Raw genomic sequence first — 57,671 nt, forward strand, 5'->3', positions numbered from 1 at the left:
GTCACGCGGCCGACCAAGGTCGCTTCCGGGCGGACTTGTATTACCGCCTGAACGTGGCCTCGCTGCGCATCCCGCCGCTGCGCGAACGGGGTGAAGACGCGCTGATGCTGTTCGAGCACTACGCCGATGCCGCGAGCATGCGCCACGGCATCCCCAAACACGAACTCAAGCCCGGCCAGCGCGCGCTGCTGTTGCGGCATAACTGGCCGGGCAACGTCAGGGAACTGCAAAACGCCGCCGAGCGTTTCGCGCTGGGTCTGGAGCTGGAGCTGGAAGGCGCTGATGCAGAACAGGCGCCACCGCCGGGCGGCGGGCTGAGCGATCAGGTGGAAAGCTTCGAGCGCGCGTTGATCGCCGCCGAACTGGCGCGCCCGCACAGTTCGGTGCGCAGCCTGGCGGAAGCGCTGGGTGTGCCACGCAAGACCCTGCACGACAAACTGCGCAAGCACGGCCTGACGTTTGGCGACAGCAGCGGAGCCTCCGATGACACCGATTGAGCCTGGACATGACGCCGCCCACGCGCTGGAGCAGGTGCTGCACCACGACATTCCGCTGACCCGCGAGATGGGCATGCGCGTGATCGACTGGCACGACCAGACACTGCGCCTGCACCTGCCGCTGGCACCCAACGTCAACCACAAGAGCACGCTGTTCGGCGGCAGCCTGTATTGCGGCGCAGTACTAGCGGGCTGGGGCTGGCTGCACCTGCGGCTGCGCGAAGCGGGGATCACCGATGGTCATATCGTGATTCAGGATGGGCAGATCAGTTATCCACTGCCGGTACGCAGCGACGCCATCGCCCGCTGCGAGGCGCCCGAGCTGACGCAGTGGGACAAATTCATCGCCACCTACCAACGCCGAGGCCGCGCCCGCCTGACCCTGCACACCTGCATCAGCGCGCAGGACAGCGAAGAACAGGCCGTGAGGTTTGTCGGGCAGTTTGTGTTGCACCGGTGAGGCTGCCCGCAGTCGATTCACTACGCAATACCCGTGGGAGCGAGCTTGCTCGTATGATCGGCGAAAATCTATCGCCTTAACCATCGCCTTCGCGAGCAAACGAAGCGTCGCCCGGTTCGCTCCCACAAGAATGTCCCAACCCTTGCATCAGCGAAGTTCTCAGCGCTTTTGTAGGAGCGAACTTGTTCGCGAAGGCGTCGTTCCAAGCAATGGATCGGCTGTGGATGCACCGGCCCTTTCGCGAACAAACGAAGCGTCGCCCGGTTCGCCCATACGCCCGCCGGGCAGGAGCCTTGAAGCCGGCCTCAGGACTGCGCCAGCACCAGCAGTTTGTCGCGCCATTCGGCGTTGGCTGGCAGGGCCAGGAAGAACGGGTTGAGCAGCGATTCGCGGGCCGGGTAGCTGAACGGCTGGCCGTCCAGTTGCAACACTTCGCCTCCTGCACCTTCAAGCACGCCCTGCGCCGCAGCGGTGTCCCATTGCGAGGTCGGGGCCAGGCGCGGGTAGCAGTCGGCGGCACCTTCGGCCAGCAGGCAGAATTTCAGTGAGCTGCCGATGTTGGTCAGTTGCAGATGACCCAGCCCGTTCGACAGGCCCGCGAGCAAATGCTCCTGCTCCGGGCTGGAATGGCGGCGGCTGGCAACCACGGTAAAGGTCTGCCCTTCCCCAAGCTGGTTGCGCACTGCAATCGGCTGCATGTGGCCGACACCATCGCTGCGCCAGGCGCCCAGCCCGGCACCGCCGAAGTAACAGCGGTTGTTGGTGGGCATCGAAACCACACCGAATACCACTCGGCCACGCTCGATCAGCGCGACATTGACGGTGAACTCTTCACTGCCGGAGATGAACTCCTTGGTGCCGTCCAGCGGATCGACCAGCCACCAGCGCTCCCAGCCTGCACGCTCGCTGAGGGGGATATCTGCGTCCTCTTCGGAGAGCACGTGAATGTCCGGATCAAGCGCCTGCAGGCCCTCGACCAACACTTGATGAGCGGCCAGATCAGCGGCGGTCACCGGCGAGTCGTCGGTCTTGGTGGTCACAGTGACGTTGGCGCGCCAGAACGGCAGGATCACTTCGCCCGCCAGTCGCGTCAGTTCAATCACCGGCGCGAGCAGCGGATGTGGCAGGTTATGCAACGTATCGGTCATGGCTGGAACAATCCACGTTGGGTCAGCAGGTCACGTGTGAGGTACAGCGCGGCAAGCGCCCGGCCCTCGCTGAACTGCGCATTCTGAGCAAGACTCGACAGCTCGCGCAGGTTGATCCGGTCGACCCGGATCGGCTCGGGCTCGTCGCCTTCCAACCGCTCTTCGTACAGGTCGGTAGCGAGGACCACCTGAATTTTCTGGCTCATGTAGCCGGGGGACAGCGACAGCTCGGTCAACAATTCCAGCTCCCGGGCACCGAAACCGGCCTCTTCCTTGAGTTCACGGTTGGCGGCCGCCAGTACGTCTTCGCCCGGCTCGATCAGACCCTTGGGCAGGGACAGCTCGTAGGCATCGGTGCCGCCGCAATATTCTTCGATCAGCACAGCGTGATCGGCATCGAGCATGGCCACAATCATCACCGCCCCGGGGCCCGTGCCTTTGCTGGCCAGACGCTCGTAGGTCCGCTCGACGCCATTGGCAAAGCGCAATTGCAGCTCTTCAACGCGGAACAGACGACTACTGGCGACGATTGCGCGGGCAAGTACAGTAGGTTTCTGACGCATGACAGGCTCCTTTACATGAACGAGGTACTATACCGAGCTTTTCCCGATCTCTGTGTCGGATATGCTTACCCGCTAACAACCCCCTGACGAGGCCAGAATGCTTTCCATGCCCTGGAGCGAAATCGATACCGTCCTGCTGGATATGGACGGCACGTTGCTCGACCTGCATTACGACGAACACTTCTGGATGCAACACCTGCCGCAGCGCTACGCCGAACTGCACGGCGTCAGTTTCGCCATGGCCTGGCTGGAATTGAAACCGCTGTTCGAAAACAACGCGGGCACGCTCAACTGGTACTGCCTGGATTTCTGGAGCGCCGAGCTTAACCTGTCGGTCCGCGACCTGAAACGCGAAATCGCCCACATGATCGCGTTGCGCCCGGACGCCGAGACCTTTCTCGCGGCCCTGCAAAAAGCCGGCAAGCGGGTGATCATGATCACCAATGCGCACCGTGATTCGTTGTCGCTGAAGATGGAGCGAATCGAGCTGGCGCCTTATTTCGAACGCCTGATCAGCTCTCACGATTACGGCTTTCCCAAGGAAAGCCAGCATTTCTGGGATGCCTTGAAGGCCGAAACAGCGTTCGACCCGGCGCGCAGTCTGTTCATCGACGACACCCTGCCGATCCTGCGCAGCGCTCGACACTTCGGCGTCGCCCATTTGCTGGCGGTCAGCCAGCCCAACAGCCAGAAAGGCCCGAAGGACACCGAAGAGTTCGCCGCCGTGGACGACTATCGGGAACTGAGCAAGGGATTGTAGGCAAAGGCGTGTGCCCGCCCGATAAGGCGCGGGCAGCGTCTTCAGATCACTCTGGAATGCGCAGCTTCTGACCTGGGTAGATCTTGTCCGCGCTCTTGAGCATCGGCTTGTTGGCTTCAAAGATTTTGGTGTACTGATTGGCATCGCCGTACACGCGCTTGGAAATAGCGCTAAGGGTGTCGCCCGACTTCACTTCTACGTATTTGGACTCCGTACCCGCGCCGCCTGCGACGGTCATCTGGTCATCGACTTTTTCCACGCCATGAATATTGCCCAGGGTCAGAACGATCTTTTCCCGCTCTTCCTGGCTGGAGACTTCGCCTTTGACGATGACCGTACTGCCGTTAACCTCGGTCTGCACATTGGGGTTGCCCAGACCGACTTCGGAGATATGCTTTTTCAGCACCTCATCGGCGTTGGCTTTATCTGGCAGAAGTGCATCCAGAATTTTCTCGCCTGCTTCCTTGATGAAACTGATAAGACTCATGTTCAGGTTATCCGTGAGTAGGTTTGAGGAGTCGCGTGATTAGCTTAGCCCTTGTAAATCGAGGGCTGCAGGCTTCCGACCAACGTAGCTCGACCATCGTTCAGCCTGAACGCGTAGAATCGCCTGTCTGGACGGCTCATCGGAGTGAACATGGACATCAAGCAACTTAAATTTCTGATCGCCCTCGACGAGACGAGGCACTTCGGTCAGGCGGCTGCGCGCTGCAACATCACCCAGCCGACGCTGTCGATGCGCCTGCGCAATCTGGAAGAAGAGCTTGGTTTGCCACTGGTCAATCGCGGTCAGCGCTTTGAAGGTTTCACTGCGCCAGGCGAGCGCGTATTGGCCTGGGCACGCACGGTACTGGCTGCCTACGACGGCCTGCAGGCAGAGGCGGCCGCCTGCCGCGGTCATCTGGTCGGGACGTTGCGCCTCGGGGTGGTGCCGCTGTCGAGCTTCGACCCGCTGCCATTGCTGCACCGGCTGCACCAGATGCACCCCAATCTGCGCTTCGAGCTGTCGTCACTCAGCTCCGAGCAAGTGCTGGAACAACTGGCCAGCAATCGTATCGATTTGGGCGTCTCGTACCTGGAACGACTGGACAACGAGCGTTTCGATTCGCTGCCCCTGGACGACACGCGCATGGGCCTGCTGTACGACCGCCGGCACTTTTCGTTTGGTGAAGAACCTCTAAGCTGGGCTGATCTGGTCGAGCTGCCATTGGGCATGCTGACCAGCGGCATGCATTTTCGGCAGTCGATCGATCACAACTTTCACAGTCGCGGCCTGCAACCCAATCCGCTGATACAAACCGATGCCGTTCATCAGTTGCTGCAAGCCGTACATGGCGGTTTTTGCTGCGCGATCATGCCGCTGGATGGCGGCCTGGAAACGCTCACCGAACATTTGCGCCTGCACCCGATTGCCGATTCCCGCACTTTGGCCCGGCTGGGGTTGATCATGCGCCGCAGCGCGCCGCGCTCGGCACTGGCCGAGGCCTGTTTCGCGCTGGTAGCAGAAATACCTCGATAGGGCGTTGATCGACGTCATCTATCGGGGCATCAGCACTAGCGATTAGACGATTTCCAATAACGGGCCTAGTCTTGCAGATGTCATTCTGCCGGTATTTCAGCCCATGCCCGTTACGCGCAAGGTCAGCTCGGCGTCTTTTACTACGCCAGCCCCCGAAGCAAGCCAGTCTTACAGCTACTCGAATCTCGAGGGCACGGCCTCTGCACGCAACGAACTTGCCGAAGAAGTGGCACTGGCGATTGCCTACAACGGCATCAGTCAGGCGGTCATGCTGGTCAGCCCGACCGATCTGGAAGACTTTATCGTCGGTTTCAGCCTGGGCAGCGGCATCATTGCCTCGCACGACGAAATCTACGATTTCAAACTCAGCGGTTGCGGCTCGGCCATGCAGGCCGAGGTCGAAATCGCCAGCCGCGCGTTCTGGGAACTCAAGCAGCAGCGTCGGCAACTGGCTGGCACCAGCGGTTGCGGACTGTGTGGCGTTGAAGCCGTCGAGCAGGCATTGCCTGACCTGAAGGCGCTGCCCGGCGCGCCCCTGCCCCCGATCGAATGGCTGGAGGGCCTGCGTCAGCGTATCGGCGAGTTCCAGCCGCTTGGCCGCCATTGCGGCGCGGTGCATGCGGCGGTCTTCATGGACGGTAACGGCCAGTTGCTGCTGGGCCGTGAAGACATCGGCCGCCACAACGCGCTGGACAAGCTGATCGGCGCGTTGATCCGCCAGGACATCCCCCTGGAAGGCGGCGTGGCCATCGTGACCAGCCGCTGCAGCCTGGAACTGATTCAGAAAGTATTGCGCGCCGGCATCCAGACGCTGGTCAGCCTGTCGTCGCCCACCGGCCTGGCCCTGCAATGGGCCCGCCGTCACAACCTCAATTTAATTCACCTGCCGCAGCACAGTGCGCCGCGGGTCTATAGCCCTGCGATGGAGATTCAAGCGTGAGCACTCATCATCAAGCCGACAAGACACCAACCCCCCGCTACAAGCCGTACAAAGGTGCGGCAGGCGGGTGGGGCGCACTGATCAGCGTGACGCAACACTGGCTGGGCAGTGACAACGCGCTGAAGAACCTGCGCATGATGCTCAAGACCAACCAGAACGGCGGTTTCGACTGCCCGGGCTGCGCGTGGGGCGACTCGCCGGAAAGCGGCATGGTCAAGTTCTGCGAGAACGGCGCCAAGGCGGTGAACTGGGAAGCGACCAAGCGTCGTGTGGACCCGGCCTTCTTTGCCCGCTACAGCGTCAGCTCGTTGATGGAGCAGAGCGATTACTGGCTCGAGTATCAGGGCCGTCTGACCGAGCCGATGAGCTACGACGCGGAAACCGACCGTTACAAGCCGATCAGCTGGGACAACGCGTTTGCGCTGATCGCCAAGCACCTGAAGAACCTGCCCAGCCCGAACATGGCCGAGTTCTACACCTCGGGTCGCGCCAGCAACGAAGCGGCATACCTGTATCAGCTGTTCGTGCGCGCCTACGGCACCAATAACTTCCCGGACTGCTCGAACATGTGCCACGAGGCCAGTGGCGTAGCGCTGTCGCAAAGCGTCGGCGTCGGCAAGGGCACCGTGACCTTCGAGGATTTCGAACACGCCGATGCCATCTTCGTCCTCGGTCAGAACCCCGGCACCAACCACCCGCGCATGCTTGAGCCCTTGCGTGAAGCGGTCCAGCGCGGCGCCCAGGTGGTGTGCGTCAACCCGCTCAAAGAGCGTGGCCTGGAGCGTTTCCAGCACCCGCAACACCCGGTCGAGATGCTCACCAACGGCGACCGCCCGACCAACACCGCCTACTTCCGCCCTGCCCTGGGTGGCGACATGGCGCTGTTGCGCGGCATGGCCAAGTTCCTGCTGCAATGGGAGCGCGAGGCGCAGGCCAACAACGCACCTTCTGTGTTCGATCACGCGTTCCTCAACGAACACACTGAAGGCGTACTCGAATACCTGGCCGCTATCGATGACACGTCCTGGGACGCAATCGTCGAGCAGTCCGGCCTGCCGCTGAGCGACATCGAACAGTCGGCACGCATGTACGCCAAGGGCAAGAACGTGATCATGTGCTGGGCGATGGGTATCACCCAGCACCGCCACTCGGTGCCGACCATCCAGGAAATCGCCAACCTGATGCTGCTGCGCGGCAACATCGGTCGCCCGGGTGCCGGTCTGTGCCCGGTACGCGGTCACAGTAACGTGCAGGGTGACCGCACCATGGGCATCAACGAGCGCCCACCGGTGTTCCTGCTCGATGCTCTGGAAAAACGTTTCCAGTTCAAAGTACCCCGCGACAATGGCCACAACGTCGTCGAAGCCATTCACGCCATGGCCGAAGGTCGCGCCAAGGTGTTCATCGCGCTGGGCGGCAACTTCGCTCAGGCCACCCCGGACAGCCATCGCACTGCCGAAGCCCTCAGCAATTGCGACCTGACCGTACAGATCAGCACCAAGCTGAACCGCAGCCACCTGTTCCACGGCAAGGACGCGTTGATCCTGCCGTGCTTCGGCCGTACCGACATCGACATCCAGGCCAACGGCCCACAAGCTGTCACCGTGGAAGATTCGTTCAGCATGGTTCACGCTTCCAACGGCCAGTTGAAGCCGTCCTCGAAGCAAATGCGTTCCGAGCCTGCGATCATCGCCGGTATCGCCAACGCAACGCTGGGCAAGACGCCTGTGGACTGGTTGTGGCTGGTGGAAGATTACAACCGTATTCGTGACCTGATCGCCGACACCATCCCCGGCTTCAAGGATTTCAACGAGCGCGTCAAGCACCCGGGCGGCTTCTACCTGGGCAACGCTGCTGGCGCACGTCGCTGGAACACGGCGTCGACCCGCGCCAACTTCAAGTCCAACGCGCTGCCGTTGAGCCTGATCCATGAGCACGTGACCTCAACCGGGCAGATCCCGGACCTGATCATGCAGTCGATGCGCTCGCACGATCAGTACAACACCACCATCTATGGCCTGGATGACCGTTATCGCGGCGTCAAGGGTCAGCGTGACGTGCTGTTCGTCAACGAAGCCGACATCATCCGCCTGGGCTTCCAGCCGGGGCAGAAGGCAGACGTGACTTCGATCTGGAGTGATAACCGCGAGCGTCGCGTCAAAGGCTTCACGTTGCTGCCTTTCGATATTCCAGCTGGCCAGGCTGCCGCCTACTACCCAGAGGTCAACCCGCTGGTGCCGCTGGAAAGCGTGGGCGATGGTAGCAGCACACCGACATCGAAGTTCGTCGCGATCCGCCTCGAGCGCTCGGCAGAGTCGGCACGCATCCTCTGACGTCGCTGAAAGACGTCCACAAAAAAGGCCCGTTTCACTGGAAACGGGCCTTTTGCAAGTAACCTCAGACTCTCTTTTCCGACTTAAGTTCCTTAGCCAAAACAAGAACTTAGCAGTTTGCGTGGCAATCGTGTTACTCGTCGGAATTGCATTGCTACATTCTTCACTTGACACCAAGATCGCGCCGTCATCCCTATGAGATTCCATACATGAAGTATTCCTCGATACTGTTGTTGTCTCTTACCCTGCTTAGCGGTGCGGCATCTGCTGGCAACCTTGAGTCAGGCGTAGGCGGAGCATTGGGTGGGGTACTCGGTTCGGTCGTCGGTCAGCAGGTCGGCGGCAGCACTGGTTCAGCAATTGGCGCGGGTGTCGGCGGCGCAGCCGGTGGCGCTGTAGGCGCAGATCGTCGCAACCGCACAGAAGCAGCCATTGGTGGCGGTCTGGGCGCAGCGGGCGGTAATGTGCTGGGTCGCAGCGTCGGCGGCAGCACCGGCAGCCTGGTCGGCTCGGCGGTAGGTGGCGGCGGCGGTGCCGCACTGGGTAACTATATGGGCAACGAAAGCCGCAGCGACGATCGTCGTTATCGTGGTGGCCGTGATCATGGCCACCGCCCTAAGCACCACGGCAATCGCCGTCATCGTGACTGATACCACCGTCAGTCGCTGAAGCATAAAAACCGGCCGCTCTTGAGCGGCCGGTTTTCATTTTGTCTGTCGCAACGCAGGCTCAGGACTGGATGCAGAGCATCGCCCTCTTGGTCAGATCACTTTGTACGCGTAGTCAGTTGCCAGCCATTGCCTGCACCCACGTCCTTACCTGTGCGTACGGGTAATCCTCCAGCACCGCAAACCCGGTGGTGGCGCGGGCTTTGAGCTTGGTGAACAGGGGCACGCTGATACCGCACAGAAAACGCGTCAGGCAGTCGGCGCTGGGTGGTTGGCCAGTGTAGTTCTGGTGCTTGTGGATAAAGTCGCCGCACAGCTGCTGATAGTCACGACCTGCCAGGGGCTCCAGCGCGGGTGGTTCGGGCAAGCGGGCGACTTCGCCAAGGCAGACCGAGCAATGACCGCAGTGCTCAGGCGCCTTGTGATCACCAAAGTACAGCGCCAGCCGATGGGTCAGGCACCGGTCACTGGCGAAGACTTCCAGCATGGTGTGAATACGCGCAACTTCGCTGGCTTCGTGGTGAGCGAAATAATCGTGCAATTCGATGCTCAAGGCCTGTGCATCAAAGTCGCTGCGCAACAGGCTGTAAACCTCGGTCATCTGTTTGCTTTCAAGCTCGATCCAGCCTTTTTCCTGAAAGTAATCCAGCGCCTTGACCACCCGCCCACGCTCGGCGCCGTATCGCTGGTACATCGCCTCGAAATCGACGGTAGCCCAGGTCCGTGCCCGGTTTGAGGTGTCGATCAAGGCCTGGACGAACTCGCGTCGCTCCCCCTCGAAACGCGCCATCAGGTCTTGCGGCTGAAGCAGAAACTTGAAACGGTACTCGGCAAAATACGCGTACCGCGGCGCAATGATCCCGCGCAGCTCCAGTTGCACCAGCAGGGTCTTCAACGGTAATTGACGAATGTTGCTGAGGTCGGCGAGCGGCCCCAACAGAAACTCCCACTGCCCGTCGTGACGCGTCCCGAGCAGGTCCTCCAGCACACGGGCAATCCCCTCGCGCTCAGGCGTGTCGCCATACACGAAGTTCTCCAGCACGTTGAGACTGTCGCGATTGGCCAGCACCAGACAATCCGAAGAAGCACCGTCACGCCCTGCCCGACCGATTTCCTGACTGTAGTTCTCGATGGATTTGGGCAGGTCGAAATGCACCACGTTGCGGATATCGCTTTTGTCGATGCCCATCCCGAACGCGATGGTTGCCACGATGCAGTTCAGACGACCACCCATGAACTGCTTCTGGATCGATTCGCGCTGATCATTGGGCAGCCCGGCATGGTAGGCGCTGGCGGGCAGGCCGTTCTGTTCCAGGTGCGCGGCGATGTGTTCGGCGGTCTTTTGCAGGGTCACGTAAACAATGGTCGGTTGCCCGCGACGCTCGTTGAGCCACTCCACCAGCAGGCGCCGCTTGTCACGTCCACTGACCGGCTTGACCCAGAGGTGCAGGTTGGCGCGGTAGAAACCGGTGGTGATGACATCCTCGGGGGCGATGGCGAATTTGTCCTGCATGTCGATGATGACTTGCGGGGTCGCCGTGGCGGTCAGCAGCAATGTCTGGGGAATGTTGAACTCGCGCTGGTAGTCCGGCAGCTTCAGGTAGTCGGGGCGGAAGTTATGCCCCCACTCCGAGATGCAGTGCGCTTCGTCGACCACCAGCAAGGAAATCGGCACTTGCGCGATGAAATTGCGGAAACGCTCGTTCTTGAGGCGCTCGACCGAGATCATCAGAATCTTCAGCTCGCCGGAGCGTGCGCGCGCCATCACGTCGGCGATCTCGTCGCGGCTCTGCGCCGAATCGATACTCGCCGCCGAAATACCGTGGCGGTGCAGGAAGGCAAGCTGATCCTGAATCAGCGCCAGCAACGGCGACACCACCAGCGTCAAATGCGGCAACATCAGGGCGGGCAATTGGTAGCATAGCGACTTGCCAGAACCGGTCGGAAAGATCGCCGCGGCCGAACGTCCGGCCAGTACTGCACTGATCGCAGCCTCCTGCCCCGGCCGAAACTGTGTGTAGCCGAATACCTGTTCGAGACGCTGGTGCATTCGCGGTCCATCCATCAGTCAAAAAAACGGGCTCAACCTTAACGCGCCAGGCCGGATGCACATAGCAGCAAAGCGTTGCAGAAACTCTACCCCGCGACCGATATCATTGTAATATCACAGCCTAACATCGCTTGCTCAGGAGCAGGAATGGATTCCCTACAGCAACCCGAGGACGACGGGGTCATCCGCATTCAGCGCCTCGTGCCCGGTCAGGTCGATGTGGTGCTGGGCTCGCATCCACGCCGCAAGCGCGTCGATGCGCCTCGCCGCTCACGTCCTTACGGCTTGTGGCTGGCGTGTCTTATTGCTGCAGCCTGCATGGCCGGGCTGGTCGCCTCACATGCGCGAGGTCCCAAAGCGCTGGCAGTAACGCCTGTTGTGCAGTCCATACCTGAAACCGAGGCAGTCGAGGTCGAGGCGCAACCCGTCGTCGCCGCGGATACTGCGCCCGCGCACATTCGAAAAACTGCGGAGCTTGTGCCGATCGCCGCCACTGTAGCGCCACCCGCCCCTGTAAAGCCTCTGGATGACTGCATGAAAAACGGCAACGTCATCGATGAGGCAGTGGCGACCTGCCGATTCGGCCAGACACCTCGCCCCGCTCAGGGTGAACCGGCAAAAGGCATGGTGTCTGCCGACTACATGGCCGATTTCAAGGCCAATGCTTCAAGCACTTCCACGCGCTCGTCCAAGCCGTACAGCGTAGCGACGGCCTCTATCCGCGAAGCGGACGGCAGAAATCGCTACCGCGCACAGTGGCGGGTTTACGGCAACACGATCGACGGAGACAGTGTCTGCGAAAACTTTGCCATTCGCTCATTCGAACGGCGCGAGTGTCGCAAGGCAGCAGAGGTCAATTTCAGAGAGGAGTGCCGCGAGTGGACCAAACGCGCGGCCAGAAACCGCGACGAGGGCAGCAAAAACGCCCAACAGCGTTACTGTGAAGTGTCTTCGAATTTCTCACCCTGAAACAAGCCTGCGCCCTTCTGGCACAGTAGTTTCAACGATGTTCTCTACGCTCCGGGCGCCTGGCCGAGCATCTGGGAATACGCAAAAACGGACACATGGATAGCCAAAGGCTTACACGCAATGAAGCGAATGGCTATTTTGCACCGGCCCTCGGAGCCGTAAGATTGGATCCAACAACTGGCGAACAAGGAGTTCGCCAGGATCAGGGACGATCGACCATCGCCGGGAAGGCAGCCGACAGGGAGTTGGAATGGTCTTGGTACAAACCCGCTTCGGCGGGTTTTTTATTGCCTGCGATTTTTGCCGCCAGCAGTCGTATAGCGTCAGAATTTTTCCTGACGCCAGATTACCCGCTCCTCGCGAGGCCATTCGAGAAGACTGCCGGGAGGTATAGCGAAAGGCTTACACACCGTGGAGGAACTTGGCTATTTGCGGCCCGGCTCGTGCTCCGTAATATTGGATCAATCAAGGGGTGAACAGGAGTTCACCCGGATCAAGGATGATCGACCATCGCCTCGGAGGCGGCCGACAGGAAGTCGGGATGGTCTTGGAAAAACCCGCTTCGGCGGGTTTTTTGTTGTCTGCAGAAAAGTCGCGCGCCGCTCACAGCCAACCGCTTACCGCTTGCCCTGCTCGAAGCGCTGCTGCAGCAAGTTGCGCGCGGTACCCGCGTTGACGTAATCCGCGATCAACTGACCAAGCTCGTCTGGCTTGAGCTTTTTGCCGTCCCGGCAGAACCGGACCAGCGCCAGGAGTACCCGGCGTTTTTTCCTGAACACTTTTGCATTCGGCGCAGAGAACGAACGTGAGGCGCGCTCGGGCAAGGGCGCATCGTCTTGCAGATGCAAGGTCAGAAACGTCCCGTAGGCCACATTCAGCTCAAAATCAGCGATGTGCTGGATCGGGACGGGAGACTTCAGGTTTGCGAACACAAAATGATCAGGAGTGAGCACCAGAGCGGTCTTGTCAGCACGCAGACACATGCGCAGTGTAAAGGGCAGCAGCATCAGCATGAACGCCGTCAGGATGCCGCCCGCAATCAGCATATTGTTGCGCTTTTCGGTAAGCCCCTGAGGCAGTGACAGCGCTTCGGCTATCAGATAAATACCCAGCACCAGCAGAGGGGCGAGGACTATCGTTAGCAACAGCCCCCGCAGGCGAGCGCCCTCATGCAGAACGACATCACCGGTTACCGTGCGCGCGCGGGCACGTAGCTCGGTCACCACCTCAGCATCATTGGCCACATGATGCTTGATGAAATCCTCGGTAAGACGAGTGCGCAGTGCCTGGGGGTTGATGAAGTAATGGTCCATCGCGGCGCGGGCCTGGGCTGCCACGACAGGCCGGGTGCCGCTGCGGACCGCCTCGTCGGCAGAAACCTGCAGCGCGGCAATACGTTCGCCGTTTGAAGGGTGCGTATCCGAGGGATGCGGCAGCTGGACGGCCATTTCTTCGTCAGGCAGAGTGAATGTCTTGCTGGCCAGCTCGTGCAGCACGCTGTTCGGCAGATCCTTGGTGAACACCTCCCCGCGCCTTGGATTGGTGGCCCGGGTGATGTGAGTGTAGATTCGCTCCTGCAAAAGCGGATCAATGGCCGAGATACGCACCAGCGCCGAGGCAGCCGACGTGTTACCCGCCAGACGCGCCCCTGCGGCATCGGCAGCCAGCTCGCGCACGCGACTCCAGTGATTGACCGCGTGATCGAAGCTTTCCATGAAATACACACCCAGCATGAACGCCGGACGCAAAAGGGTGCGCTGCAGCCACCCGCTGACCATCATGTTTTCGGCGATGACACCAAGGCTGCGACCGATGCCATCGTAGATCGGCAGAAAGCGCAGGCTGTACTCGGTGTCCTCGCCGGCAAAATGCGAAAGCTCGTGACCGATGACCGCACTGGTTTCCGCGGCATCGATCAGCCCGAGGTACAGGATAGGCACGTGCAGAGTACGCCCCTGGAGCGCAGCGTCGGACGGCAGAAGGGAGACGTCGCTCGAGGTGACGTAAAAGCCGTCGGTCATGCCCAGCACGATGTGATCAGGGGACAGCGCGCCGAGCCGTTCGGCCAGGTCGCGAACATAGGCCCAGAGCACCGGGGCCTCTTCAGGCGTGACCTGTTGCCCCAGAATCTGCATCGGGGTGGGCTCGAACATATGCAACATGACGCCCAGCTGCTTGCCCATCCGCCAGATCGAATACAGGCATGCAGCCACCAGCATCAACACGACAATGATCAACTTGAGTTCGCCCGCGGACATGCGCCCCACATGCCACAGGCCCAGGGCTTCGAAACAGAGGATTGCAGACACCGCCGCACCCATCGCGACGATGTGCCCCACCAGAACGAAGGGCAGAAGCCGGCTGACCTTGCTGAAGGTGTGCAGCAATCGCTCGCGGGATTGACGTGCGCGCACGCCGGCCCAGTTGAGCCCTGCCAGCCCGATGCCTCCGACCAGAGCAGCCAGCAGGCACAGCGCAATGACGGCGCGTGCCAGCCAAGTGGTGACATGACCCAGCACCACTACGAAGTCGAGGCCCTGCTCTGCCTCATTAAGACGGGACAAAGCCTCCTTGATGGTGATGTTTTCTCCGTCTATATCCATCGTTCGCGTAAGAGCGTCGGGCGACCGGGCGAGCTTTTCGAAATAGGGACGGGCATGCGCAAGGTCGGCCTGGATCTCGGTCAGGCGCTCAGTGTTCTCGACACTGCGCTGCAACTGCCAGACACCGACAAGGTTCAGGCCCAGAGGGAGCAGGATGAGTACAGCAATGAGCTTGTAGATTTTCATGAGGCACGGCTCATAGAGGTGCGCCGCCGCCGGCTGTCCTTAGCGCGCACAAGGTCCGTCAGGCAAAACGCCTCTGGCGTCTGCGTACATGCGCCCTGCCGCTGCTCGAGTACAAGCGCGAGGGCGCTGGCGGCGTTATACCCTGATTTGCAGACTGATGTAACAAGGCTGCCCGTCTGACCTGCGTCGCCCCACCTGAATCCGTCCGCCTGAGTACTTGCAGTGCCATCATTCCCCATGCAGAAAAAACCATTTATAAGGCGAGTCCGAACATTTACCCTCTTCAGAGCTCGGAAAATATGCAAATAAGTTCACCTTTCTAAGCTTAATTTACCCCTATAATCGGATCCAAATACACCCCTAAAGCCCTTTGAAATCAATACTTACAGCTACATTAAGGGTGTAATCCAAAACACTGATGGCTCATAGTCATCATTGCTTACTGTAACGAAACCGAGAAAATATCTACCGTCCGTAGGAACTTTCCTACTAAAAATAGTGCCATAGACCACACTGCTGGCTAGACGACATCTATATGCCAGCACGAAATCCTCCCTCATTATTGTGGCGGTGTGTCTCTCAGTGACACCCATGGCAGGACCACTTCATGAGCAGGTGTGCAGTCGAGAAATTCGCAACTTTTCCCCGTCCCCGGTCTGATCCGGGATACGGTCGTGAAGGGTTCAAGGACGATGTACCGATGACTCAGACGTTCGATATAGAAGCATTGATCAAGCTGCGCAAGCAGACGCGCGCTATCTCCGACGCGCTCAAGGTGCAGGCGTCCGACTATCTGTCGACCCTCGCGCTGCTGATACGCCCGCAGACATTCTTCGGTGAATACCTGCAGGGCGCGCAGCGCAGCAGCGGCCGCGAGACGCAGCACCATTTCAAGGAGCTCAAGGAGCTCTATGACCGCATTGCTTCGGCAGAGCCGTTCAAGCTGGTCAATGAACTGGAAGTGCCGCTGAACCTGATCAGCACCACCCCCGAGCTGTTCCCGCTCGAATACGACATGGTGTTGTCACAAAGCGGGCAGACCATTCGCATCACCAGTCCGGTGCGTTGGGTGGTGGGCTTCAACTCGTTCGATCTGGCGCAGTTTCGCAAGGTCATCAAAGACCCGAATCGCAGCAGCGCCGAGCTGTATCGTTATGTAGTGCATTATCTGGTGCTGTTCTACTGCCTGAGCAAGTCACCGGGCATGAGCCGCCTGTTCGAAGGGCTGCGCTTCCCGGTCAGTTTCGAGCGATTGAAAGACTTTGGCGACCTGCCGTTCTGCGTGATCAGCTCGCCGGTACGCTCCGAACTGCCGGATGAGTCGGTCATTCGCAACAGTACGCAGATCGCGGGCAATACCAGCTTCGAAGAATTGGTCGGACACGAAAACATTCTGGAAATGAACGATGAAATCCGTCAGCGTCTGCTGCTGACGATTGAAGGACTCTAATCGCGCCCGGCCTGCCGCAGGCCCGGTACGCAAACGACTTGCAGCGAGTTGCTCGCACAGGAGATGACGATGGCGAAGAAGGAAAGTACCCAGCACAAACTTGACCGCGTTCGCGCGCCTCGGGTCCATATCACTTACGACGTGGACATCGGCGATGCTCAGGAAAAGAAAGAGCTGCCATTCGTTGTAGGCGTTCTGGGCGATTTCTCCGGCAACCCGCTGGAGCCGCTGCCCAAGCTCAAGGATCGCAAGTTCATCTTCATCGACCGCGACAACTTCAACGGCGTCCTGAAAGGCATCAAGCCGCGCCTGGCGTATCGCGTCGACAACACCCTGGCAAAAGACGGCACCCAACTCGGTGTCGAGCTGAACTTCAATGCGCTGGAAGACTTCGAGCCGCAGAACGTCGTGCGTCAGGTCGAGCCGCTGCGCAAGCTGCTGGAAGTGCGCAACAAGCTGGCTGACCTGCGTAACAAGATGGGTGGCAACGACAAGCTTGAAGAACTGCTGATGGACGTGTTGCAGAACACTGAAAAGCTGAAAACCCTGGGCAAGGAATTCGGCCGTGAAGCCGCCGTTCCCGCCACCGACAGCAAAGAGTAAGGAGGAGCCTGACGATGACCGATAAGCAACCCGTGACTCAGCAGGACAGCACCCTGGTTGAAGTGGAAAACTTCGCCCCGCAATCCTCCCTGCTCGACAGCATCATTTCCGAAAGCCGCGTTGCGCGCTCCGAAACCGAGCGCACCCGTACCCGCGATCTGATCGGCGAACTGGTGGCTCAGGTACTTGAAGGCGAAATGACGCCGAGCAAGGACCTGATTGCCGTGCTCGACGCGCGCATCGCCGAGATCGATTCGATGCTCTCCGAGCAAATGAATGAAATCATGCACGCCCGTGAATTCCAGCAACTGGAAGCGTCCTGGCGCGGCCTGAAATATCAGGTTGACCAGACCGAGACCAGCACCACGCTGAAGATTCACCTGCTCAACGCGTCGAAAAAAGACCTCGTGCGTGACCTCAAGGCGTCGTCCGAATTCGACCAGAGCGCACTGTTCAAGAAGATCTACGAAGAAGAGTACGGCACCTTCGGTGGCGCGCCGTTCGGCATGTTGCTGGGTGACTACGAGTTCAACCGCAGCCCGGAAGACATGTACCTGCTGGAAGAGATCTCCCACGTGGCAGCCGCTGCCCACGCGCCGTTCATCTCGGCAGCCTCGGCCGAGTTGTTCGGCTGGGACTCGTTCACCGACATGGCCGGCCCTCGCGATCTGGCGAAGATCTTCGACACAGTCGAATACGCCAAGTGGAAGTCGTTCCGCGCCTCTGAAGACTCCCGCTACGTCGGCCTGACTCTGCCGCACGTGCTGGGTCGTCTGCCGTATGGCCCGGATACCACGCCTGTCGAAGAATTCAACTTCGTCGAAAGCGTCGATGGCCGTGACCACAACAAATACCTGTGGATGAACGCTGCCTACGCGCTGGGCACCCGCGTGACCGATGCGTTCTCGCGCTATGGCTGGTGCGTGGCGATCCGTGGTGTGGAAGGCGGTGGTCTGGTCGAAGGCCTGCCGACGCACACCTTCAAGACCGATGACGGCGAAATCGCGCTCAAATGCCCGACTGAAATCGCCATCACCGACCGTCGCGAAAAAGAGCTCTCGGACCTCGGCTTCATTCCGCTGGTTCACTGCAAAGGCACCGACTACGCCGCGTTTTTCGGCACCCAGTCGACCCAGAAGCAGAAGCAGTACAACACCGACATTGCCAACGCCAACGCGCGTCTGTCGGCGCAACTGCAATACATCTTCGCGACCTCGCGTATCGCTCACTACATGAAAGCGATCATGCGCGACAAGATCGGCAGTTTTGCATCGCGTAAGGATGTCGAGCTGTTCCTCAACAAGTGGCTGTCCAGCTACGTGTTGCTGGATGACACCGCCAGCCAGGAAGCCAAGGCCAAGTTCCCGCTGCGCGAGGCGCGTGCCGAAGTGTTCGAAGTTCCTGGCAAACCTGGCGTCTACAAGGCCGTGACTTACCTGCGTCCGCATTACCAACTGGATGAACTGACGGCATCGCTGCGTCTGGTCGCCGAATTGCCGCAATCGACACGCGGCTAACGTCAATCACTTAGCCAGGGAGGCAACATGAGTAGTCAACACAAGCTGTTGCCTTCATTGCTGGATCGATTGCTCGACGATCGTCCACATCAGTCCGTGGAATCGTCATCGCAGCGGTTGAGCTCGCTGGCCGATTACAAGGCCAGCATCGTTCGTGACCTGGAGATTCTGGTGAACACTCGCCAGTCTCTGGTCGCTGGCGAGCTGGAAGGTTTCGCCAATCTGAGCGGCACCATCCTCGACTACGGTATGCCCGACTTCACCAGTAGAAGCGTGCTCGACCCACAGGATCGTCTTTTGATCCAGCGCCAGCTGGAAAAGGCCATCTCGGTGGGCGACCGACGCTTTCGCAGCGTGAAAGTCCAGTTGCTTGCACAACAGACCGGCCAACGCATGCTGACTTTTCGTGTGGACGCAGTACTGCGTCTGCAGGACATTTCGCGTCAGGTTTCCTTTGACGCCGTGCTGCAGGTCAACACTCAGGAATACAAAGTGCAGAACCTCAACTGATGCTCGACGATCTGCTGCCCTATTACGAGAAGGAACTCTCGCACCTGCGCTTTCTGGGCCAGGAATTTGCCGCTCAATATCCGAAGATCGCTTCGCGACTGCTGATTGAGGGCGACAACTGCGAGGACCCGCATACGGAGCGCCTGATCGAGGCGTTCTCGTTCCTGTCGGCGCGCGTGCACAAGAAACTCGATGACGAGTTTCCGGAAATCGTCGAGTCGTTCCTCGAGGTGCTATACCCGCATTACCTGCGCCCTACCCCGTCGATGTCCATCGTCGAGTTCAACATGGGCAAGCAGGAAAAGGTCACCGAGTCCTATCGCGTGGCTCGACACACCGAGCTGCACGCCAATCCGGTGGATGGCATCGTGTGCAAGTTCCGGACGTGCTACCCGGTCGAGTTATGGCCGATTGCCGTGCAGAGCGCGTCGTTCATCGAAATGGAGCGTTCGGCGTTCAACGGCCACAGCGCAGACCTGATTGCGCGTCTGCGCATTGGTCTGACGGCCACCTCCGACGTGTTGTTCGGCAAGATGGAAATGGACAGCCTGCGCTTCTTCCTCGATGGCGAAAGCACGCTCATGCATCAGCTGTATGAGCTGCTGTTCAATAACCTGGCCAAGGCCACGCTGTCCTTCGAAGACGAAGGCCGCATTCGCGAAGTGGTGCTGCCAGCCGGTGCCTTGAAGTCTGTCGGTTACGGTCTGGATGAAGGGCTGGTGGATTACTCGGAGCGTTCGTTTCTGGGTTATCGGTTGCTGCACGAGTACTTCACCTTCCCGGACAAGTTCATGTTCTTCGACCTGTCGGGCTTTGCGCGCATTCTGGCGGGTAAAGAGATCGGCAAAGTGGAGATCAATTTCTACTTTTCCGACTACGACCTGACGGATCGTCTGGCACGCCTGACGCAGAACATCAGCCGCAACAATTTCAAGCTCAACTGCACGCCGATCATAAACCTGTTCCGCCAGCAGGCCGAGCCGATCAAGCTGACCCACGTCCAGCATGAATACGCTGTCACGCCGGATGTGCGCCTGCAAAGCTCCGCCGAAGTGGTCTCGATCGATCGCGTGCGCCGGGTGAAGAAGATCAATGGCAATGACCAGGTCGGCACCTGCCATCCGTTCTTCGAACCACGCGGCGATCAAGGCCCGGGGCAGAGTTTCTGGATCGCCCGGCGCCGGCCTACGCAGAGTCGGCAAAGCGATGGCTCGAACATGTTCATCCGGGTCGTGGATCGGGATCTGGAGCTGATCGATTCCAACAACGACACGCTAAGTATCCGTCTGACATGCAGCAATCGCGACCTGCCATTGATGCTGCCTTTCGGCGGCGAGCGCGGCGATTTCAATATTCCTTCGAATTCGGTGATCAAGGACATCCGCTGCCTGCGCAAGCCGACGGCGACGGTGCGTGTGCCGCTGGGCAACGGGGTGATCTGGCGGCTTATTTCGCACCTGTCACTCAACCACATGTCGCTGGTTTCCAAGGGACGCGAGGTGCTGCTGGAACTGCTGTCGCTATACAACTACCGCAACGTGTCGGCGATTCGCAAACAGATCAACGGGATCGTTTCGGTGAGCAGCGAGCCGGTCGTGGCGCGCATCGGCCATCCGCGCCCGAACTTCGTGCGCGGCGTCGGCATTACGCTGAAGTTCGATGAAAGCCAGTACACCGGCAGCGGCGTGTTCCTGTTCGGCATGGTGCTTGACCACTTCTTTGGTCAGTACTGCTCGATGAACAGCTTTACCCAATTAACCCTTCGCACCTTGCAGCGCGAAAAGAGAGTGGTCCAATGGCCCCCGCGAACAGGCGATCAACCCCTGGTCTGATCGACCAGGCAAGGGCTGAGCCGCACCGATTCGAATTTTTCCAGTTGGTGCGTTTGCTTCGCCTGCACTACAGCAGGAACGGGCGTATGGACCTGGAAACCAGGCCGCACGAAGACCCTCTGCGCTTTCGTTCGCAGCTGTCGCTGAACTTCCCGGCCAGTGAAGTCAGCGACCTGCAGTTCGAACGCGAAGGCAAGCTCTCGGCGGCAGGTTTGCCGCTGTCCGAGGTGCAGGTCACGTTCATGGGCCTGGTCGGTCCTTCGGGCGTGCTGCCGCGCCCGTACACCGAGCTGCTGATCGACCGGCATATCCAGTATCGAGACGACGCCGCACATGCGTTTCTGGATATCTTTTCGCATCGCATGACCACGCTGTTTTACGAGGCGTGGCAGAAGTACAAGTTTTACATCGAGTACGAGCGCAACGGCACCTCGAACTTCGACCGTTATTTGCTCAACCTGGTGGGGTTCGGTCCCGAAGGCCTGAAGCAGAAGTTCGATAAGGGCGAGTCTCCCCTGCGTCGCGAACTGTTCAGCTACTTCTCGGGCATGTTCGCCCAGAAGCCGCGCAACGCCCTGAACCTTGAGGTCATGCTGAGTTTTTACTTCTCGCTGCCGTTCAAGATCCAGCAGTTCGCCGGACGCTGGCTGAAGCTCGACAGCAGCCAGTGCACGCAGCTGGGCCGCAAGAATGCAGTGCTGGGGCAAAGCGCCGTGGCCGGCAATCGTGTCTGGGATTACCAGTCGTGTGTGCGTATCGAAATGGGGCCTCTGGATCTGGCCGACTACCAGCGTTTTCAGCCAGGCACAGTGGACTACCGCAAGCTGGTTGAACTGGTGCGTTTTTATGTGGGTGCCGAACTGGACTTCCAGATTGCACCCAGGCTCAAGCGCGAAGCTGTACCCGTGGCCCGTCTGGGCCGCCAAGGCAATGTATCGCTGGGCTGGCTTGGCTGGCTCAAACGCCCCGGTGTCGACGTGGAGCCTTCCCGTTGCGCCGTTTTCCATATTCCTTTTGATGGGGTCTCCCTGTGAACCTGAAGTCCCTGTTCGCCAAGCTGAACGAAACGAGCCGCACTGCCACTGAAAGCGCTGCTGCGCTGTGCCTGTCGGAGAACCATTACGACGTTGAAGTCGAGCACTTGCTGCTGCAATTGCTCGATAACAACGACAACGATCTGCCGGTGATCCTGCGCCACTACGATGTGGTGCCTGATCGCCTGCAGGCACAGTTGGTCACCGCGCTGGGGACGTTCAAGAAAGGCAACACGCGGACGCCTGCGCTCTCGCCGCACATCACCCGCATGATCGAGCAGGCCTGGGTGCTGGCATCGATCGAGTTCGGTCAGTCTCAGATCCGTACCGGCCATCTTGTGCAGGCATTGCTGGATGACGATGCACTGCGTCGCGTGGTCATCGGCTCGGCGCCGGAGCTGGAGAAGATCAACGCTGACGACCTGCGCCTGAACATGAGCGCGCTGGTCGAGGGCAGCCCCGAGACCAGGCTGAGCAAGCCACTGGCCAACGCCGACGCCAGCACGGGCGCCACCACCAAAGGCAACGGCAAGACGCCGGCCCTGGACCAGTACACCGTCAACCTGACCCAGAGCGCTCGCGATGGTCGGATCGACCCGGTGCTGGGACGCGAATTCGAAGTGCGGCAGATGGTCGACATCCTGACCCGCCGCCGCCAGAACAACCCGATCCTGACCGGTGAAGCCGGCGTCGGTAAAACAGCCGTGGTGGAGGGCCTGGCGCTGCGCATCGTGCAGGGCGACGTGCCGTCGGTGCTCAAGGGCGTCGCCATTCACACGCTGGATCTGGGCCTGTTGCAGGCCGGCGCCGGGGTCAAGGGCGAGTTCGAAAACCGCCTCAAGTCGGTCATCGAAGAAACCAAACGCAGCCTGCACCCGATTATTCTGTTTATTGATGAAGCCCACACGCTGATCGGTTCGGGCGGGCAAGCCGGGCAGAACGATGCCGCCAATCTGCTCAAGCCTGCCCTGGCGCGCGGCGAGCTGCGCACCATCGCCGCCACCACCTGGGCCGAGTACAAAAAGTATTTCGAGAAGGATGCCGCGCTGGCTCGACGCTTCCAGGTCGTGAAAGTCGAAGAGCCTGACGAAGACAAGGCCATCCACATGCTTCGCGGGTTGCTGGCGAAGATGCAGGAACACCACAAGGTCGCTGTGATGGACGAAGCGCTGGTGCAGGCCGTGCGCCTGTCCAATCGTTACATCACTGGCCGCCAGCTGCCCGACAAGGCAGTCAGCGTGCTCGACACCGCTTGCGCACGCGTTGCTCTGGGCCAATCAGCACAGCCGGGAGCGCTGGAAGACTGCAAGCGTCACATCGACAACCTGAACGCAGAAATCACCGTACTGGAGCAGGAAACCGCCAAGGGCAGCGATCACGCACGCCGCCTGACAGCCCTGCATGAAGAGCTGAAAGCCGAACAGGAGACCCGCGAGTCGCTGGAACAGCAGTGGAAACGCGAGCTGGAGCTGGTCGAGAAGCTAGGAGCACTCAGCGTTCCGGAAAGCGGCGAGCCTGATGCCGGGCAGATTGCTGCGGTACGCGCAGAACTGGCCAGCGTGCAGGGCGAACAACCGCTGGTCCACGCACTGGTCGATGGCGGCACGATTGGCGAGGTGATTTCCGGCTGGACCGGCATTCCGCTGGGCAAGATGCTGCGCGACGAAATCGACACCGTGCAAAGCCTGCCCGCGCTGCTGGGCGAACGCGTGCTGGGTCAGGACCACGCACTCGAAGAGATCGGCAAGCGCATCAAGATTTCCCGTGCCCGCATGGAAGACCCGAACAAGCCGATCGGTGTGTTCCTGCTGTTGGGCCCGAGCGGTGTCGGCAAGACCGAAACGGCACTGGCCCTGGCTGACACGCTGTATGGCGGCGAACGTAACGTCATCACCATCAACATGTCCGAATATCAGGAAGCCCACACCGTCTCCAGCCTGAAAGGCTCACCGCCTGGCTATGTCGGTTATGGCGAAGGTGGCGTGCTCACCGAAGCCGTGCGCCGCAAGCCTTACAGCGTGGTGCTGCTCGACGAGGTGGAGAAAGCCCACCCGGATGTGCTCGAGCTGTTTTTCCAGGTCTTCGACAAAGGCGTGCTGGACGATGGCGAAGGTCGCGAGATCAACTTCCGCAATACCGTGATCATCCTCACCTCCAACACCGGCACTGATCGCATCATGCAGTGGTGCCTGAACACCGAGCAGAAGCCGACTCCCGACGACATCGTGGAAGGCCTGCGCGACGAGCTGAATCAGGTGTTCAAACCGGCCTTCCTGGGTCGCCTGACCATCGTGCCGTATTACCCGGTGCAGGACGCGATTCTGGAACGCATCGTCGGCCTGAAACTGGAGCGCATCCGCAAGCGTTTCGAGCGCAATCATCAGGCGGTGCTGCGTTACGACGAAGCGCTGATCAAGGCTATCGCGTCGCGCTGCACGGAAGTCGACAGCGGCGCACGCAATATCGACAACATCCTGTCCAAGACCCTCATGCCGGAGCTCGCTCAGCGGGTGCTGGAGCGGATGGCGCAGGACAAGCCGATTCAGAGCCTGGCCATCGACCTGGGCAGCGATGGCGACTTCGCTTACACCCTGAGCTGATCGATCACCCCATAGGTAAGACGTGATGAATAAAAGACTTCAAGGCAATTGTTCCTCGAAGCCAGCCTTGGCAAGGTGCCTGGCTGTTCTGGCAATGATGATGGCTCTGTCCGCCTGCGGCGTGACAGACCGTGTCGCCAAGCGCATGGATGACACCTGGGCTGGCGACATGATGTTCGGTGACAACGAAAAGGTCATCCTGACGACTGACGGCGGCAACCAGCTCAACCCCGACGAGTACGGCAAACCGCTCTCGGTGGTGGTGCGCGTTTATCAACTGTCCTCTCTGGAGCGCTTCGAGTCGATCAACGCCGACACCCTCTGGGATGATCCGCAAAAGGCTCTGGGCAACACGCTGGTCGAAAGCCGGGAGCTGATTCTGTTGCCAGGCATGGGCCAGACCGATCAATGGCCGCTGAACCCGAATGCCTCGTACGTGGGCATCGCGGCGTTCTTCCGCACCGACGTCGACAGCCGCTGGAAGGTCGCGTTCGACGCCAATACGCTGCGCAAGGATGGCATCTGGTTCTCGTCCGACGGCGTGCGTGTGCTGGTGGACAACAACTACATCCTCGCGGTGCGTGGTGTGGACGTGCTGAACAAACTCAAGACTGAAGAGCAGTTCAACAAATCCAATTCGATTCCCGAACAACCCGCCGGCAAAAGCATGACCGAGCGCGCGCAGGACGCAGCTGTCCAGCAGGTTCAGGACTCGGCCGGCAGTGCTGCCAAAAAGGCAGCTGACTCACAATTCAATTCTCTGTTGGAAGGCGCCAAATGAGTAAACAAAGCCGCGTGATGTGGTCGGAAGGCATGTTCCTTTTGCCGCAACATTTCCAATATCAGGATGAGTTTCATCAACATCAGCTTGCTGAGTCGACGCTGCGCTCCACGCCCTTTCACTGGGGTGTGCAAACGCTGGAAGTCGACGTCGAGGCGCTGGCGACAGGCTCCCTGCAACTGAAGCGTCTGAAGCTGGTGTTCCCGGACGGCAGCCTTTACGACGCGCCGCAGCACGACCCGCTGCCCGCCGCCCGTGACCTGAAAAACCTGACCAAAGGCGGAGAAATCAAGGTCTACGCAGCGCTCAAATTGCCTGAGCCCTTTGGCCTGAACTACGTTGAGGACGGCCAGGAACAGAAGAGCGCGCGACGCTTTCGCAAACAGTTCGACACCCTGCCGGACCTCAACGAAGGCGATCTGGAAAACGAAATCACCAGCCTGCGTCTGAACGTGGTGATGCTGGTCGATGGCGACAGTCTGGATGGCTACAGCTACTGCCCGATTGCCCGACTGGCACGCAATAGCATCGGCGGCTTTAACCTGGATGCGCATTTTGTGCACCCGACGCTGCACGTGGGCACCCACGAGACGCTGGTCGGTCTCGGCAGACGTTTGATCAGCGTACTGCAAGCCAAGAGCAAGGCGCTTTCAGGCCGCCGCCGCGAGCGTGCTGACCAGATCGCCGAGTTCGGCTCCAGCGACGTCACCTTGTTCTGGCTGCTGAATACCGTCAACCGCGCCTACCCGCAACTGGCTCACCTGCTGACGCATCCACGCCTGCACCCGGAGCGTCTGTATCTGTTTCTGGCGGAACTGGCGGGTGGTTTGCTGACCTTCTCGCTGGACACTCAGCTCACCGACATTCCCGACTACGATCATCAGGACCCGGCGGCCTCGCTGGTCAAGCTCGACGAACTGGTTCGTCTGCTGCTTGAAAACGTGATTCCGAACCAGTGCATCGTCATCAACCTGAGTCAGGTCCGGCCTTCCTACTGGCAGGGCCAGTTGCTGGACCCGCGCCTTACCGAAGCCGACTTTTACATCTCGGTGCATGCCGACATGCCCGGCTCCAGCCTGCTGGAACTGGTACCGCGTGCGTTCAAGGTCGGTTCGCCGGAAGACATCGAAGTGGTCGTCAACAGCGCCATGCCGGGCGTCACGCTGAACCACTCGACGCGCCTGCCAAACGCCATTCCGGTGCGCCTGGACAACCACTACTTCTCCATCGAGCCGCATGGCCGGGTGTATGAACGCATGATGGAAGCCCAGGCCATTTCCTTCTACGCGCCCAGCGCGTTTACCAATCTCAAGCTCGAACTGTTGGCGGTGCTTAAATGACTGAAGCCGTGATGCAAGGTGCCGCTACGGCCGCAACCGAAAAACCTACGCTCAAAGACCTGGTACGTGACTTCATCACCATGGCGCTGATTGTCCGTCGCGGCCGCCAAGCGATCTCGGTCACTGCCTTCGAATCCAGCGTCGATACCTTTTTCGCCAACTTGGAGCGTCAGGCGCGCAGCGCCAACTACAGCGTTGAACAGGTCAAGGACGCCCAGTACGCACTGTGCGCATTCCTTGATGAGAGCGTGCTGCGTTCGGGCGACAACGACATGCGTCGCCACTTCGAAATGGAGCCGTTGCAGTTCCGTTATTTCGGGGTTCACCTGGCGGGCGAAGGCTTCTTCGAGAAAATCGAACTGCTGCGCGCCGACGTGAAAAAGAACCTGGATGTGCTTGAGGTGTATCACCTGTGCCTGGCCCTGGGTTTCGAAGGCAAATTCGGGCTGGGTCAGAAGGACCAGTTGCGCTACCTGGCCAACACGCTGGGCCAGGACATCGCACGCTACCGCAAGACGCCCAAGGCGCTGTCGCCTGACTGGGCATTGCCTGACCAGGTGTCGCAAATGCTTCGCCATGAAGTTCCGGTATGGCTTTACCTGGTGCTCATCGCCCTCGTATGCCTGGGTGTCTATCTGACGCTTGACTGGTTGCTGGGCAAAGACGTGGCCGCGTTGGCCGAACAAATCAGCCAACTGTTCAATGCTTGAGTCCCGATCAGGTAACCGAGTCAGGAAGACATGAAGACATTACTGCGCCTGTTAAAAAGTTTCTGGTTCCTGGTCCCGATACTGTGGCTGATCAGCCTGGCTGTCTGCTGGTTTTTCGCTCCAAGGATCAGCTGGCTGCAAGGCTACACGCTCGAAGCGATGGCAATCATCAGCGCCTTCTACCTGCTGCTGATCGTACTGCGCCAATACCGCCGGATTCGCACCGAACACAACCTCGAGAACCTGGTTCAGATCGAAGTTGACCGCTCGCTGAAATCCACCGGTGAGTTCCGTGATCAGCAAGTGCTGCGCGACCGCCTCAAGCACGCCATCGCCATGCTGCGCACCGATCGCTCGGCAGGCGGTGGCGGCTCCTCGGCGCTCTACGACCTGCCCTGGTATCTGGTCATTGGCATGTCCGCAGCGGGCAAGACCTCGTTGCTGACCCGCTCCGGCCTGTCCGCCAGCATTGCCAGCAGCGCCAATGACACGGAAAGCGGCACCCAGCACTGCGACTGGTACTTCAGCCCTGAAGCCGTGATGATCGACACCGCTGGCCGCTACCTTCGCGATGATCAGTCCGCCAGCGAATTTGCGGCGTTCCTGCGCATGCTCAAAAAGCAGCGCAGCAAGGCCGCCGTCAATGGTCTGGTGCTGGTGGTCAGCCTGCCGGAGCTGTTGGCCGCCTCTTCCGCCGAACGCAACGAAATGGGCGCACGCCTGGTCACGCGCATCGAGGAATACACCGATTGCCTGGACGCCAATCCACCGATCTACCTGATGCTGACCAAGACCGACCAACTGCCCGGCTTCAACCAGGCCTTCGACGGCATGGACCTGAACGAGCGCCAGCAGCCGCTGGGCATGACGTTCGGTCTGAACGAGATCAACACCGAAAGCCTGCGCACGGTGCTCGATAGCAAGCTGGCGAACCTGCAGGCGCACGTCAGTCGCCATGTCGATGCACAGATCATCGCGCTGGGTGCCGATGCCAACAGCGCCCTGCTGAACTTCCCCAACTACTTTGCCGAGCTGTCGACGATACTCGAGCAGTTCCTGCAGCATTTCGCGCGCAGTAACGTCAACGGTACGCAGTTGTTGCTGCGCGGCCTGTACTTCACCAGTGCCCTGCAAACCGACAAGCAACTGACACCGGTGTATGAAGACGAGCTGTCAGAGTCGTTCGTGTTGCGGCCGGCGAAACCATACGGTGCAGTAGAGGAAGAGGAAGAAGAACACCGGAAAATCAGTGATCGCAGTTACTTCATCACCGATACCTTCCGCCGCGTCATTTTCCCTGATCGTGACCTGACCCTGTACCAGTCACGGCATGGCCGCGACCGCTCGATTGGCCCGATCGTCATCGCTGCGGCGCTGTTCGCCGGGCTGGCCTTCATCGGCTGGCAGGCCCTGTCGTTCCAGAAAAACCGCGAGTGGCTGGCCAACATCAGCCAGCAGTTGCGCGAACTGGAGCAATCCCCGGACCGGGCACAACGCCTCGCCTCGGGCCAGGGCCTGGAGCTGCTGCGCAATCAGTTGGCAACCATCGAGAAATACCGCACCAAGGGCGTACCGCTGCAACTCAGTGGCGGCCTGTACCGTGGCGACGATATCTACTTCGCCACCCAGACCGCCTACTTGCAGCAGCTGCGTACCCAGGCGCTGGAGCCGATCACGCTGAAACTGCAATTGCAGATGCGTGAATTCAACGAGTTCGCCAAAACCATGGACCCGCAGTATGGCTTCGGGGCCGCCGCTGCCGGTTCGGACAGCAAGACCGGCAAGGCGCGTGCGCAAGGCCGGAAACTGCTGGACCGTGGCGCTCGCAACGTCGCTGCAGGCCGTCCGACCAGCCTGAGCAGCATTCCGCGCAGCACCGGCGACGTTACCAATCGCCTGACCGGCGCCGCGAGAAACACGGCCAGCCAGACACGCAGCGAGGCCATCGCCGCGCTGCGTAACCCGGCCACCGCAAATGATGCGGCCGAGTTGTCGGCCACCACGGGCGGTTTGTCGCTGTCGGAGGAGATGCTCGGACGACTCGATGAACGGCAGGTGGCATCCATCATCGAGTCGTACAACGCTCTCAAGCTTTATCTGATTCTGACTCAGCCGACCACGCACCCGGAAACCGAGTTCGTCAACGCGGCGTTGCCGGTGGCCTGGGCGGATATTTCCAGCGAGACCAATCCGATCAGCGACGACGTTATCGAGGACAACTCGCCGGTCTACGTACAGTTGCTCAAGAACGGCGACGCGCCGGCCATGCCGCGCAATGAGCAGTTGATCGACGAGACCCGCAAGAGCCTGAAGTTTTTCATGATCTCCAGCTCGCTGGTGGACCGTGAATACCTGCGCCTGCAACTGGAATCCAGCCGTCAGTTCCCGGCTATCGGGCTGAATGATCTGGTGCCGATGCCGGGTCGTCAGCTGCTGTACGGTTCGGAAGCCGTGCCTGCGATTTTCACCCGTCAGGGCTGGGAAGAGTTCGTGAAGCCCGAGCTGATCAAGCTGGTGTCCGGCAACCTGCGTAACGAATCGGACTGGGTGCTCGATGGTGAAGGCGGCGACAGCGTGGTGCAGAAGGCCAACTTCGTCCGTGAGTTTATGTCCCGCTACAAGCGTGACTACACGAAAGTCTGGTACACCATGATCGACAGCGTGGGCGTACGTCGCTTCAGCGACATGGCCAACGCCACGCAGCAGTTGTCATTGCTCAGTGATGTGCGCAATTCGCCGGTCAAGCTGCTGCTTGCCACCGTCAACGACAACACGCAATGGGACGTCCCTGCTGTTCGCGAGGCGCAACAGACCGGGGTCAAGCGCGACGATGGCTTCTGGGGCAAGGTCACCGGCATCTTCGACAACAAGGAAGCGGCCGCCAGCGTACTGGTCTCGCCACTGCCTGCGGTGGATGACGGCAGTCTGGCCAAGCGTTTCGAGCCTGTATCGCGGGTTTTCGCCACACAGAACGCCGAAGGCGCCGACAGCACCATCATGGATCGCTACCTGGCAGCGCTGCGCAAGCTCAAAGTGCGGATGAACAACATCCAGCGCTCGCAGGATGTCGGCAAGAGCAGCAAGCAGTTGATCAGCGAAACTCTCGAAGGGCAGCCGAGCGAAGTCACCAACGTGCGTAACTACGTTGAAACCACGGTCGATACCAGCCAGGGCGGGCTTTCCACTTCGCTGCAAAGCCTGTTCAGCCTGCCGATTCAGTTCGCCTGGGAAACACTGCGTGATCCGGCTGGCGAACAGATCGCCAAAGCCTGGGCCAAACAGGTCGCCAAGCCCTGGGAGCAGGTCATGGCTCACCGGTACCCGATTGCTGCAGACAGCCGCAACGAGGCCTCGGTGAAAGACCTGCAGCGCTTCGTCGACCCGGAGTCGGGCCTGCTGCCCAACTTCAAACGCAATGAAATCGGCAATCTGTCCGATGGCGAAGGGCTCGGCATGGGCAGCGGGGCCAAGGCGGCACCGCTGGTCAACCCGAAAATGGTCAGCAACATCGACAAGGCCAGTTCGCTGGGCGAAGTCATCGCCAGCCTCTCGGACCGCGACAACGGCTTCGAGATCATGCTTGAGCCGTCGGCCTACTTCACCGATATCATCTTCACGCTGGATGGCCAGGAGCAGCACTACCGCAACGGCAAGACCAGCTGGAGCCGCTTCTCGTGGCCTGGCACTACCACAGCGCCAGGCGCACGCCTGGATGTGGTCACCCTGTCCGGCGAACGCATTACCGTGTTCGACTACACCGGCCGCTGGGGCCTGCTGCGCATGAACGACAGCGCACGCGTGGCTGACCTCGACGGCATCCAGCAGCGATTCAGCTGGAACACGGCCAAAGGGCCGGTCAGTCTGGTGGTACGCAACTATGGCGGCGTGAAGCTGACCGACCTGGCCAACGTCAAGGCGCTGAGCGCGCTTAACGCAACCGATGGGCGGAGCAAGTGAGGATGCACATGCTGGATCTGGAGGGCGGTCGATGATTGGCTGCTTCGGAAAAGTGCCCGCGAGCGCAGATTTCGTCAGCCTGCATGGTGCCAGCGACGATGTCTGCGAGTTCGATGCATGGCTGCAGGGCGCACTCGCCGACATGCAGCACCGCGAAGACTGGCGCACGCTATTCGACCGATTGCCCGTGTGCTTTTTCAGCTACCGGGCACGCAGCGGCAACTGGCTGGTGGGCGGTTTGATCAGCTCCCGGGACTCAAGCGCTCGGCGTTATCCGTTCTTCATCTTTCAAACGGTGAAGTCCAGTGACGCCGGGCTGTTTGTGAACCCGTTCACCCTGAGCGAACTGTTCGCCGGGCAGATCAAACCGCTGCTGCACATGGCCGCGCAAGGCGAAAGTACGGCGGTGCTGTTCGAACGCATCAGGGCCTTGCGACCGCTGCAAGGGCAGGACTTCGAGCTGTTCAGGCGTGTGCATGAGAAGTTTCTGGTGAACTTCACCCTGCGTGACATCGCGACCTCGCTGGAAAGCTCCTACCCGGAGTTCATCAGCAACGCCGTGCTCACCAGGCTGCAGGCGCTGAGCCGCCCGTCGTCCAAGGCACCCGTTGGTATTTCGCTGCCACTGCCGGCAGAACGAGGCTTGAAGAACCCGACAGCCGATCTGTGGGTCAACTGGCTGACACGCATCGAGCCTAACCGGGCGGTGCCGCAGATCAGCATTCTGGCGGATGATTTCATGCGCCCCCGGCTGTTCTGCTTCGCATCCCGCAACACCTCCGGCGTATATCGGGTGGTGACGGGCGTGAGTGAGCATTCGGAGAGTTATGACGTACTGGCACCCTTCGACGCGTTCGACGAACACCACCGAGGCCATGTGTTTCCAGACATTGACCGCCCTCTTTATGACGTTATCGACCGCTTTGTCGATGTGCTGGATTTGAAGCCCGTATGAACAAGATCAAATACTACTTTTTGCGCTACCAGCCCTACGTTTTAGGGGTCTGCTTTTTCCTGGCGATCTTTATCGTCTGGAGCATCGGCCGTGCCCTGGGCTTCAGCTCGATGAACAGCCTGCTGACGGGGATCGGCCTGTTTCTGCTGTTGTCGGCAGCCTATGTGCTGTTGCTGTACCGAGGCGTATCACAGCACCAGAACCTGGAAGGCCTGCTGCGTGACGACGCCGATCAGGCGGTGCTCAACGCCAGCCCGGCAGACCGTGAAGAAGTCAGCCTGCTGCGCGAGCGCCTGCTGCAAAGCCTTGAGCGCCTGCAGAGCAACAAGCCGAACGGCAGCAACTCCAAGGACGCGCTCTATGCCCTGCCCTGGTACCTGGTGGTCGGTCAGCCCGCAGCGGGCAAAAGCACCATGCTCTATCAGTCGGGCCTCAACTTCCCCTACGCAGAGCGCGAAGGCGCACGCGTGGCCGGGTTGGGTGGCACGCGCAATTGTGACTGGTTCTTCAGTTCGGAAGCCGTGCTGCTGGACACGGCCGGTCGCTACATGAACGATCAGGAAGAAGCCGGCAAATGGCGCGCCTTTCTGCAATTGCTGCGTCAGCATCGCCAGCGCAGACCGCTCAACGGCCTGATTGTCACCGTCAGCATTCATGACATCCTGCAATCCTCGGTGGAGGATCAGGAGCGCATCGCCAAGCGCCTGCGCGAACGCATCCAGGAAACCCACGCGCTGCTGGAAGTGCGTCTGCCGGTGTATCTGGTGTTCACCAAGTGCGACCTGGTCCCGGGCTTCGTGCCGTTCTATCGCCAGCTCGACGATGTGGCGCGTGGCGAAGTGATGGGCAAGACCTTCCCGCACAAGGGCTTCGAGCAAGCCGACTGGGGCCAGCGCTTCGGTGTGGCGATGGAAGAACTGATCAATTACTGGAAACAGATCGCCAACCAGCAACTGGTGCTTCAGGACATCCAGGTCACTCGTCAGGACACTGCGGTGTATCGCTTCCCGCTGGAGCTGGAAGCCCTGAAACCGCGCCTGCTCCTGTTTGTCGATGCTCTGCTGCGCGCCAACCCGTATCAAAGCGCCGAGATGCTGCGCGGTTTCTACTTCACCAGCGCACTGGACGCCGATCAGCCCGAGATGGGCGGCCATACCCGCCAGGTCACCGAACGATTCCAGCTGGAAAGCGAGCAGGAAGCTGTCGACGGCAATGTCCAGCCGCACCCGCTGTTCATCAACAGCCTGTTCCGCAAGGTGATCATCCCCGATCAGCATCTGGTGGCGCTGTACACCACCAACCACCGCGAGCGTCGCCGCAAGGCCGCCTGGATCGGTGGCGCAAGCCTTGTGGCGTTGCTGCTGTGCAGTCTGTGGGGCTGGTCGTACTGGAACAACAAGGACAACATCCAGTCCATCTCCAGCGAACTCGCTCAGGCCGCAGCCGAGGACAGCAAGGCCAGCGGGCAGTACACCGAATGGCAAACGCTGGATCGCATGCGCTTCTGGACCTCGCTTTACTACGATCGTCATCACGACGAGGGCGTACCACTGCGCTTGCGTCTGGGGCTTTACCGGGGCTATGACGTCGAGCCGCTGCTGCGCACGCGTTATTTCAATCGTCTGGAAACGGTGATGCTCAAACCGACCGCAGACAACCTGACGCGCTCGCTTTACCTGCTGACCACCATCAAGGTCTACCAGCGTAATGCCAAGGACCTGATGCCGGTCACGGGTGTAGACAGTGTCGAGCCCAAGGCGCTGCCGCCAGATAACCGCGCACAATCCATCGCTGCCTTCGGCAAGGCCACGCTGGACACTTACGTGATGTTGTCGCGCGCCCAGCGTGAAAAGGCTGACCCGGCGTTCCTGAAAGCGAAGATGCCTGATTACTGGTATCCGGCCATTGCGCGTCAGACCGGCAAGACCATCACCGCGAATGCCGAGGCAGGCTCCAATCAGGATTACGAGTACGCCAGCCGACAGATCAACTTCTATAGCGATCAGATTCACGAGCTGGACGTGCCGCGTATTCTCGACAACGCATTTCTGACATCCAGTTCGCGTAATTACATCAACAGCCTGTTGACGCAGTCGTTGAAGGCTATCGAAACGATCACGCTGGAATCGGACACGCTGTTTGCCTTTGGTCGTGCCGATTTCCAGAGCCTTAAAACCGAAGGTCAAAATCAGTTGAGCGCGATCGCCGGCAAGCTGTTGAATACACCGAACATCGGCAAGATCGTGATTGCAGGTCACGCCGATCAGTTGGGCGACCCGCAAAGCAACATGCAGGTGTCCAAACAGCGTGCGCAGACCATCAAGACCTACCTGGTCGGCAAGGGCGTGCCCGCCGAGCTGGTGGACGCGGTCGGTGAAGGCAGCGAGAAGCCTCTGGTCAAATGCGACATGCAGCAACCCAGAGCGCAGTTGATTCAGTGCCTTGAGCCGAATCGACGCGTGGAGATCGAAGTACGCGCGCTCAATTGATCGCGCGTTGGCAAGCAAACCGAAGCCCGGGTTGTCCCTATGAAACCTTGGCCGTGGCAAGAGAACCTTTCTTGATCGTTTCAGGAAGGTTAATCAAAAGGGCCGTGTTCTGTCCGCAGACGCCACGGCTTTAAATGAAGAAGGAGAAGCAGAAAATGGCATTTGACGCATACATCCAAATCGATGGCATCCCAGGCGAAGTTCTGGACGACAAGCACAAGGACTGGATCGAAGTGTTGGGCTACGAGTTCGGCGCTACCCAGGCCACCTCGGCGACCGCAAGTTCTTCGGGCGGTGCTTCGTCCGAGCGCGTTGCACTGAGCGACTTCAGCATCCGCAAGTCTGTGGACAAGGCTTCCGCCAAGCTGTTCGAAGCGTGCTGCAAGGGCACTCACATCGCCAAGATCCAGCTGAACGTCAACCGTGCAGGCGGCGACAAGCTGACCTACCTGACCATCAACCTGGAAGAAGTGGTTGTGTCTTCCGTGAAGGCGGTTGCTGGCGGTAGCCAGAAAGGCGAAGACAACGCAGTCAGCGATCTGCCGATTGAAGAAATCAGCTTCAACTTCGCTCGCATCAAGACCACCTACACCCAGCAGAGCCGTTCCGATGGCCAGGGTGGCGGTAACGTCACTGGCGGCTGGGACCGCACTGCGAACAAAGTATTCGCATAAGTCCGTGACACATCGGGTCGCGCAAGCGGCCCGTCTTCAACACCGTGTCTGCCCGGGCACGGTGTTCTTTTATCCTCTGATCAGAGTTGACTATGTCTGAATTTCTCAACGACCTTTCGCTTGCCGATCTGACGGCACCCATCAACGGGGGAAGTGGCGAGGACCTGAGCTTTTCCACCCTGTTCGATCAGGTCAAGGAAGCTCGTCGAGCAGACCCCGACTACCTCACCCAAGGTGACTGGCAAACCGATCTCAAGTCCTCGGACTGGGAACAGACCATCACGTTGGCCGCACAGGGCCTTGCCGAACAAAGCAAGGACCTGATGCTCGTCGCCTGGCTCAGCGAAGCCCTGGCGCACAAATACCACTTTGTCGGCATCACCTTCGGCCTGACCGTGGCCGAACGGATCCTGCAAAACTTCTGGGACGATCTGTACCCGTCTCTGGAAGACGGCGTAGAAGAACGTGCCGCCCGCCTGGCCTGGCTGAAAACCACACTGACCGAAGTCGTCGGCGGGCTGCCGATCACGCAGGGGCAGAACTTCGGCCTGTTGCGCTACGACGAGTCGCGCCACGTTGAAAACCTCGCGCTGCAAAACCCCAAGGCCATGCAGTCCGCTGTTGAAGAAGGCAAGATCAACGCCGAAATCTTCCAGCGCTCGGTGGTCCTGACAGACTCGGACCACTTGCGCCTCAAGGCCAGCGAAATCGCCGCCAGCCTGTACGCTTGCCAGCAGCTCCAGGCCACTGCCGACACCCTGTTCGGCCGCGACGCGCCGAGCCTTGTCACCCTCAGCGACATCCTGCAACGCGCCGGGCAACTGACCGAAAAGCTGCTCAAGGACCGAGGTATAGAACTGAGCCCCGCCCCCGCCGCCGCTCAGGCCGCACCCGAAACCGTCGTCGACCAACCCGCAGGTGCCGTAATGACCCAGGCCAGCCAGGACAGCACGTCCGCACCACTGCGAACCACCCCGACCACCCGCGACGAAGCCTTCACCATGCTCGCCGGCATCGCGCAGTTCTTCAAAAACACCGAACCGCAAAGCCCCGTCCCGTACCTCATCGAGCGCGCCATCAAGTGGGGCAACATGCCGCTGGAAGGCTGGCTGAACGACGTTATCAAGGACAGCAACGTCGTGGACAGCATTCGCGATGTGCTGGGTACGAAAGAGCCTAAGCAGTAAGGGCAGTTCGTAGGATCGGTCTGTATGAACATGCGTACAGACCGTCGGGAAATGCACCACGGGGCGAGTCTGTCTGTACGACTGACGTGCCCATGATTTACCCGTATTTTGTGTCGTACCCAGCGCTGCAACAGGGAACGACCATTCACGTGATTCACACACATCAGGGATTAGAGAATGAACACGTCAGACCCGGTAAACGCATCAGGCCATTACAGCGACAAATGGAAAGAACGCTTCGCCTTTTTTGAAGCGCACGGCGGCCCAAGCGCACCGGAGTTCAGACCTGCGCTCAAGCAACTGCCCTTTCTGAAAAAAGTGAAAATCAACTTCAATTTTTTCGCGTTCTTTTTTGGGCCGGTTTACCTGTTCATTCTGGGGCTATGGAAGAAGAACATGTGCATTATCACGATCATGATAGTGGTTTCTGTCGCGCTGAACATAGTGATGGACATGTTTGAGTTCCGCTACGCCAAGGAGGCGAGTTCTGCGCTGGGGTTTGCGTTTAATGCGCTGTATGGCCAGTTGACCAATTACGCGTATTACCTGAAGGAAGTGAAAGGCGAGCAGGGCTGGAATCCGTTTGAGGGGTTGCGTTGGTAACGCGAACACATTGGGATCTATTTTCAGGGAGGCATGAATGTTTGATTATGTAGTCAATGCGATATCGCTGCTGTGTTTTTCAACGCTGGCATTCTTTATTTTTTACGCGCCGCTTAGAACCGTAGTATCGTTGATTAGGCGTAAAAACCCTCTTGATCGAGTATCTCGACTTTCCTACGGGATATCCATGTGCCTGTCTTTTCCTGCTGCAGGCTTTGCTCTTATCGTCAATGTTGTCCCGAACTCCAGGTATACCGACTACACGAATCTATTCCTATCAATATCAGCCTATCTCATTGTTCAGGCAGTGACGATGGCGGTGCTGATGGGTAAGACCAGAGCCCATTGAAGGTCAATGAATAGCCTGTAGCGGCTGGTATTTTCCAAAAGTTTTAACTTTACCGTTAGCAATATTTTCTCATTGCCCGGTTAAGCAGACAGGGAGTCATCACTTACAGGGAAGACAGTATGCGACCAATCATCGTTATCAACGATCCCACCTCTCCGTTTACAATCAGCCGACCAGCATTGCCTCAGCTGCGGCGGGCATGGCCGGAGGTGCTTTTGTTGGCGTTGTGTTCATCGCTGCTTCCCAGGGGGCAGCGCCGTTGACTTTAGTAATACTCGTTGAATGGAGGGCAGGTCTAGGCGTTCAGGCACTCGTCGTTAATAAAGGATGGGAGAAAGATCTCGGGAACATGTTAAAGCTATGAGAAGACATAATGATTAATTCAGATAGTCTTAGAAAAAGCAGCTGGCTAGCATTCTTCACGACTGGTTTTTTTACAGCCTTTGGCCCATCTAAATTAACGTGTTTTTGGTACGTATATTTTTTGGCCGTAACCTTGATGCTTGCCTGGACAATATACCTAGTCTACCTGTGCGAAAAGTACACAACCTATATGACTTCGCTTATCAGCGCACTGATTGGTTCTTTTACACTACTCGCTTGTAGCGTAGCTTATGTCTCCACTTCTAATTTTTTTGGAGAGAACAGTTTAAATGCTTTCATTACAAGTCTAGCCCCTGCCATCATTATATTGCTGGCTTATTATGTGATTGCTAGCAAAAAGCCTTCTTTTCAACCATTCGAATATGACGGACAGAAAATCCAGACGCGTTTTGCTAGCACTTCACAACCATCAACAAGTTATAAAACTGGCTTGATTGCGGGAGCAACCACGTTGGCGGCCGGTATTTTCCTGCAGGCGTTCGGCGTGCTAACTGGCAGTGTAGTTGCGGCCCTTGTTCTTACTGGATGCTGTGTGACCATACTGTTCTACATGCGGCATGTCATCAGGGGGCTTCGCACACTCCGAGCCAAGGAGCGCAATATGCCTGCTGCCTACACGTTCATGCAAATCGATGAAATTCGCGAAGCCCGCAGTCGTTGGTGGCTGAGCAGGTTTTTCAAATGGTTCTCGTCTCGGCACAAATCGTAGGGTACGTGTCTCTCGATGATTGCTACATAGCCCTATTTATCAAAATGGAAAGCCCGCTCATTACTCAGCCTTCAAAGCCATCAACATAAAGCGCCTGATAACGCGCCATCGTATCGATGAGCCGCTGCCGCAGATACCCATTCGCATGCCCCAAGGCAGCCAGGATCTGCGCCGACTCCACCAGATAAGACGCTCGCTTTGCCTTCTTCCAGGTGGCCGGCGCTGACTGGAGATTGGTGATGCGATCACACAACTTGACCGACGCAGCTTCTTTGGAATGACTGGCGATCCCGGCGAAATAAAGCGCTTCGGAAAAAGGCACAATCAGGTTCTTGCTCAGGCACGCCACGGCTGAAGCGACCTCCACACCGAACGCTTCAGCCAACTCATCCTGAGTCACCGGCGTATCCTCCAGCACGTCGTGCAGCAACGCTGTGGGCAAGGCGACTTCAAGCACGCCCACGGATTCTTCGCGATGGGCAAAGATCAACTCGTTGGCGACCATCGCCACGTGGGTGGCGTAAGGAAGGTCCGAGCCTGTCATTTTTTGGCCTACGTGGGCATGGGATGCGAATAGCCAAGCTTTGTTGTAGAGCTGTTGCGAGCACGGTTTGGGCATGTGGGTCGGATTCCTTGAGACGCGATAAAAATCAGGGATCGCGGGCTGACCCTCAGAGAGAGTACGCGCGCTTCCCTATCAATCGCCGATAGACTCGTCCAAAGGGTCGTGCAGCGGCGCACGCTCGAACAACTGTTGGGCCAGCCCCTGAATATGCTCGGACCATGCGACGTTCTTGACCCATTCCTCCGGCATGCCTGACACCCCATAAAGCGCGCCTGCGATTTGTCCGGCGGTAGCGGCTACGCTGTCGGCATCATCCGCCAGGTTGGCGGCCAGCAAAATAGCATCTTTGAAGTTGTCGGTATTCCATACGGCCCACAGGGCTGCTTCGAGTGTGTCGATGACATAGCCTGAAGAGCGGATCTGGTCGCGGGTTTTTTCTTTGTATTCGCCTGCGTTGATGATCAAAGCTCGCGGTCGTAATGGCCGAATCATCGGAGAAAGGGTTTCTTCTTTGTCTGCGCCGTTAAGGGCGAGATGCAGCTGTGCGCCAAGCAGCTCGCAGCAACTTATAGCCTCCATTGCTCTATGTGTGCATCTGCTTTGTGCGGCGCTTTGCCGCCACGTAGCGAATAGCGAGTGCCTGCGAAATATCGCAGTGGGTGCCAATCTTATTATCGACCCATTACCGGCAGTAGATGGATCGTCGTTGCCATACCAGCCATCTTTGCTTGCCAAGTGTCCTTCCAGAGCAGCACGAGTAGCGTTTCCGATATCGAAGCACTTGCCGTTATGACTGTTCTCGCCCTGCTTATACCAACGACATAGCCTATCGGCGTAATCAGAAAAATCGAAATCACCTTTAGCAAGGTAGGTGTCCGCAAGGCAGAGAGCCATGCTGGTGTCATCGGTCCACTCACCGGGATTGAGCTTGAAAGGACCGCCACCCACCATGTCATGGACGTGACTGCGATCACGAGGCAAACTCCAGTGTTGTGCCCACTGCGTCGCCAATGGCCAAACCGAGCAAACACCCTTCGCACGGTCCAGCGCCTGTTCTTCGCTGAGGGTACACGTCCGTGATGCTATCCAATCGGGCTTGCCCCTCGGCAGCCTGGGTGCATCAGGCTTCAGCATGTAATCCATGCGTTGAATTAGCTGCGCGGAAGGTGCGGGCAGCAGGTGATCGTAGCGCTCAACATAGTGGTCGAGAATGTCGTTGGGGCTTCTCAAGTCGATCATGGGTCCTTCCAGGATAATCTTTCAAGGTGCAGAGCAGTATGGAAGCTGCTACCTGATGCCCGAGTCTATACCGCTTGTTAACGGCCAAATAGCTGCTCCCCGCTTTGCGCCTGGCTTCTGGCTTCTGGCTTCTGGCTTCTGGATCAAAAGATCATCCCGCTCTCTCCTGCGGCATGTCGTGGCGAAAGCATCTGCAGCAATGAGATCTGTGTGGAAAAGATCAAAGCTGGCTTTGTCGATCTTGTAATACTCCTCGTAATCGATCAAGCCATTGCTCACCGGGAACGATAAATAAAAACGGCCGGAGGCTTCCTCGGTACCCAAGGAGAGCATGAGGTCGCGATTGAAAAAAGTGTCGTTAAATTTCATATGACTGCTTTAGAGCCTTAATCATTCAACCTCATAGATAAAGCCTATCAATTTGTGCAAAAAGCGCCTACAACAAGCTTCATTTTCTGCCATTCTTACGAATAATTAACTATAAAGATAAAATCATTATGGACGTCACCACTTAATAGACTATGCCCAAAAATCAAAGCATTAGCTGTCAAAGAAAAATAAATGTAAGGCCGCTGCAATTTAAAGTTCACTTCCCGTCTACCTGCATACAATATTCTTGGTCGCCCACCATCTTGCAGGGCCAGCCATCGTTAATGTAACGCGTCGGCTTAAAACAAACTCGCTCATCGTTCACCCAAAATAATTGCCATGCCGAACCAGAAATAAGCAATTTTGGACACGGCGTATAGTCTCTAGCAAGCAACACAATAGTAGTCAATACAGCTATGGAGGGCACAACATAGATTATTGTCTTGACAGAAATCTTGAGCATCAAACTTTGGAAAGCCGCCAAAAAAGAATTATTTGGAGGATCAAATTTCTTCCCTGTCCATACGGCTATAGAGCCTCCAATTATAATTAGCAGCACGGCGGGCGGAACCATGAGTAGGCAGAACGCAAGGTAAGGAGTTTCTACGACAGGTGCATTTCTATATATACGCCCATACAAAGGAAGTACATGTTCCCAAATCCAGTAAACTGAAAAAACACCGACCAATGTCATGAAGAAAACGAATACCGCCGCTCCAAATCTGAACAGTGCAGGTGACATAGAACTCACCCCATTACCTGAGTCATCATTCATAAAAAACCTAAAACTTTGGAAATTTGAAATTTGAAAAGTTAGGCAACTCAGGAGCATTGGGCCAATTGGGAAGCGGTAATTCGCTAGGCTGGATCTTTTTTAGAATCCAAGACTTGGTCTCATCGACTGCCGCATCCATTATTTTTTGTACAATACCGGTCGCTAATTCTTCTGTATACGCCTGCAAATCTTTCGCGCTTATCCTTGTGAATTTTTCATGTAACTTAGCTACGTTATCTACTGCATAACGCATCCCAGACTTAACGCTATTTTTTATATTATATCGATTGTCCAGCTCATTTAGACCGACCCCAACAACTAATACGACTATGGCTATCGCTACCGCTGGTAGTGCAGCCGCTGCGAAGAAGGCTCCGGCCGCCATTCCAGCGGCATATCCGATTGCGGTAGCTATACCCGCTTTTATGAGCTCGACACCGATGCCAGCAAACAAATCAGATAGTACAGCCTCATCGTTAAAAAACCATTCTACTACTTCAATACCGACAGCTGCATAACAGGATATTCTAAAGCCCTTGAGTGCATCTTTTTGTAAGGCATACCGGCCTACGCCGAACTCGATGAGCTGAGCGCTGCGTATCCCATAGCGAGTTCCCTTGAGCTCCCTTCTAAGGCCTGGATAACCAGTAATTATGACGTATTGTTTTCCATTTTTGACCGAGATTCGCACCTTGGTCCCAAACCCACCGATATTACGAAGTAAACGGGTTATGTTATAAGCGTCGTATGCACCCAAAGCAGAAGGTACTACCCAAGTCGTATTGACCCAGGAATGAAAGGTTGCATTGTATATAGACTGAGCTCCTCCTTTTAGACCGTCAAACATACTTGGCTGAGTTCGAGGGCAAATCTGCGGCTGCTGTGTGCCGAGGCCATAGGACGGATTACGCTCCATCACCAGCATGTTAGCGTGCTCCATGCTTAGCACGACCATCTCACGCTGATTTTGATCTACGTCGTGACCTAGCTGATCGAGCTGGGTGTCACTCAAGCTCATGGCGTACTCCCTGTCTCTATGGCTTTTCGCGTCCGCGCGGCGCGCTGGCAGCATCTTACGCTGAGGGTGCACCTTAAGAAAAATAAAATCAAATGAGCATAAAGCCATCAACGACGAACCGGAGCAGCTTGACAAATGGCCTTCGAGCAGGTTCCATCCCTAATTTCGTGAAGATTTGCAGGAGGCAGCTAGTGATTTCGGATCTGATTGGGCAGTTTACAGCTCAGAACAATAGACTCATCACATTCGACTCCCCTCTGCCTCCAGAGCAGGAGCTTGTTCTAGAAAGCTTCAGCGGTGAAGAAGGGCTGTCCGTCCTGTTCGAATACGAACTCCAATTGCTATCCAGCGATGCAAAGATCGAGCTCAAAAAGTTAATTGGCAAGAAAGTCTCAATAGAAATCACTTTGGCTGATGGTAGCAAAAGGGTAATAAGTGGACATTGCTCAAGTTTCAACCATATAGGAGCTAATGGTGGAATCGCTAATTACGCAGCCACCGTCGTACCTTGGTTGTGGATACTTAGTCGCCGAAGAGACTCGCGTATTTTTCAAGATAAAACCGTTGAAGATATAATCAGAGAAGTGTTTGCCTACTATCTCTCTCTGGCTGATTATGAATTTCGACTAAACAGAACATTGAAGCCAATTAGCTATTGCACACAGTACCAAGAGTCGGATCTTAATTTTGTACTGCGGCTCCTTCAACAAGAAGGGCTATTCTTCAATTTTGAGCATCGTCAAGATGGACACACGTTGGTCATTTTCGACGATAGCCTCAATCTGCCGACGTTACCTAGCCAACCTTCGATTCGTTTTCATACCGCGTCTGTAACTGAGGAGTCCGATTCCGTTACCGAATGGTCTTCTCAAAGAGCCCTTCACTCCACGCGCCTATCATTAAAGTCTTTTGACTACAAGCAGCCGCGCTTTTCCAATCAAATACAGCTTGAAACTTTAGCCAAACAAGGAGACATTGGTCAATACGAAGTGTTTGAATACGAGGGTCTATATGGTTATTCCGACCCGCAACACGGTCAACAAATCGCTCGCAATCGACTTGAGGCGATGGAGGTTTTAGGCAAGACATTTCAGGGTAGGAGTAACTGCCGTGCGATGCAGCCAGGCTATTACTTTGAGCTTACTCAGCACTATGATCATGACAACGGGTCTACTGAGGACCGGCAATTTCTGTTATTGAGCGTAAAACATTCGGGCCGCAATAATTACTCCGAATCGGGAGAAGCCTTTTATCAAAACCAGTTTATTTGTATTCGGCGCAAAATACCCTTCAAGCCTCCGCTAAGTTCGCCTCGCGCGTTGATAAGTGGCCCCCAAACCGCCATCGTTGTCGGCCCGCCCGGCGAAGAAATTTACACCGACGAAATGGGCCGGGTAAAAGTGCAGTTCCACTGGGACCGCTACGGCAAGTTTGACGACAAAAGCTCCTGCTGGGTCCGCGTCGCTCAATCCGGCGCAAGTGGCGGTTTTGGTAGCATCCAGATCCCGCGCGTCGGTGACGAGGTGGTGGTCGTTTTCCTTGATGGCAACCCTGACCGTCCGCTCGTCATGGGCAGTCTGTACAACAGCCAGAACACCCCGCCGTGGTCGCTGCCTGCCAACAAGACCCAGAGCGGTTTCCTGACGCGTTCGGCCAAGGGGGATGGCGGTACAGCCAACTTCTTCCGCTTTGAAGACAAGGCCGGTGCCGAACAGGTGATCATGCATGCCGAGCGCAACATGGACACCGAGATCGAGCTGGATGAAACTCATCAGGTCGGGAATAACCGCAAGGTAGAGGTTGGCGGTACCAACACGGAAATTATCCAGAACGATACATTAATTAAAGTTGAAAAGGGCTCGTTGACGATTACTGTTGACAAGCAATCAATCGACATCTCAGCCATGACAGAAATCACACTCACGGTAGGCTCAAGTAGCATTACTCTTAAGCCTAAAAGCATTGAGATCAGTGGCGAAGAGATAAAGGTTCTTGGTAATAAAACCTTTATTGAAGGCGACCGTGTCGATATCAATATCGAGAAATCCTGAGATGGTCAGAACCAGCCTTTATGACCGTATTTCGGAAAAGCGTCTAGCCGATGAGGCTTTGGCGCGTGAAAAAGAATTACACGCAGCAAGTGCTCCGCCGATCGTTCCCGAGCCTGAGCCAGTGCCGGTTTTACCGCTCGAATTGACACGCAACGAGATTACGGTTGCCGGTCTGAAACTGGTCATGCCGCAGCAGGTTAACTTTCAGGAAATCAGCATCACCCTTGAAAAGGATGGTCACCCCATCACGCTCACCATCACGCGTCGACCAGTGCGGGATGATCTTACGCTGAACCGCTATACGAGCCTCTATTTGGCAAACCTGCGTGAGAGACACCCTGATATAGATACTGTTCGGCAGCGAGATTGCTTGCTGGCGGGCAATGCGGCTGTGGCTCTCGACTACGTACTCACCTCCAGGCAAGGGCTTACTCACGGCAGAGCTATCAACGCGATCACCACTGCCGAAAATGGAGATAAGCAATGGCTTTGCATCTCCACGATGATTGATCCTGACACCGCTGCGCTGGCAGACTGGCTGATCGATTTCGACGCAGTGCTCGAAGCAATTGTCGCTCACTGATTTTTTATTTTCGCGCTCAGGACATTCACAATGGACTATCAGCTTCACGAAGGATCAATCGCATTGCCAGATGGGTTCAAGGACCGGACGGTAAACATGTTCACCCTCGGCGATAGCATTCCAGCCCCCCTCAATATCACGATTTCACGTGATGACATGCTGCCCGCAGAAGACATGAGCACCTACATAAGCCGGCAGATAAAACTCATCGCCAATAAGCTTCGGGGCTATACCCTGCTCGGTAAGAAGTCTGCCCTGTTGTCTACTGGGCACACCCTTCCCGGCATGCAAGTAGATGCCTACTACATGCATGAGGGCAGACCGATTTACCAGCGCCAAGCGGCCTTTGAAGTCGTACCGGGGCGTATTCTGGTATTTTCGGCAACCAGTCAGACTGACTTTAGCTCAACGCAGGACGAGGAGTGGTTGCAATTACTGGCCAGTTTTCAGCCACACCCGGATAACGCTGAGCCCATGAACACCGAACAGGAATAAAACCATGTTCGAAGCAGCGCGTTTGCACGATGGAATTGAGCACAATAGCGCACTAGTCGGGCTTCTGGCGGGAGCTGTCATCGGCATCGCGATGGCCGTTGCTGGCGCGGCTCTGATTGTCTGCACCGCCGGGCTGGGGGCTGTTCTTCTGGGTGTTGTCTTGTCAGTCGGCGCAGGTGCAGCCCCTGCAGTGGGTGAAAGCTGGGGAGCAGCACGAAGTTCTCCTGCAGGAGACATTACGCAAACAGGGTGTTCGCCCAACGTTTTTATCAATGGCCGCAATGCTGCTCTTACTACACAAAGTATCGCCAAGTGCGAAAATCACCCCGCACCGGTGCAGATTGCAGATGGCTCTGCAAGCGTTTTCATCAATGGCTACCCGGCCGCCCGCAAGGGCGACAAGCTGACCTGTGACTCAAAAATTGCTACAGGCTCCAATAACGTCTTTATTGGCGGCGGGACAAAGCGCTATCTGAAAGTAAACGAAGAGATATCTGAATCGCTTCGTGTCGGTATTGATATCGCGATCATCATTGCCTCGATGGGGCGCGGTGGACTGCCCATGTTAGCCAAGGGACTCAGTGGCGGCCTGAAAGCTGTCGCACCTTGCGCCCTGAAATTCGCGGCCACGGTGGGTGCGTCCTATTTATTTGGACGTTTTGTTGCGGGGCCTGCAATAAGCGGGGTAATAGGCGGCTTAAGCGGCAACCCCGTTGACCTCACCAGCGGACGCAAATTACTGCTTGAAGAGGGCGAAACAGACTTTGCGCTGCCAGGACTGATGCCTATCGAGTGGTCGCGCTTTTACGCCAGCGACCTCAACGTCGACAGCGTTCTGGGCAAGGGCTGGGTTCTGCCGTGGGAGCAGAATCTGCGCCGAAATGGCAGCTTCGTTTACCTCATCGACAATCAGGGGCGCAGCGTACCCTTCGTCAACGTCGAGCCCGGCGAAAGCATTTACAACCCTTACGAGCAGATGCATCTGGTCCGCACGCAAGGCGGCCATTACATGCTGCAGACCCAAGACAACATATTCTTCTACTTCGGCGAAGTACCGAATAACAACAAACCCGTTCCACTGCAGCGTATTGAAAACGCGCTCGGCCATTACCTGCATTTCAGCCGTACCGATGAAGGCACTCTCACCGACATCAGCGCACCCGGCAACGTACATGTGCATTTGCAGTACGAGCACCCGCTGGGACGGCTGACGTCGGTGAAGCGGATCGTCAATAAGGAAGCTGTTGAAACCCTAGTTCGTTACCACTACGACGACAACGGCCAGCTCTGTGACGTCTACAACCGTAATGGTGATTCCACTCGCAGCTTTTCCTATACCGACGGCGTGATGACCCGCCACAGCAACGCCTTGGGCCTGAACTGTTACTACCGCTGGGAAACCATTGATGACCAGCCTCGTGTGGTCGAGCACTGGACCAGCGATGGTGAACATTTCGATTACCGTTATGACTTTAAACAGCGTACGTCGTGGGCCGTCGATGTGCTCGGGCGTGAACTGGAAATTCATTACAACGAAGACCGGCGCGTCACCTCCGGCCGTGATTACGGCGGAGAACGCTACACCATCGAGATAGACGAAAGCGGCAATATGACGGGGCTGGTATTGCCCGATGACAACACGTTGGCCTTCAAGTACGACCACCTCTCGCGACTGATCGAAGAAACCGACCCGCTAGGGCGCAAGATCACCTACAAGCATCATCTGGCGACCACGCTGGTGACCCAGACGACTTTCCCTGATGGCAGCACGTGGAAGGCCCGTTACGATTCCAGAGGCAATCTTCTGGTCGAAACCGACGCACTGGGGAACAAGACCGAATACCTCAACAGTGAAGATGGCCTGCCACACACCATCATTGATGCGACCTACAAATCCAAATACTTGTGGTGGAACAGCCTCGCTCAGGTTGAGCACTTTCAGGACTGTTCAGGCAAAGACACTTATTACCGCTATGACGATCGCGGTCATCTGATCGCCGTCACCGATGCCCTGAACAACACCACCACGCTGGAACGCAAACCCGACGGCGAAGTGCTGCGCATCAACCATCCCGATGGCAGCGTTGAGTCCTTCACCTATAACGCGCTCGGCCAGGTGCTTTCGCACACCGACGGCAAAGGCCAGATAACGCGGTTGTCCCGCAACGCCCGCGGCCTGCCAACCCGACGCGAGGACGCCAAGGGCAAAGCCGTTGCCTACCAGTACGACAAGGCCATTCGCCTAACGGCACTGGTCAACGAAAACAACGCCACTTACAACTTCGTGTACGACAATGCAGACCGTCTGATCGAAGAAAAGCGCATCGACAACCTGACCCGCCGTTTCAGCTACAACCTCGGCGGGCACCTGACACAGGTCGAGGAAATCGGCTACGGCGAGAAAGGCGAACAGCCACGGCGCAGCACTCATCTGGAGCGCGACCCGATTGGTCGGCTGCTGGCCAAACTCAACGACGATGCGCGTCAGGACTACGCCTACGACGACGGCGACCGACTGCTGTCAATCGAGCGCAAGCCGACGGACACCGGCAGAAAACTGGGCATCACCGCTGAAAAGATCGACTTCGCCTACGACCTGCTCGGCCGCCTCGTCAAAGAAACCACGCCTCAGGGCGCGCTGGCCTACGAGTACGATCCGCTCAGCAACCTGACCACCCTGACCCTGCCTACCGGTCAGCATCTGAACCACCTGTATTACGGCAGCGGTCACCTGCATCAGCTCAACCTCGACGGCCAACTGATCAGCGACATGGAACGCGACGACCTGCATCGCGAGATCTACCGCACCCAAGGCAAGCTGACCAGTTGCTTCGGCTATGACAGCATGGGTCGCAAGGCCTGGCAGTATGCAACCACCCTGCCCGCGGAAAAGCTCTCGCAGATCCAGAACCCGCTCATAAAGCCGGAGCGTTACGTCGAACACGCCTACAACCCGATTCACCGCCGCTACGAATACGACCCGGCTGGCGAGTTGAGCCGCACCCTCGACAAGCTGCGCGGCGAAACCCAGTACGAATACGAAGCCAACGGCCAGTTGCTGGCGCGCAACACCGGTCGAGTGGTCGACGGCGAAGAATTCCGCTACGACGCCGCCGCCAACCGCCTCAACTTCAACACCAGCCGCTTCGATCACGTCAAAGACAACCGCCTCAAACAGTGGGCGAACCACGAATACAAATACGACGCCTGGGGCAACCTGATAGAGAAAACGGTCGGCATCGTACGCTGGCAGACCTTCACCTACGACTGCGAAAACCGTCTGGTCAAAACCGAGACCATGGCCGACACGCAGGTTGAAAGTACCAGCAGCTATCAGTACGACAGTCTGGGCCGAAGAGTCGCCAAACAGTCCGAGATCAAAGGCCACACCTACCACAAACGCTTCCTCTGGCAAGGCCTGCGCATGCTGCGTGAGGAAAGTCCGGGACAGAGCAGCCTGTACCTCTACGAGCCCGGCAGCTATGCGCCGCTGGCCCGTGTGGATGAGAAAGAGGGCGAGGTAGAGAACAAGGTCTACTACTTCCACACCGACCAGATCGGCACACCGCTGGAAATGACGGACGCCGAGGGGCAGATCGTCTGGCAGGCCAAGTACCGGGCGTGGGGTGCGGTTGAAAAGCTGGTGGTGAACGAGGTTGAACAGAACCTGCGGTTTCAGGGGCAGTATTTTGATGTAGAGACGGGGCTGCATTACAACACGTTTAGGTATTATGACCCGGAGATTGGGCGGTTTATTACGCAGGATCCGATTGGGTTGTTGGGTGGGGAGAATCTTTACCAATATGCTCCAAACACGCAATCTTGGATTGATGCTCTAGGGCTAGCGTGTGATAAATGGACAGTCAGTTCACATAAAGCAAATAAAAGGGCTGTGAAAAACAAAAAACTCGGCTTGGATTCTCATCATGTGGGTCAGAGAGACTTGATGAAGGATTTGGTCGAAGGTTATGATCCTGCAACTGGGCCAGCAATGCTGGTGCCGAAAGTCGGACACACTAGTTTAAAAGGTAAACTTGGAGTAGTCTCTCGCAGCAAAATAAACCCTACAACAAGGCTACCATTCACGAGCGCAAGAGATGTTTTGGCGCGTGACATTAAAGAACTCAGACGAGTTTACCCAGAAGTGCCTAATACAAAGCTACAAGAACTTATTCAACTCAATAAATCTATGTATCCAGAAATGCGTTAGCCGGAGTCCTTATGTCTTTAGATGAAAATTTTGTGCGTGCTATATATGATGAGCTGTTCGAGGAGAATTTCAACCGTTATAAGGAGATTTTAAACCAGCCTATCGATGATGGCAAAGACTCCTTTGCTAGAGCTAGAAACGCTCTAGCATTGCTGGATGAAACTGAAAAATCTCATGTAATAAATTTTTTTAAAGTGGTGATGTTTGATAGTGCATCTGTGATTTTAGGAACTTTGGATGGCGTACATTTTCCCGATGATTTAGATGGAGACTTTTTGCTTCTTTGCGACGGCAAAGAGATTCAGGGTAGTCTTGCTGATATTTTCATTGGAAAAGCACAAGATGCCGGGGTTTACGAATAGTTCGCGAGCTATAAACTGAAAAATACTAAAAGATCCAACTGATTTTTATTTTGAAGAAATCAAAGTAGAGCTTTTAGTTAGTAGATTAACTTCTTAAAGTGCAGTTTTTAGATATAAATTAAAGCTCTTTAAAAATCAAGTCGAAAGAGAGGCTGCTGATATTACTTCAGCCTCCTTCCCACCCTATTGCATCACCGAAATCATTATTCTATTCGCAGCTTTTCCTATACCGACGGCGTGATGACCCGCCACAGCAACGCCTTGGGCCTGAACTGTTACTACCGCTGGGAAACCATTGATGACCAGCCTCGCGTGGTCGAGCACTGGACCAGCGACGGCGAGCACTTTTTCTTCCGCTACGACCGCGAGGCCCGCACCACCTGGGTTACCGACGTACTGGGCCGTGAGCTTGAAATTCATTACAACAAGGACCATCGCGTCACCTCGAGCCGCGACTACAGTGGCGATCACTACGTCATCGAGATCGACGACACCGGCAACATGACCGGGCTGACCCTGCCCGATGGCAACCAGTTGGCGTTCGAATACGACGAGTTCGCCCGGTTGCTCAAGGAGACCGATCCGCTGGGCCGCAGCATTCGCTACCAGTACCACCACCTGACGACGCTGATCACTCAGGTCGATTACCCGGATGGCAGCACCTGGAAGGCCAACTACGATGCTAAAGGCAACCTCGTGGCCGAGATCGATGCGCTGGGCCACAAGACCGAATACCTCAACGGTGAGGACGGCCTGCCGCACACCATCGTCGACCCGACGCTCAAATCCAAGTACCTGTGGTGGAACAACCTGGCGCAAGTGCAGCGCTTTCAGGACTGTTCGGGCAAAAGCACTTATTACCGCTATGACGAGCGCCACCACCTGGTGGCCGTCACCGATGCCCTGAACAACACCACCACGCTGGAACGCAAGCCCGACGGCGAAGTGCTGCGCATCAACCACCCGGATGGCACCAGCGAGACCTTTACCTACAACGAACTGGGCCAGGTCCTGACCCACACCGATGGCAAAGGCCAGACCACCCAGCTGTTGCGCAACGGCCGTGGCCTGCCCAAATGGCGACAGGATGCCAAAGGCCAGACCATCACTTACGAATACGACAAGTCCATTCGCCTCGTCGCCCTGACCAACGAAAACGATGCGACCTACCGCTTTGCCTACGACGACGCAGACCGCCTGATCGAAGAAAAACGCATCGACAACCTGACCCGCCGTTTCAGCTACAACCTTGGCGGACATCTGACACAGGTCGAGAAAATCGGCTACGGCGAGAAAGGCGAACAGCCACGGCGCAGCACCCATCTGGAGCGCGACCCGATTGGTCGTTTGCTGGCCAAACTCAACGACGACGCGCGTCAGGACTACGCCTACGACGACGGCGACCGACTGCTGTCAATCGAGCGCAAGCCGACGGACACCGGCAGAAAACTCGGCGTCACCGCTGAGAAGACAGACTTCGCCTAAGACCTGTGGGCGATTATGTGAAAGACCGTGACTCATGGAGCGCAGGCTGCGAGGACGATTAACTCAGCAATTTGACCTCACTGCCTCTTCGCATAGACCAGCACCTAACCATCCGTATTAAAACATCGGCAACCGTCTGAACCTCAGCACCGGCCGCTTTGACTAGGGCACAGATCATAGGTAACCATCTAAAATAGTGGGACGACTAGTCATATACTTAAATATTAAAATATGGTCTTTCAGACCAAACCATAAAATTTGCTATATTATCGCTTTGAAAACTTGAGTTAACAACATGATCGAACCACAACCCAACGCAATAAAAAAGGGACTTTACGGGTCTTTCTTACTGATCGCCTTATTCAGCATAATGTCGACGTTTAAATCTGATTTTTTCTGGCTGGTATGCTTCGGCCTCTTTACCCTACTCATGCGGGCAATATATTTGATTTACCTGAGCGAAAGCTTCACTGCAATCGCAGCTCATTCTTTCGCAGGCCTTTTCTCTTCATTTCTACTCATGAATACAAGCGTTATTTATCTTATAGCCAAATCTGAATACGGCGCTTCAACGACAGATGCTTTATCGTGGGCGATGATTCCGGCCTTACTGATGTTCGTTTCATTTTTATTTATTTACTTCACAAAATCAAGATCAAGTCAGCTGTCTTTTGGGACCAGGGATAACAAGGTATATATGGTGCACGGTTATGTCAGCACGAGAAACGGAAACTTACTGAGCGGAGGCGTCATTGTGGCCGGAATCGCTGCAATGATCGTGTGGCATATAGAACTGATCATTATGGTCAGTATCTGGATAGCACTGAGCAATCTTTACCTTCTTTACTGGAACAGGGACGCCATCCGAATACTGAAAAAAATCCTGGCGCTGGAAAAAAAGCACAATCGGTCTTACACGTTCGAGTACATCGAACAGCTTCGTGAAGCACGCAGTCGCTGGTGGCTGGGTAGGTTTTTGAAATGGGTAATATCATTCAGCAAATGAAGTCAGGTAGCAGACCATCAGCGAAGAAGACAACTAACCGCCACACCCAACCAAGGAAGAAAAATGGGTAAACAATCTCGCAGCAAGCGCGCCTCACCGGAGCCCATGGTGATTTACCGGAGTCACATTGCCGCTTTCCGCTCGCGTTATCTGCTGTCCTTTCTGACTCCGATCTTCATGGGCATATTTTCTCTCGCCATTACCGCAGGCACGATGGTCGATGCGTACTTTCCAAATGAGCCGGAGAGAACGGGCCAGTCAATGATGCTCATGATGGGCGTATCACTGGTCTTGAGTTTCGGCGGCATCATGATGAGTCGTGGGCATGCCTGCGGAATGTGGATATTGGCGGCCATTCTGGTGAGCTGCTTTTTTGCCGTGTTGCCCACTGCCCCTGCGCACTGGCGGCGTTTTGAATTGATGCTTTACGTGCTGGGGCTGCTTTTCCCGTTGCTGGGCCTTTTATCGCTCAACAGCGAGCGCGGCCGGGAGTTGCGCATGCAATGGAGGATTATTCGATCCGAACGCAAGGAGATCCGTCAGGAGATGCGGCGGCGCAAGGATCTCGAGGTGCATCGTGAAAGCCTGCGCAAGAGAAAGGCGCTACGCAAATAGCCCGGACTCAACGAGGACTTTATCGCGCCCAACAAAAAACCCGCCGAAGCGGGTTTTCCCAAGACCATCCCGACTCCCTGTCGGCTGCCTCCTAGGCGATGGTCGATCATCCTTGATCCTGGTGAACTCCTGTTCACCACTTGATGGATCCAATACTACGGAGTAAGGGCCAGGTCGGAAATGGCCAAATCCCTCCACCGCGTGTAAGCGTTTGGCTATACCTTGTCGAGGCGGCATGAAGAGCTCGGGGCGCAATTGCGTAGTACGCCACCTCGAAACTTCATACAATCGCTCGCTGATTACAAAAGCAGCAACATCAGAGACACAGGATTTCCCGGAAGAAAACGTCACCCCACGGAACACAAGGAGTAGAACCATGAGCACGACAGATCAGACTAAAATCACTGGCCAATACAGTGCCAAGTGGCAGGAACGCTTCGATTTTTTCGAGACATATGGTGCGCCGAACGATCCACGCTTCAAGCCGGCAGTGAACGCGCTGCCTGACTTCAAGAAGAAGTTGCTTGTCTGCACCAACATCATCGCGTTTTTCTTCGGTCCGATTTACTTCTTCGTGCTGGGTCTGTGGAAGAAAAATCTGGCGCTGATCGGCGTCATTATCGCGGTCAACATCGTTATAGCTCTGCTTTTCGGGATCCTTGGAATGGAGGTTCCGGCAGCATTGGGCACCGGCTTGAACGTCGTGTTTTCTCTGATGTACGCCCTGACGGCCAACTACTCCTACTACCTCAAGGAAGTAAAAGGCGAGCAAGGCTGGAACCCGTTCAAAGGCATGCGTCTCTGACCTGCAGATGTAGCCAGCTGAGCACCCGCACCGCTCAATGAGCGTGCGGGTTGGCTGTGGATAAACGCCCCTCGGGCTTTATGCCTGCGCTTCAACCAGCCTCAACTCCCCGTCCACATACAGCACTTCGCGCCCCACCCACGCCAGATCAACATGCGGCAGCACGGCCGAGGGTTTGCGCAGTTCACGCAGCAACGTCGAGCCGTGTGAGAGACGTCCGCCCATGCGCGCAATCACCGCGCGGGCGTTCTGGTAGTGCGCGTGGCGTCCGGGGTCGAGGGTGTCTTCCAGCAGGATGTCGTCACCCAGAACGCCCTGGACCTGGCCCGGATAGATCATGAAACCGGTGGCCTGCTCGGTGCCTTCGCGGCCGTCCTGCCAGAAGCTGCCTGCACGGCTGCGAATGTCCGGATGGGGCGTAAACCAGTGTTCCCGGTCGGCGCTGGGCATGGCGTGATGCAGGCGGAAGAACAGGCGCATCAGGTTGTCGCGATACCACTCGCGCACTTGCAGGTAGTAGCCGCGCATGCCCGGCAGGCCTGCGTGGTGGGCTATACGAATGAACCCCGGCCAGGTCGGGAAGGCCTGTAAAGGCAAGTCGATGGCTGCCGGGCGCGGCGTCGCAGGGTCGGTTTCCCAGGGCAGCCGGTGCGGGCAGTGCTCCAGGTCATCGTAGGCGGTAGGCGGACGTCCCAACAGGTCTCCGCCGCTGCTGGCCAGCGAGGTGGCAATGCACAGGTTGCCCTGCACGACGAACACGTAGAAACGGGTGAACCAGTCAGCCAATTGCTGGCCGTCAGCACCTTGGGCCGTCAGGGCATGCAGCTCTCGGTCGAAGCGGTGCAGTTGCTTTTCCAGGGTCAACAAGTGGCCACGCGCGACACGCTGCATTCGCAGAAACACCGGTAACGAGCGCAATAGACGCAGCGGTCGCCAAGGCAGGTGCGGGGTCGCGCCGCCAACCTCATCGGCGTAGCTGCTGGAGGCGATGCCCCAGTCAGCCAGACGTGCCAGAAACAGGTCGTTGTTGATGTAGGAGGCTGCGCCAAACAGTGCGGTAAATGGCTCGTTGTCCTGCAATATGCGCGAGTCCCAACGCGCCATGATCGCCGGGATGCTGCCTGCGGCACGCCGCTGTGCGTACTCGACCAGCCTGCTGGGCTGTGGCGGCAGGATCTCCGCAATATTGGCGGCGGTCAGGTGGCGGCGCCAGCCGTAGTCACTGATCGGGCGGTACTGCAACAGCCAAAGCTGGCGGCCATCCCAGGCCCACTCGACGTCGCCCGGCACGTAGTGAAATACGCGCAGAACGCCCTGCAGGAAGTCCCAGAGCACCTCCTCAGTCAAACCGTGGGATGGCTTGAAGCCGCCGCTGCTCCAGGCCGCGCCGAGGCGGGAAATGATCGCTCGCTCAGGGCTTGCCTGACCGTCGGCCAGCGACTCCAGATGCCCTTCCACCCACTCCAGCTCGACCGACAGGTGACGCACGAAGGCGATCCCGGAAAGCACCGGCGTGATGAAGCGCTGCACCACAACCTCTTCGACGCCAGCGTTGTGCAGCTCTGCGACGCGCGCGGGTACGTTGTGGCTGGGCTCACGAAGAAAAGTGCTGCTCAGACCGGCATTGGCCGCATCGGCCTGATCCTCGCCGAAGCTGGACGAGCGCACGGCCCAGATAGCGTCAGGCTGACTGGCCAGAAACGCCGGCAAGGCCGAGTCGGCGCCCTGCACCAGAGACAGTGCATCGGGCACCGGCTGCCCGGCGATGGCCGCCAGACGCAGACGGCCACCTTTGGTGTGCGCAACAAAACCGCGCTCGCCCGACTCCAGCCACTGCGCAAACTCGGCAGGCGCATCAATCCACGGGTAGTGACCCCATCCCGGTTTCAGGCTGATGGTCAGGTCGGCACGCGCCAGAATGGCAGACCACGCTGCCGCCTGCTCGATGCCCAAGACCTCGTCCTGATCGCCCCAGACCAGCTCGATCGGATCCTGCACCCACTCCAGCAGCGGCAGCGCAGTGTCGGCACGCAACAGGTCCCAATACGGCACGAAAGCACGGCAGCGGGCGTAACCGCAGCCCATGCGCTGGTAGTGCGCGGCAGGCCAGGTCTGTCTGGAAAACTTGTGCGCAAACAGCGTGGGCTTGTTGGCCAGCAGCCAGTGAATGGTCTTGCGAATGGGCAGCGGCGACATCAGCGCAGGCAAGCGCCGCTGCCACAGAAAAGCCCCCACCGGCGCCAGCAGCACGCTTCTGCAGAAGTGCCCCGGCTGGCGTTGCAAGGCATGCATGACCAGCAACGCGTTGACGCCCACAGCGACGATGGCGCTGCCCTTCACCGTCGCCGCCAACAGCGCATCGGCGTAGGCGCCGAGGTCTTCGCAGGGTGGCTGAGGATTATTGCCGAAGCCTGGCAGCTCCAGCGGCACGACCTGATGCTGCTTAAAATGCGGCAGCGCGTCGTCCCACCATTCGGCACTGCTGCCGTTACCCGCCAGCAGATACAGCCGCGGCAAGTCAGACATGGCGAGGCTCCTTCGACCCGTGGCCAGCCGAAGTACGGCGATCATGGCGATATAGCCAGATCAGCGGCGGCAACAACGCAAACAGTGCTGCCAGATCGAGCCACACATGCGACCAGACGCCTCCACGCACAGAAATAAGGATGTCCTGAGGCGCCCAAAGCAGCAGGCCGGCAATCAGCCAACCCCAGGGCATGGCGCTTTTCAGACGATTGCCCAAATGCACCAGCGCCAGCATGTACACGGAATACGTTTGCAAGGTTGCGCCGAACAGCGCCATCCACCAGACCTGCTGCGCGCGCGCAGCGGCGGGAACCGCCTCGGTCCAGAACGCCTGCTCGAGGCTGGTCAGGTAGCCATCGAGCAAGCCGGAAAAACCTGCCCAGGTGAACACCAGACTGCCCAGCACATGCGCAATTGCGACGGCATACAGCCAGATCACCAGCGTGCGGCGCAGGGTGTCAGAAGAGAGCGGCATACCAGGTCCTTGAGTCGTCCTCGTGAGATGGCGAGTTTAGCGATAACTCATCAGGCTTAATACGGCCGTCCTTGCCTGCCGCTCAATTCACTCTGGATGCTTGGCGCTGTTCAGGGTGAGTCCGGAAAGTGCCGGGAAGGCCCCTATTGCCACAACGATCACAATGATTCGGTGCATCACCAGACGCTTGCCCTCATCAGAGCGTTGATGCTGCACCTGTCCTGAGCGGCACGCATAGGCAAAATTCATCGCCCTTCAAGCTCACCCGAACCTGTTGGCAGCCGATCAATAAGGATCGGTCCATATTCCGCGTGGCCTCTGCTTTTTTATCTTTACGGGTTTAACCATGAGCCTTTTATCTCGTTTTCGGGCCGGCACTTCGCGGACCGAGGGCGTCATCAGTGTCATTACGTCCGCCCGCGAATTGAACGCCAAGCTATCTGCGTTGAGCTTCGATCCGGTCTATCTGACTGGTTTCGTTTCGCCGCACGTCGACTTCGATCAGGTGGCCAAGTCTGTCGCTGCGCGCTTTCCCAACGCGAAGATCAGCCTGTGCACTACGTCAGGCGAACTGTGCTCGGGCAATGATTCGCTGTACTGCGCGGCGGATAACCAGTGGGACCGGATCGTCCTCGCGCTGTTCGACTCAAGCGTCATCAAGAGTGCGGAGGTGGTGCACATTCCGCTGCACAGCGAAGACATTCGCGGCGCG

General features: G+C 57.6%; 47 protein-coding genes and 2 pseudogenes (2 of these 49 cut by a window edge). 36 read left to right on the forward strand and 13 right to left on the reverse strand.

Features of this window, described 5'->3' with window-relative positions:
• Both BLR20_RS24095 and BLR20_RS24100 read left to right on the forward strand, forming a co-directional pair.
• Positions 1–497, forward strand: the final stretch of a protein-coding gene (locus tag BLR20_RS24095) for a sigma-54-dependent transcriptional regulator (protein ID WP_054993179.1). 889 nt of this gene lie to the left of the window's left edge; only the last 497 of its 1,386 coding nucleotides appear in the window; its start codon lies off the left edge, out of view; its stop codon occupies positions 495–497.
• Complete coding sequence (locus BLR20_RS24100; RefSeq protein WP_054993180.1) at positions 484–957, forward strand: YiiD C-terminal domain-containing protein; 474 nt, start codon at positions 484–486, stop codon at positions 955–957. The genes BLR20_RS24095 and BLR20_RS24100 overlap by 14 nt, the downstream gene beginning before the upstream one ends.
• 305 nt (positions 958–1,262) lie before the next feature.
• Here the strand turns inward: BLR20_RS24100 and cysQ are convergent, their stop codons facing one another.
• Together cysQ and nudE are read right to left on the reverse strand one after the other, a co-directional pair.
• On the reverse strand, positions 1,263–2,105 hold the full coding sequence (gene cysQ / locus BLR20_RS24105; protein ID WP_010431749.1) for a 3'(2'),5'-bisphosphate nucleotidase CysQ: 843 nt from the start codon (positions 2,103–2,105) through the stop codon (positions 1,263–1,265).
• The gene (gene nudE / locus BLR20_RS24110; protein ID WP_003372295.1) at positions 2,102–2,668 is read right to left on the reverse strand and encodes an ADP compounds hydrolase NudE; all 567 of its coding nucleotides are present in this window, start codon (positions 2,666–2,668) and stop codon (positions 2,102–2,104) included. The genes cysQ and nudE overlap by 4 nt, the downstream gene beginning before the upstream one ends.
• A gap of 97 nt (positions 2,669–2,765) precedes the next feature.
• On the opposite strand from nudE, the gene yrfG reads away from it, so the two are divergent.
• Positions 2,766–3,428, forward strand: a complete 663-nt coding sequence (gene yrfG / locus BLR20_RS24115) for a GMP/IMP nucleotidase (protein ID WP_003343604.1) — start codon at positions 2,766–2,768, stop codon at positions 3,426–3,428.
• Between the two features lie 46 nt (positions 3,429–3,474).
• Here yrfG and lysM read toward each other — a convergent pair whose 3' ends face one another.
• A complete protein-coding gene (gene lysM, locus BLR20_RS24120; protein WP_010431751.1) occupies positions 3,475–3,915 on the reverse strand; it encodes a peptidoglycan-binding protein LysM in 441 nt (146 codons plus the stop codon).
• A gap of 150 nt (positions 3,916–4,065) precedes the next feature.
• Here lysM and BLR20_RS24125 point away from each other — a divergent pair, with 150 nt between their 5' ends.
• The 4 genes from BLR20_RS24125 (at position 4,066) to BLR20_RS24140 (ending at position 8,870) form a co-directional block, all read left to right on the forward strand.
• Positions 4,066–4,947, forward strand: coding sequence for a LysR family transcriptional regulator (locus BLR20_RS24125; protein ID WP_032613139.1), 882 nt, complete (start codon positions 4,066–4,068; stop codon positions 4,945–4,947).
• 103 nt (positions 4,948–5,050) lie between these two features.
• Complete coding sequence (gene fdhD, locus BLR20_RS24130) at positions 5,051–5,887, forward strand: formate dehydrogenase accessory sulfurtransferase FdhD (RefSeq protein ID WP_054993181.1); 837 nt, start codon at positions 5,051–5,053, stop codon at positions 5,885–5,887.
• Positions 5,884–8,220 carry an FdhF/YdeP family oxidoreductase gene (locus BLR20_RS24135; protein ID WP_054993182.1) on the forward strand — a complete coding sequence of 779 codons (2,337 nt, stop codon included), beginning with the start codon at positions 5,884–5,886 and terminating at the stop codon, positions 8,218–8,220. Before fdhD ends, BLR20_RS24135 begins: the two co-directional genes overlap by 4 nt.
• A gap of 209 nt (positions 8,221–8,429) precedes the next feature.
• Positions 8,430–8,870, forward strand: a complete 441-nt coding sequence (locus BLR20_RS24140) for a glycine zipper domain-containing protein (RefSeq protein ID WP_054993183.1) — start codon at positions 8,430–8,432, stop codon at positions 8,868–8,870.
• Between the two features lie 133 nt (positions 8,871–9,003).
• Here BLR20_RS24140 and BLR20_RS24145 read toward each other — a convergent pair whose 3' ends face one another.
• Entirely contained in the window at positions 9,004–10,938 is a 1,935-nt protein-coding gene (locus BLR20_RS24145) for a RecQ family ATP-dependent DNA helicase (RefSeq protein WP_054993184.1), read from the reverse strand.
• 147 nt (positions 10,939–11,085) lie between these two features.
• Here BLR20_RS24145 and BLR20_RS24150 point away from each other — a divergent pair, with 147 nt between their 5' ends.
• Positions 11,086–11,907: a hypothetical protein gene (locus BLR20_RS24150; protein ID WP_054993185.1), complete on the forward strand. Its 822-nt coding sequence runs from the start codon at positions 11,086–11,088 to the stop codon at positions 11,905–11,907.
• A gap of 617 nt (positions 11,908–12,524) precedes the next feature.
• Here BLR20_RS24150 and BLR20_RS24155 read toward each other — a convergent pair.
• Positions 12,525–14,696 (reverse strand): M48 family metallopeptidase, encoded by a 2,172-nt coding sequence (locus tag BLR20_RS24155; protein WP_054993186.1) that lies wholly within the window; start codon positions 14,694–14,696, stop codon positions 12,525–12,527.
• Between the two features lie 700 nt (positions 14,697–15,396).
• Here BLR20_RS24155 and BLR20_RS24165 point away from each other — a divergent pair.
• The 18 genes from BLR20_RS24165 to BLR20_RS24255 all read left to right on the forward strand — a co-directional run bounded on the left by BLR20_RS24165 (position 15,397) and on the right by BLR20_RS24255 (position 38,380).
• Complete coding sequence (locus tag BLR20_RS24165; RefSeq protein WP_002551426.1) at positions 15,397–16,146, forward strand: hypothetical protein; 750 nt, start codon at positions 15,397–15,399, stop codon at positions 16,144–16,146.
• A gap of 69 nt (positions 16,147–16,215) precedes the next feature.
• Positions 16,216–16,749, forward strand: a complete 534-nt coding sequence (gene tssB / locus BLR20_RS24170) for a type VI secretion system contractile sheath small subunit (protein ID WP_003318241.1) — start codon at positions 16,216–16,218, stop codon at positions 16,747–16,749.
• A 14-nt stretch (positions 16,750–16,763) separates the two neighbouring features.
• Positions 16,764–18,266: a type VI secretion system contractile sheath large subunit gene (gene tssC, locus BLR20_RS24175; protein ID WP_054993187.1), complete on the forward strand. Its 1,503-nt coding sequence runs from the start codon at positions 16,764–16,766 to the stop codon at positions 18,264–18,266.
• Positions 18,267–18,293: 27 nt separating this feature from the next.
• The gene (gene tssE, locus BLR20_RS24180; RefSeq protein WP_003318239.1) at positions 18,294–18,776 is read left to right on the forward strand and encodes a type VI secretion system baseplate subunit TssE; all 483 of its coding nucleotides are present in this window, start codon (positions 18,294–18,296) and stop codon (positions 18,774–18,776) included.
• The gene (tssF, locus tag BLR20_RS24185; RefSeq protein WP_054993188.1) at positions 18,776–20,608 is read left to right on the forward strand and encodes a type VI secretion system baseplate subunit TssF; all 1,833 of its coding nucleotides are present in this window, start codon (positions 18,776–18,778) and stop codon (positions 20,606–20,608) included. Before tssE ends, tssF begins: the two co-directional genes overlap by 1 nt.
• Entirely contained in the window at positions 20,572–21,642 is a 1,071-nt protein-coding gene (gene tssG, locus BLR20_RS24190; RefSeq protein ID WP_054993189.1) for a type VI secretion system baseplate subunit TssG, read from the forward strand. Before tssF ends, tssG begins: the two co-directional genes overlap by 37 nt.
• Positions 21,639–24,242, forward strand: coding sequence for a type VI secretion system ATPase TssH (tssH, locus tag BLR20_RS24195; protein WP_054993190.1), 2,604 nt, complete (start codon positions 21,639–21,641; stop codon positions 24,240–24,242). Before tssG ends, tssH begins: the two co-directional genes overlap by 4 nt.
• A 25-nt stretch (positions 24,243–24,267) precedes the next feature.
• Positions 24,268–25,023 (forward strand): type VI secretion system lipoprotein TssJ, encoded by a 756-nt coding sequence (gene tssJ, locus BLR20_RS24200; RefSeq protein WP_003420341.1) that lies wholly within the window; start codon positions 24,268–24,270, stop codon positions 25,021–25,023.
• Positions 25,020–26,363 carry a type VI secretion system baseplate subunit TssK gene (tssK, locus tag BLR20_RS24205; RefSeq protein WP_054993191.1) on the forward strand — a complete coding sequence of 448 codons (1,344 nt, stop codon included), beginning with the start codon at positions 25,020–25,022 and terminating at the stop codon, positions 26,361–26,363. The genes tssJ and tssK overlap by 4 nt, the downstream gene beginning before the upstream one ends.
• Positions 26,360–27,073, forward strand: coding sequence for a type IVB secretion system protein IcmH/DotU (gene icmH, locus BLR20_RS24210; RefSeq protein ID WP_003318805.1), 714 nt, complete (start codon positions 26,360–26,362; stop codon positions 27,071–27,073). Before tssK ends, icmH begins: the two co-directional genes overlap by 4 nt.
• Positions 27,074–27,103: 30 nt before the next feature.
• On the forward strand, positions 27,104–31,030 hold the full coding sequence (locus BLR20_RS24215) for a type VI secretion protein IcmF/TssM N-terminal domain-containing protein (protein ID WP_054993192.1): 3,927 nt from the start codon (positions 27,104–27,106) through the stop codon (positions 31,028–31,030).
• A 31-nt stretch (positions 31,031–31,061) separates the two neighbouring features.
• A complete protein-coding gene (gene tagF / locus BLR20_RS24220) occupies positions 31,062–31,985 on the forward strand; it encodes a type VI secretion system-associated protein TagF (RefSeq protein WP_003318808.1) in 924 nt (307 codons plus the stop codon).
• The gene (tssM, locus tag BLR20_RS24225; RefSeq protein WP_054993193.1) at positions 31,982–34,474 is read left to right on the forward strand and encodes a type VI secretion system membrane subunit TssM; all 2,493 of its coding nucleotides are present in this window, start codon (positions 31,982–31,984) and stop codon (positions 34,472–34,474) included. Before tagF ends, tssM begins: the two co-directional genes overlap by 4 nt.
• A gap of 155 nt (positions 34,475–34,629) precedes the next feature.
• Positions 34,630–35,148, forward strand: a complete 519-nt coding sequence (locus BLR20_RS24230; protein ID WP_003318810.1) for an Hcp family type VI secretion system effector — start codon at positions 34,630–34,632, stop codon at positions 35,146–35,148.
• A gap of 92 nt (positions 35,149–35,240) precedes the next feature.
• Positions 35,241–36,335, forward strand: a complete 1,095-nt coding sequence (gene tssA / locus BLR20_RS24235; protein ID WP_017279086.1) for a type VI secretion system protein TssA — start codon at positions 35,241–35,243, stop codon at positions 36,333–36,335.
• 177 nt (positions 36,336–36,512) lie between these two features.
• Positions 36,513–36,938, forward strand: a complete 426-nt coding sequence (locus BLR20_RS24240) for a DUF2628 domain-containing protein (protein ID WP_054993194.1) — start codon at positions 36,513–36,515, stop codon at positions 36,936–36,938.
• 37 nt (positions 36,939–36,975) lie between these two features.
• A complete protein-coding gene (locus tag BLR20_RS24245; protein ID WP_074595068.1) occupies positions 36,976–37,287 on the forward strand; it encodes a hypothetical protein in 312 nt (103 codons plus the stop codon).
• A gap of 373 nt (positions 37,288–37,660) precedes the next feature.
• Positions 37,661–38,380 (forward strand): hypothetical protein, encoded by a 720-nt coding sequence (locus BLR20_RS24255; protein ID WP_054993195.1) that lies wholly within the window; start codon positions 37,661–37,663, stop codon positions 38,378–38,380.
• Between the two features lie 64 nt (positions 38,381–38,444).
• Here BLR20_RS24255 and BLR20_RS24260 read toward each other — a convergent pair whose 3' ends face one another.
• The 5 genes from BLR20_RS24260 to BLR20_RS24280 form a co-directional block, all read right to left on the reverse strand.
• On the reverse strand, positions 38,445–38,999 hold the full coding sequence (locus tag BLR20_RS24260; RefSeq protein WP_054993196.1) for an HD domain-containing protein: 555 nt from the start codon (positions 38,997–38,999) through the stop codon (positions 38,445–38,447).
• Positions 39,000–39,077: 78 nt separating this feature from the next.
• Entirely contained in the window at positions 39,078–40,184 is a 1,107-nt protein-coding gene (tri1, locus tag BLR20_RS24265; protein ID WP_328586077.1) for an ADP-ribosylarginine hydrolase Tri1, read from the reverse strand.
• A 48-nt stretch (positions 40,185–40,232) separates the two neighbouring features.
• Complete coding sequence (locus BLR20_RS24270; RefSeq protein WP_054993197.1) at positions 40,233–40,553, reverse strand: hypothetical protein; 321 nt, start codon at positions 40,551–40,553, stop codon at positions 40,233–40,235.
• 217 nt (positions 40,554–40,770) lie between these two features.
• On the reverse strand, positions 40,771–41,295 hold the full coding sequence (locus BLR20_RS24275; protein WP_054993198.1) for a hypothetical protein: 525 nt from the start codon (positions 41,293–41,295) through the stop codon (positions 40,771–40,773).
• Positions 41,296–41,335: 40 nt separating this feature from the next.
• Positions 41,336–42,346, reverse strand: coding sequence for a hypothetical protein (locus BLR20_RS24280; RefSeq protein WP_054993215.1), 1,011 nt, complete (start codon positions 42,344–42,346; stop codon positions 41,336–41,338).
• Between the two features lie 191 nt (positions 42,347–42,537).
• On the opposite strand from BLR20_RS24280, the gene BLR20_RS24285 reads away from it, so the two are divergent.
• The 9 genes and pseudogenes from BLR20_RS24285 (at position 42,538) to BLR20_RS24325 (ending at position 53,958) form a co-directional block, all read left to right on the forward strand.
• Positions 42,538–44,397 carry a type VI secretion system Vgr family protein gene (locus tag BLR20_RS24285; RefSeq protein WP_054993199.1) on the forward strand — a complete coding sequence of 620 codons (1,860 nt, stop codon included), beginning with the start codon at positions 42,538–42,540 and terminating at the stop codon, positions 44,395–44,397.
• Position 44,398: 1 nt separating this feature from the next.
• Positions 44,399–44,980, forward strand: coding sequence for a hypothetical protein (locus tag BLR20_RS24290; RefSeq protein ID WP_054993200.1), 582 nt, complete (start codon positions 44,399–44,401; stop codon positions 44,978–44,980).
• A 30-nt stretch (positions 44,981–45,010) separates the two neighbouring features.
• Positions 45,011–45,475 carry a DcrB-related protein gene (locus BLR20_RS24295; RefSeq protein ID WP_054993201.1) on the forward strand — a complete coding sequence of 155 codons (465 nt, stop codon included), beginning with the start codon at positions 45,011–45,013 and terminating at the stop codon, positions 45,473–45,475.
• A gap of 4 nt (positions 45,476–45,479) precedes the next feature.
• On the forward strand, positions 45,480–49,685 hold the full coding sequence (locus BLR20_RS24300; protein WP_054993202.1) for an RHS repeat-associated core domain-containing protein: 4,206 nt from the start codon (positions 45,480–45,482) through the stop codon (positions 49,683–49,685).
• A gap of 11 nt (positions 49,686–49,696) precedes the next feature.
• Positions 49,697–50,047, forward strand: coding sequence for a hypothetical protein (locus BLR20_RS24305; protein ID WP_054993203.1), 351 nt, complete (start codon positions 49,697–49,699; stop codon positions 50,045–50,047).
• 192 nt (positions 50,048–50,239) lie between these two features.
• Positions 50,240–51,591 (forward strand): annotated as a pseudogene (locus BLR20_RS24310) (type IV secretion protein Rhs); the annotation flags it as partial.
• A 236-nt stretch (positions 51,592–51,827) separates the two neighbouring features.
• Positions 51,828–52,538 (forward strand): hypothetical protein, encoded by a 711-nt coding sequence (locus BLR20_RS24315; protein WP_054993204.1) that lies wholly within the window; start codon positions 51,828–51,830, stop codon positions 52,536–52,538.
• Between the two features lie 63 nt (positions 52,539–52,601).
• Positions 52,602–53,153 carry a hypothetical protein gene (locus BLR20_RS24320; RefSeq protein ID WP_054993205.1) on the forward strand — a complete coding sequence of 184 codons (552 nt, stop codon included), beginning with the start codon at positions 52,602–52,604 and terminating at the stop codon, positions 53,151–53,153.
• 376 nt (positions 53,154–53,529) lie between these two features.
• Positions 53,530–53,958: a DUF2628 domain-containing protein gene (locus tag BLR20_RS24325; RefSeq protein WP_054993206.1), complete on the forward strand. Its 429-nt coding sequence runs from the start codon at positions 53,530–53,532 to the stop codon at positions 53,956–53,958.
• A 78-nt stretch (positions 53,959–54,036) separates the two neighbouring features.
• On the opposite strand, the gene BLR20_RS24330 is transcribed toward BLR20_RS24325, so the two are convergent.
• From BLR20_RS24330 to BLR20_RS27900, 3 genes are all read right to left on the reverse strand, one after another.
• The gene (locus BLR20_RS24330) at positions 54,037–56,484 is read right to left on the reverse strand and encodes a PEP-utilizing enzyme (RefSeq protein WP_054993207.1); all 2,448 of its coding nucleotides are present in this window, start codon (positions 56,482–56,484) and stop codon (positions 54,037–54,039) included.
• Positions 56,477–56,959, reverse strand: coding sequence for a hypothetical protein (locus tag BLR20_RS24335; RefSeq protein WP_054993208.1), 483 nt, complete (start codon positions 56,957–56,959; stop codon positions 56,477–56,479). The genes BLR20_RS24330 and BLR20_RS24335 overlap by 8 nt, the downstream gene beginning before the upstream one ends.
• A gap of 87 nt (positions 56,960–57,046) precedes the next feature.
• Positions 57,047–57,208 (reverse strand): hypothetical protein, encoded by a 162-nt coding sequence (locus tag BLR20_RS27900; RefSeq protein ID WP_162235656.1) that lies wholly within the window; start codon positions 57,206–57,208, stop codon positions 57,047–57,049.
• Between the two features lie 97 nt (positions 57,209–57,305).
• Here BLR20_RS27900 and BLR20_RS28570 point away from each other — a divergent pair.
• Positions 57,306–57,671, forward strand: a pseudogene (locus tag BLR20_RS28570) (FIST signal transduction protein) (its annotated part continues 741 nt past the right edge of the window); the annotation flags it as partial.

It is taken from the genome of Pseudomonas congelans (assembly GCF_900103225.1).
GTDB lineage: Bacteria > Pseudomonadota > Gammaproteobacteria > Pseudomonadales > Pseudomonadaceae > Aquipseudomonas > Aquipseudomonas congelans.

What these genes read in the sequence shown, in the direction of transcription:
- BLR20_RS24270 (WP_054993197.1), bottom strand. Translation starts at nt 40,553, where the DNA reads ATGAAATTTAACGACACTTTTTTCAATCGCGACCTCATGCTCTCCTTG.
- BLR20_RS24215 (WP_054993192.1), top strand. Translation starts at nt 27,104, where the DNA reads ATGAAGACATTACTGCGCCTGTTAAAAAGTTTCTGGTTCCTGGTCCCG.
- tssM (WP_054993193.1), top strand. Translation starts at nt 31,982, where the DNA reads ATGAACAAGATCAAATACTACTTTTTGCGCTACCAGCCCTACGTTTTA.
- BLR20_RS24125 (WP_032613139.1), top strand. Translation starts at nt 4,066, where the DNA reads ATGGACATCAAGCAACTTAAATTTCTGATCGCCCTCGACGAGACGAGG.
- tri1 (WP_328586077.1), bottom strand. Translation starts at nt 40,184, where the DNA reads ATGATCGACTTGAGAAGCCCCAACGACATTCTCGACCACTATGTTGAG.
- BLR20_RS27900 (WP_162235656.1), bottom strand. Translation starts at nt 57,208, where the DNA reads ATGAATTTTGCCTATGCGTGCCGCTCAGGACAGGTGCAGCATCAACGC.
- BLR20_RS24325 (WP_054993206.1), top strand. Translation starts at nt 53,530, where the DNA reads ATGAGCACGACAGATCAGACTAAAATCACTGGCCAATACAGTGCCAAG.
- BLR20_RS24245 (WP_074595068.1), top strand. Translation starts at nt 36,976, where the DNA reads ATGTTTGATTATGTAGTCAATGCGATATCGCTGCTGTGTTTTTCAACG.
- tssK (WP_054993191.1), top strand. Translation starts at nt 25,020, where the DNA reads ATGAGTAAACAAAGCCGCGTGATGTGGTCGGAAGGCATGTTCCTTTTG.
- tssJ (WP_003420341.1), top strand. Translation starts at nt 24,268, where the DNA reads ATGAATAAAAGACTTCAAGGCAATTGTTCCTCGAAGCCAGCCTTGGCA.
- BLR20_RS24330 (WP_054993207.1), bottom strand. Translation starts at nt 56,484, where the DNA reads ATGTCTGACTTGCCGCGGCTGTATCTGCTGGCGGGTAACGGCAGCAGT.
- tssC (WP_054993187.1), top strand. Translation starts at nt 16,764, where the DNA reads ATGACCGATAAGCAACCCGTGACTCAGCAGGACAGCACCCTGGTTGAA.
- BLR20_RS24255 (WP_054993195.1), top strand. Translation starts at nt 37,661, where the DNA reads ATGATTAATTCAGATAGTCTTAGAAAAAGCAGCTGGCTAGCATTCTTC.
- BLR20_RS24140 (WP_054993183.1), top strand. Translation starts at nt 8,430, where the DNA reads ATGAAGTATTCCTCGATACTGTTGTTGTCTCTTACCCTGCTTAGCGGT.
- BLR20_RS24335 (WP_054993208.1), bottom strand. Translation starts at nt 56,959, where the DNA reads ATGCCGCTCTCTTCTGACACCCTGCGCCGCACGCTGGTGATCTGGCTG.
- tssE (WP_003318239.1), top strand. Translation starts at nt 18,294, where the DNA reads ATGAGTAGTCAACACAAGCTGTTGCCTTCATTGCTGGATCGATTGCTC.
- BLR20_RS24230 (WP_003318810.1), top strand. Translation starts at nt 34,630, where the DNA reads ATGGCATTTGACGCATACATCCAAATCGATGGCATCCCAGGCGAAGTT.
- BLR20_RS24315 (WP_054993204.1), top strand. Translation starts at nt 51,828, where the DNA reads ATGATCGAACCACAACCCAACGCAATAAAAAAGGGACTTTACGGGTCT.
- BLR20_RS24280 (WP_054993215.1), bottom strand. Translation starts at nt 42,346, where the DNA reads ATGAGCTTGAGTGACACCCAGCTCGATCAGCTAGGTCACGACGTAGAT.
- BLR20_RS24165 (WP_002551426.1), top strand. Translation starts at nt 15,397, where the DNA reads ATGACTCAGACGTTCGATATAGAAGCATTGATCAAGCTGCGCAAGCAG.
- lysM (WP_010431751.1), bottom strand. Translation starts at nt 3,915, where the DNA reads ATGAGTCTTATCAGTTTCATCAAGGAAGCAGGCGAGAAAATTCTGGAT.
- yrfG (WP_003343604.1), top strand. Translation starts at nt 2,766, where the DNA reads ATGCTTTCCATGCCCTGGAGCGAAATCGATACCGTCCTGCTGGATATG.
- tssA (WP_017279086.1), top strand. Translation starts at nt 35,241, where the DNA reads ATGTCTGAATTTCTCAACGACCTTTCGCTTGCCGATCTGACGGCACCC.
- tssF (WP_054993188.1), top strand. Translation starts at nt 18,776, where the DNA reads ATGCTCGACGATCTGCTGCCCTATTACGAGAAGGAACTCTCGCACCTG.
- BLR20_RS24155 (WP_054993186.1), bottom strand. Translation starts at nt 14,696, where the DNA reads ATGAAAATCTACAAGCTCATTGCTGTACTCATCCTGCTCCCTCTGGGC.
- BLR20_RS24275 (WP_054993198.1), bottom strand. Translation starts at nt 41,295, where the DNA reads ATGTCACCTGCACTGTTCAGATTTGGAGCGGCGGTATTCGTTTTCTTC.
- BLR20_RS24240 (WP_054993194.1), top strand. Translation starts at nt 36,513, where the DNA reads ATGAACACGTCAGACCCGGTAAACGCATCAGGCCATTACAGCGACAAA.
- tssG (WP_054993189.1), top strand. Translation starts at nt 20,572, where the DNA reads ATGGCCCCCGCGAACAGGCGATCAACCCCTGGTCTGATCGACCAGGCA.
- icmH (WP_003318805.1), top strand. Translation starts at nt 26,360, where the DNA reads ATGACTGAAGCCGTGATGCAAGGTGCCGCTACGGCCGCAACCGAAAAA.
- tagF (WP_003318808.1), top strand. Translation starts at nt 31,062, where the DNA reads ATGATTGGCTGCTTCGGAAAAGTGCCCGCGAGCGCAGATTTCGTCAGC.
- BLR20_RS24260 (WP_054993196.1), bottom strand. Translation starts at nt 38,999, where the DNA reads ATGCCCAAACCGTGCTCGCAACAGCTCTACAACAAAGCTTGGCTATTC.
- BLR20_RS24320 (WP_054993205.1), top strand. Translation starts at nt 52,602, where the DNA reads ATGGGTAAACAATCTCGCAGCAAGCGCGCCTCACCGGAGCCCATGGTG.
- BLR20_RS24300 (WP_054993202.1), top strand. Translation starts at nt 45,480, where the DNA reads ATGTTCGAAGCAGCGCGTTTGCACGATGGAATTGAGCACAATAGCGCA.
- cysQ (WP_010431749.1), bottom strand. Translation starts at nt 2,105, where the DNA reads ATGACCGATACGTTGCATAACCTGCCACATCCGCTGCTCGCGCCGGTG.
- tssB (WP_003318241.1), top strand. Translation starts at nt 16,216, where the DNA reads ATGGCGAAGAAGGAAAGTACCCAGCACAAACTTGACCGCGTTCGCGCG.
- BLR20_RS24295 (WP_054993201.1), top strand. Translation starts at nt 45,011, where the DNA reads ATGGACTATCAGCTTCACGAAGGATCAATCGCATTGCCAGATGGGTTC.
- fdhD (WP_054993181.1), top strand. Translation starts at nt 5,051, where the DNA reads ATGCCCGTTACGCGCAAGGTCAGCTCGGCGTCTTTTACTACGCCAGCC.
- BLR20_RS24100 (WP_054993180.1), top strand. Translation starts at nt 484, where the DNA reads ATGACACCGATTGAGCCTGGACATGACGCCGCCCACGCGCTGGAGCAG.
- nudE (WP_003372295.1), bottom strand. Translation starts at nt 2,668, where the DNA reads ATGCGTCAGAAACCTACTGTACTTGCCCGCGCAATCGTCGCCAGTAGT.
- BLR20_RS24305 (WP_054993203.1), top strand. Translation starts at nt 49,697, where the DNA reads ATGTCTTTAGATGAAAATTTTGTGCGTGCTATATATGATGAGCTGTTC.
- BLR20_RS24290 (WP_054993200.1), top strand. Translation starts at nt 44,399, where the DNA reads ATGGTCAGAACCAGCCTTTATGACCGTATTTCGGAAAAGCGTCTAGCC.
- BLR20_RS24145 (WP_054993184.1), bottom strand. Translation starts at nt 10,938, where the DNA reads ATGCACCAGCGTCTCGAACAGGTATTCGGCTACACACAGTTTCGGCCG.
- BLR20_RS24150 (WP_054993185.1), top strand. Translation starts at nt 11,086, where the DNA reads ATGGATTCCCTACAGCAACCCGAGGACGACGGGGTCATCCGCATTCAG.